The sequence below is a fragment of the Parabacteroides timonensis genome (genome assembly GCF_900128505.1).
GTDB classification, from domain to species: domain Bacteria; phylum Bacteroidota; class Bacteroidia; order Bacteroidales; family Tannerellaceae; genus Parabacteroides; species Parabacteroides timonensis.
Map to the genome: position 1 here is coordinate 2,690,812 of NZ_LT669941.1, position 57,671 is coordinate 2,748,482.

At 43.1% G+C, this 57,671-nt stretch carries 44 protein-coding genes and 5 tRNA genes (2 of these 49 only partly in view); 11 read left to right on the forward strand and 38 right to left on the reverse strand.

The genetic code is table 11. The annotated features are described in order from the left end of the window. From BQ7394_RS18350 to BQ7394_RS18390, 9 genes are all read right to left on the reverse strand, one after another. Positions 1-660, reverse strand: the 5' portion of a protein-coding gene (locus BQ7394_RS18350; protein WP_235848776.1) for a sulfatase. 768 nt of this gene lie to the left of the window's left edge; the window shows 660 of its 1,428 coding nt (coding positions 1-660); the start codon lies at positions 658-660; its stop codon lies off the left edge, out of view. Positions 661-673: 13 nt separating this feature from the next. After that, entirely contained in the window at positions 674-2,215 is a 1,542-nt protein-coding gene (locus BQ7394_RS18355; RefSeq protein WP_082212017.1) for an arylsulfatase, read from the reverse strand. Between the two features lie 83 nt (positions 2,216-2,298). Then, on the reverse strand, positions 2,299-3,867 hold the full coding sequence (locus tag BQ7394_RS18360) for a sulfatase family protein (RefSeq protein ID WP_087880612.1): 1,569 nt from the start codon (positions 3,865-3,867) through the stop codon (positions 2,299-2,301). Positions 3,868-3,978: 111 nt separating this feature from the next. Continuing rightward, positions 3,979-5,622 (reverse strand): RagB/SusD family nutrient uptake outer membrane protein, encoded by a 1,644-nt coding sequence (locus BQ7394_RS18365; RefSeq protein ID WP_235848777.1) that lies wholly within the window; start codon positions 5,620-5,622, stop codon positions 3,979-3,981. Between the two features lie 14 nt (positions 5,623-5,636). Further along, complete coding sequence (locus tag BQ7394_RS18370; RefSeq protein WP_075560119.1) at positions 5,637-9,011, reverse strand: SusC/RagA family TonB-linked outer membrane protein; 3,375 nt, start codon at positions 9,009-9,011, stop codon at positions 5,637-5,639. A gap of 205 nt (positions 9,012-9,216) precedes the next feature. Beyond that, positions 9,217-10,143, reverse strand: coding sequence for a FecR family protein (locus BQ7394_RS18375; RefSeq protein WP_075558743.1), 927 nt, complete (start codon positions 10,141-10,143; stop codon positions 9,217-9,219). A gap of 89 nt (positions 10,144-10,232) precedes the next feature. Then, complete coding sequence (locus BQ7394_RS18380) at positions 10,233-10,820, reverse strand: RNA polymerase sigma-70 factor (RefSeq protein ID WP_235848778.1); 588 nt, start codon at positions 10,818-10,820, stop codon at positions 10,233-10,235. A 71-nt stretch (positions 10,821-10,891) separates the two neighbouring features. Continuing rightward, a complete protein-coding gene (locus BQ7394_RS18385) occupies positions 10,892-12,412 on the reverse strand; it encodes a sulfatase (RefSeq protein WP_075558745.1) in 1,521 nt (506 codons plus the stop codon). Between the two features lie 18 nt (positions 12,413-12,430). After that, complete coding sequence (locus BQ7394_RS18390) at positions 12,431-13,651, reverse strand: alkaline phosphatase family protein (RefSeq protein WP_075558746.1); 1,221 nt, start codon at positions 13,649-13,651, stop codon at positions 12,431-12,433. A 379-nt stretch (positions 13,652-14,030) separates the two neighbouring features. Here BQ7394_RS18390 and BQ7394_RS18395 point away from each other — a divergent pair, with 379 nt between their 5' ends. Further along, on the forward strand, positions 14,031-15,032 hold the full coding sequence (locus tag BQ7394_RS18395) for an alpha/beta hydrolase (protein WP_075558747.1): 1,002 nt from the start codon (positions 14,031-14,033) through the stop codon (positions 15,030-15,032). 6 nt (positions 15,033-15,038) lie between these two features. Here the strand turns inward: BQ7394_RS18395 and BQ7394_RS18400 are convergent, their stop codons facing one another. Then, the gene (locus BQ7394_RS18400; protein WP_075558748.1) at positions 15,039-16,424 is read right to left on the reverse strand and encodes a protein kinase domain-containing protein; all 1,386 of its coding nucleotides are present in this window, start codon (positions 16,422-16,424) and stop codon (positions 15,039-15,041) included. Between the two features lie 140 nt (positions 16,425-16,564). Here BQ7394_RS18400 and BQ7394_RS18405 point away from each other — a divergent pair, with 140 nt between their 5' ends. After that, positions 16,565-18,049, forward strand: coding sequence for a capsule assembly Wzi family protein (locus tag BQ7394_RS18405; RefSeq protein ID WP_075558749.1), 1,485 nt, complete (start codon positions 16,565-16,567; stop codon positions 18,047-18,049). Positions 18,050-18,055: 6 nt separating this feature from the next. Here BQ7394_RS18405 and BQ7394_RS18410 read toward each other — a convergent pair whose 3' ends face one another. Continuing rightward, complete coding sequence (locus BQ7394_RS18410; protein WP_075560120.1) at positions 18,056-18,793, reverse strand: lysophospholipid acyltransferase family protein; 738 nt, start codon at positions 18,791-18,793, stop codon at positions 18,056-18,058. Between the two features lie 139 nt (positions 18,794-18,932). Between BQ7394_RS18410 and BQ7394_RS26015 the strand changes: the two genes are divergently transcribed. Next, positions 18,933-19,103, forward strand: a complete 171-nt coding sequence (locus tag BQ7394_RS26015) for a hypothetical protein (protein WP_167369477.1) — start codon at positions 18,933-18,935, stop codon at positions 19,101-19,103. Positions 19,104-19,189: 86 nt separating this feature from the next. Here the strand turns inward: BQ7394_RS26015 and BQ7394_RS18415 are convergent, their stop codons facing one another. The 20 genes from BQ7394_RS18415 to mtnA all read right to left on the reverse strand — a co-directional run bounded on the left by BQ7394_RS18415 (position 19,190) and on the right by mtnA (position 36,648). Then, complete coding sequence (locus BQ7394_RS18415) at positions 19,190-19,507, reverse strand: DUF3467 domain-containing protein (protein ID WP_075558750.1); 318 nt, start codon at positions 19,505-19,507, stop codon at positions 19,190-19,192. 386 nt (positions 19,508-19,893) lie between these two features. After that, complete coding sequence (locus BQ7394_RS18420) at positions 19,894-20,757, reverse strand: endonuclease/exonuclease/phosphatase family protein (RefSeq protein WP_075558751.1); 864 nt, start codon at positions 20,755-20,757, stop codon at positions 19,894-19,896. A gap of 131 nt (positions 20,758-20,888) precedes the next feature. Then, positions 20,889-25,181 (reverse strand): DNA-directed RNA polymerase subunit beta', encoded by a 4,293-nt coding sequence (gene rpoC / locus BQ7394_RS18425; protein WP_075558752.1) that lies wholly within the window; start codon positions 25,179-25,181, stop codon positions 20,889-20,891. A 74-nt stretch (positions 25,182-25,255) separates the two neighbouring features. Then, a complete protein-coding gene (rpoB, locus tag BQ7394_RS18430) occupies positions 25,256-29,068 on the reverse strand; it encodes a DNA-directed RNA polymerase subunit beta (RefSeq protein WP_075558753.1) in 3,813 nt (1,270 codons plus the stop codon). Positions 29,069-29,175: 107 nt separating this feature from the next. Further along, entirely contained in the window at positions 29,176-29,553 is a 378-nt protein-coding gene (gene rplL, locus BQ7394_RS18435; protein WP_075558754.1) for a 50S ribosomal protein L7/L12, read from the reverse strand. Positions 29,554-29,597: 44 nt separating this feature from the next. Further along, positions 29,598-30,128 carry a 50S ribosomal protein L10 gene (gene rplJ, locus BQ7394_RS18440; protein WP_075558755.1) on the reverse strand — a complete coding sequence of 177 codons (531 nt, stop codon included), beginning with the start codon at positions 30,126-30,128 and terminating at the stop codon, positions 29,598-29,600. A 17-nt stretch (positions 30,129-30,145) separates the two neighbouring features. Beyond that, the gene (gene rplA, locus BQ7394_RS18445) at positions 30,146-30,844 is read right to left on the reverse strand and encodes a 50S ribosomal protein L1 (RefSeq protein ID WP_028726929.1); all 699 of its coding nucleotides are present in this window, start codon (positions 30,842-30,844) and stop codon (positions 30,146-30,148) included. 15 nt (positions 30,845-30,859) lie between these two features. Then, positions 30,860-31,303: a 50S ribosomal protein L11 gene (gene rplK, locus BQ7394_RS18450; RefSeq protein WP_075558756.1), complete on the reverse strand. Its 444-nt coding sequence runs from the start codon at positions 31,301-31,303 to the stop codon at positions 30,860-30,862. 63 nt (positions 31,304-31,366) lie between these two features. Next, the gene (nusG, locus tag BQ7394_RS18455) at positions 31,367-31,909 is read right to left on the reverse strand and encodes a transcription termination/antitermination protein NusG (RefSeq protein WP_075558757.1); all 543 of its coding nucleotides are present in this window, start codon (positions 31,907-31,909) and stop codon (positions 31,367-31,369) included. A gap of 12 nt (positions 31,910-31,921) precedes the next feature. Continuing rightward, the gene (gene secE, locus BQ7394_RS18460; protein ID WP_007654183.1) at positions 31,922-32,116 is read right to left on the reverse strand and encodes a preprotein translocase subunit SecE; all 195 of its coding nucleotides are present in this window, start codon (positions 32,114-32,116) and stop codon (positions 31,922-31,924) included. Positions 32,117-32,135: 19 nt separating this feature from the next. Next, a tRNA-Trp gene (locus BQ7394_RS18465) sits at positions 32,136-32,208 on the reverse strand. A gap of 49 nt (positions 32,209-32,257) precedes the next feature. Then, the gene (gene tuf / locus BQ7394_RS18470; protein WP_075558758.1) at positions 32,258-33,445 is read right to left on the reverse strand and encodes an elongation factor Tu; all 1,188 of its coding nucleotides are present in this window, start codon (positions 33,443-33,445) and stop codon (positions 32,258-32,260) included. A gap of 53 nt (positions 33,446-33,498) precedes the next feature. Then, positions 33,499-33,570 (reverse strand) — tRNA-Thr (locus BQ7394_RS18475). A gap of 11 nt (positions 33,571-33,581) precedes the next feature. Continuing rightward, positions 33,582-33,654, reverse strand: a tRNA-Gly gene (locus BQ7394_RS18480). Positions 33,655-33,705: 51 nt separating this feature from the next. Beyond that, positions 33,706-33,788: transfer RNA gene (locus BQ7394_RS18485), tRNA-Tyr, on the reverse strand. Positions 33,789-33,812: 24 nt separating this feature from the next. Then, positions 33,813-33,886 (reverse strand) — tRNA-Thr (locus BQ7394_RS18490). Positions 33,887-33,984: 98 nt separating this feature from the next. Next, positions 33,985-34,284, reverse strand: coding sequence for a ribosome hibernation-promoting factor, HPF/YfiA family (gene hpf, locus BQ7394_RS18495; protein WP_075558759.1), 300 nt, complete (start codon positions 34,282-34,284; stop codon positions 33,985-33,987). Positions 34,285-34,286: 2 nt separating this feature from the next. Next, complete coding sequence (locus BQ7394_RS18500; protein WP_075558760.1) at positions 34,287-35,183, reverse strand: tyrosine-type recombinase/integrase; 897 nt, start codon at positions 35,181-35,183, stop codon at positions 34,287-34,289. A gap of 72 nt (positions 35,184-35,255) precedes the next feature. Next, the gene (gene rpsU, locus BQ7394_RS18505) at positions 35,256-35,447 is read right to left on the reverse strand and encodes a 30S ribosomal protein S21 (RefSeq protein ID WP_075558761.1); all 192 of its coding nucleotides are present in this window, start codon (positions 35,445-35,447) and stop codon (positions 35,256-35,258) included. Positions 35,448-35,592: 145 nt separating this feature from the next. Further along, the gene (gene mtnA, locus BQ7394_RS18510; protein ID WP_075558762.1) at positions 35,593-36,648 is read right to left on the reverse strand and encodes an S-methyl-5-thioribose-1-phosphate isomerase; all 1,056 of its coding nucleotides are present in this window, start codon (positions 36,646-36,648) and stop codon (positions 35,593-35,595) included. Between the two features lie 416 nt (positions 36,649-37,064). On the opposite strand from mtnA, the gene BQ7394_RS18515 reads away from it, so the two are divergent. The 5 genes from BQ7394_RS18515 to BQ7394_RS18535 all read left to right on the forward strand — a co-directional run bounded on the left by BQ7394_RS18515 (position 37,065) and on the right by BQ7394_RS18535 (position 42,717). Beyond that, a complete protein-coding gene (locus tag BQ7394_RS18515; protein WP_075558763.1) occupies positions 37,065-38,852 on the forward strand; it encodes an aminopeptidase P family protein in 1,788 nt (595 codons plus the stop codon). Positions 38,853-38,941: 89 nt separating this feature from the next. Beyond that, a complete protein-coding gene (locus BQ7394_RS18520) occupies positions 38,942-39,466 on the forward strand; it encodes a gamma carbonic anhydrase family protein (RefSeq protein WP_075558764.1) in 525 nt (174 codons plus the stop codon). Next, positions 39,467-40,645 (forward strand): serine hydrolase domain-containing protein, encoded by a 1,179-nt coding sequence (locus tag BQ7394_RS18525; protein ID WP_075558765.1) that lies wholly within the window; start codon positions 39,467-39,469, stop codon positions 40,643-40,645. Positions 40,646-40,667: 22 nt separating this feature from the next. Next, a complete protein-coding gene (locus tag BQ7394_RS18530; protein WP_075558766.1) occupies positions 40,668-41,783 on the forward strand; it encodes a carbohydrate-binding family 9-like protein in 1,116 nt (371 codons plus the stop codon). Positions 41,784-42,066: 283 nt separating this feature from the next. After that, a complete protein-coding gene (locus BQ7394_RS18535; RefSeq protein WP_075558767.1) occupies positions 42,067-42,717 on the forward strand; it encodes an HAD family hydrolase in 651 nt (216 codons plus the stop codon). A gap of 39 nt (positions 42,718-42,756) precedes the next feature. Here BQ7394_RS18535 and BQ7394_RS18540 read toward each other — a convergent pair whose 3' ends face one another. Further along, positions 42,757-43,344 (reverse strand): YIP1 family protein, encoded by a 588-nt coding sequence (locus tag BQ7394_RS18540; RefSeq protein ID WP_075558768.1) that lies wholly within the window; start codon positions 43,342-43,344, stop codon positions 42,757-42,759. Positions 43,345-43,346: 2 nt separating this feature from the next. Continuing rightward, positions 43,347-43,625 carry a DUF2089 family protein gene (locus tag BQ7394_RS18545; RefSeq protein WP_075558769.1) on the reverse strand — a complete coding sequence of 93 codons (279 nt, stop codon included), beginning with the start codon at positions 43,623-43,625 and terminating at the stop codon, positions 43,347-43,349. 260 nt (positions 43,626-43,885) lie between these two features. Here BQ7394_RS18545 and BQ7394_RS18550 point away from each other — a divergent pair, with 260 nt between their 5' ends. The 3 genes from BQ7394_RS18550 (at position 43,886) to BQ7394_RS18560 (ending at position 47,254) form a co-directional block, all read left to right on the forward strand. Beyond that, positions 43,886-44,449 (forward strand): Crp/Fnr family transcriptional regulator, encoded by a 564-nt coding sequence (locus BQ7394_RS18550; protein WP_075558770.1) that lies wholly within the window; start codon positions 43,886-43,888, stop codon positions 44,447-44,449. A 110-nt stretch (positions 44,450-44,559) separates the two neighbouring features. Beyond that, positions 44,560-45,711, forward strand: a complete 1,152-nt coding sequence (locus tag BQ7394_RS18555) for an acyltransferase family protein (RefSeq protein ID WP_075558771.1) — start codon at positions 44,560-44,562, stop codon at positions 45,709-45,711. 142 nt (positions 45,712-45,853) lie between these two features. Then, a complete protein-coding gene (locus BQ7394_RS18560; RefSeq protein WP_075558772.1) occupies positions 45,854-47,254 on the forward strand; it encodes a C1 family peptidase in 1,401 nt (466 codons plus the stop codon). Positions 47,255-47,328: 74 nt separating this feature from the next. Here the strand turns inward: BQ7394_RS18560 and BQ7394_RS18565 are convergent, their stop codons facing one another. The 5 genes from BQ7394_RS18565 to BQ7394_RS18585 form a co-directional block, all read right to left on the reverse strand. Continuing rightward, positions 47,329-48,525, reverse strand: coding sequence for a DUF418 domain-containing protein (locus tag BQ7394_RS18565; protein WP_075558773.1), 1,197 nt, complete (start codon positions 48,523-48,525; stop codon positions 47,329-47,331). Positions 48,526-48,572: 47 nt separating this feature from the next. Next, positions 48,573-50,897, reverse strand: coding sequence for a GH92 family glycosyl hydrolase (locus BQ7394_RS18570; protein WP_075558774.1), 2,325 nt, complete (start codon positions 50,895-50,897; stop codon positions 48,573-48,575). 655 nt (positions 50,898-51,552) lie between these two features. Continuing rightward, on the reverse strand, positions 51,553-53,469 hold the full coding sequence (locus tag BQ7394_RS18575; protein WP_075558775.1) for an MGH1-like glycoside hydrolase domain-containing protein: 1,917 nt from the start codon (positions 53,467-53,469) through the stop codon (positions 51,553-51,555). 17 nt (positions 53,470-53,486) lie between these two features. Continuing rightward, positions 53,487-56,618, reverse strand: coding sequence for a beta-galactosidase, LacZ type (locus BQ7394_RS18580; protein ID WP_075558776.1), 3,132 nt, complete (start codon positions 56,616-56,618; stop codon positions 53,487-53,489). Between the two features lie 99 nt (positions 56,619-56,717). Beyond that, positions 56,718-57,671: the 3' portion of a RagB/SusD family nutrient uptake outer membrane protein gene (locus tag BQ7394_RS18585; protein WP_075558777.1), read on the reverse strand. Its footprint extends 555 nt past the window's final position; the window shows 954 of its 1,509 coding nt (coding positions 556-1,509); its start codon lies beyond the right edge, outside the window; its stop codon occupies positions 56,718-56,720.

The window sequence follows — 57,671 nt, forward strand, 5'->3', positions numbered from 1 at the left end:
ATAATATAGAAAGAATGGTTTACTCTTATCTACTTTCCGAAGATAATCTACAGCTTCCGAACCTAACCGATCCATCAAATACTCCCCTTCCGGACCATCTGTCAAATCTTCATTATAATAAGGAGAAAAGTAGCTTTTAGGATGTCCGGCATGATTTCCTGCAATATTAATATCAACACCATTTAGTAACGGATTTTCAGTTACATGCCATTTCCCTATATGGCAAGTCTGGTAACCGGAATCTTTTAATACTTCCGGAAGAAGCCGGATACCCGGTTCCAATGATGTCCGGTTCGGAATTGCAACCAATTTACGTTTACTGGCATCACCACGGTTAGGTTCCCCGACCGTATAAATACCATGGCGAGGTGTATACATTCCGGTCAGTAAACAAGCACGACTGGGAGCACTGTTAGCTGCACCAGCATACGCTTCATTCATCCAGATACCTTTTTCACGAAGACGGTCGATATTTGGAGTTTCATAATATTGGCTTCCGTTATTACTCATATCTGTCCATCCCAAATCATCTATATTGATCAATATGATATTCGGGCGATCGGATGCTACTGCGAGACAAGGAACCACAGCTAAAGAACAGATCCAGAAGTACAAATAAGGGTGTAAAGTATTATTTATTCCCATAATTTTAATTTGCATAATAGTTGACTCTTTACCAAACTGGCATTCTAAATCCTTCAACAACCGGTTCGGTATGTTGTGAACGGAATATGTTTAACGCCTTTTCTACCAAATCAGGATGTTCGGAAGAAACATCCTGTTGTTCACGGGGATCTTTCGTCAAATTATATAATTCTATATTCCGATTTCCTTTCTTTATATCACCAACAAAAGCTTTCCATTCTCCCATACGAACAGCCCGTTGACCTCCGGACTCCGGAAATTCCCAGTAAAGAAACTCATGCTTTTTCTGTTGTTCAGTTTTTCCGGTCATTTCCGGTAACATGCTAATGCCGTCCGTCGGCGGACAGTCGACACCGGCTATTTCACACATTGTCGGCATCATATCCCAAAATGCAGACAACAGATCAGAAGTTACCCCCGATTCTATATGTCCGGGCCACACAGCTATCATCGGCACACGGATTCCACCTTCCCGCAAATTAGCCTTACCCCAACCTGCTTCACTTTTAAAAGGCTTGGCACTATCGAAATAAGGAGAGTCTGCTCCGCCATTAAAAGTCGGTCCATTATCACTGGTAAAGATAATTACTGTGTTTTCATATATATCCAACTCCTTCAACTGCCGGACCAGACCACCAATCTGTTCATCCCAATAGCTGATCATTGCTGCATACGTCGCATGTGGATAACGGCATGGATAATAACCCGCCTCTCCCAAATACGGTTTCTCATCTCCCCATTTGTCCACATAATACTTTATCCAACGTTCCGGAGCCTGCAAAGGGACATGCGGAACCGGCGTTGTCCAAAACAGTGCGAAAGGTTCACTTGCCGAATGTTCCACAAAGTCCAGCAACTCACGATACATCAGGTCCGGAGTATACTTCGACTGCGTAAACTTATGATAACTTTCTTCATTCAATACATCTGCTCCCTCATCCAGTTTAGTTCCAGGAACTACTAACTCGTTATCTATATATTCCCTGGATTCATTCCGATACAAGAACGGAGGATAATACGTATGTGCCATCCGCTGACAGTTATACCCATAAAAGAAATCGAATCCCATTTTATTGGGTGTACTTTCCGATCCGGGCCAGCCTAACCCCCATTTACCGATACAAGCAGTGGCATAACCAGCTTCCTTCAACTTGCGGGGAATCATGATTGTGTTTGCAGGAACAGGCCGTTGGCCTTCTAAAGTCGAATCTGCGACCATCGCTTTATAATTCCAGACATCTCCTCGTGAAGCGACCGGATCATTGCCGCGAATATAAGCATGACCGGAATGGAGTCCTGTAAACAAGGAACAACGCGATGGTCCTGATACAGCCTGTCCGCTATAATGATTCGTAAAACGCATGCCTTCAGCAGCCAACTGGTCGATATTCGGAGTTTCTATTTTTTCCTGTCCAAAACACCCCAACTCTGCATATCCCAGATCATCGGCAAGAATATAAATAATATTGGGTTTAGTTTGTTCACTTTCCTTTACGTCAAGAGTATTACATAACACACTGGAAGGAACTAAACCGGCAATAGCCGTATAGTATAATATGTTTTTTTTCATGGTAATAATTTTTACAGGCAGATATATACTAAATCATATCTGCCTGAATTTTATGGTGCATAACTAAAACCTCAGCTTATATCTTAATTTTTCCATGCTTCCTGAAATCCTTTTTGCTTTTCTTGCTCAAGTATCTTTTTGAAAGCCGAGACTTTTTCGGGATACTGAGACGAAAGGTTGTTCTTTTCACCAATATCCTCACGAAGATTATAAAGCTGATCTTCTTTTGAGTTGCCAAGTTCCGTATTTGTCAGCTTATTATATGCAGGCCCATTATTCGGGGTAATGTATTTCCATTCGCCGTCACTGATAGATAATGAACCGGAAGATTCGATTACATATTCACGTCCCTTCTGGCTTTTGCCGGTCAATACCGTCAGGTAGTCATGGCTATCCGATCCAGCTTCCGCGCTCATCTCCTGACCTGTCAGCTTTTCCATCGATGCGAACATATCGATATGGGAAAACAAGGCATCGGACACACCCGGTTTCACTTGTTCGGGCCAGCAAACGATAAATGGGACGCGCGTTCCTGCTTCAAAGTTACTATATTTACCACCGCGAAAATCTCCCCACGGGCGATGATCCCCCAATAGTTCCACTGCACGATCCGCATATCCGTCATCGACAACAGGACCATTATCGCTCGTTAGTACAATCATCGTGTTTTCATAAATACCGGCAGCTTCAAGTGCTTTTATAATTTCACCGACAGTCCAGTCGAATTGCAGGATTGCATCCCCCCGATACCCCATGCCGCTTTTATCACGAAAACGTTCATGCGGATAACGCGGAACATGGACATCATTCGTTCCGACATACAGGAAGAAAGGAGCATCCTTATGCAGGTCGATAAACCGGACAGCCTTAGTCGCAATCGAATCGGCTATATTTTCATCTTCCCAAAGAGCCGTACCGCCTCCCTTCATATAACCTATACGAGAGATACCGTTCACTATCGCCATGTCATGCCCATGGTTAAGAGAAGGTTTCAACTTGGTTAAAAGCTCCGGATGATCTTTACCTAAAGGTTCTCCGGGGAAAGGCTCTTTATAACTGACAGATATAGGAGCCGACGGATCATAATTGGCGACTTTCTGGTTTTCCATCCACACACAAGGAACACGGTCACCTGTAGCAGCCATCAAATAAGAATAGTCAAAGCCAAGATCACTCGGTCCGGGTGTCACCGTGCCGTTCCAGTCCTGCGTACCGGCTTCTGCTCCCATCCCTAAATGCCATTTACCGATCGCACCGGTAGTATAACCGGCAGACTTAAATATATCGGCAACTGTTGTTTGCTCCGGACGAATGACCATGCCCGCATCTCCTGTTGCAATCCCGGTATCGTTACGACGCCAGCTATAAAGCCCTGTAAACAAAGAATAACGGGAAGGAGTACTGGTCGATGCGACTGCATGTGCATCTGTAAAACGTAACCCATCAGAAGCCAGCCGGTCTACATTCGGTGTACTGATACGATGGGCACCATAGCAACTCATATCACCATATCCCAAATCGTCAGCCACAATAAAGATCACATTGGGTTGTGCTTTCACCTGCTTACTTTCACCGGATTTGGAAGCTGAACCACCACAGCCTGCAAGAGAGACCAAGCTTAATCCGTATATTAATTCCAATTTAATATTCATACTATCTCTATTTTTTATTCGTATTTCTTTTCTTTATAATCAAAAGGCCGTCCCACTCTCATGAGACAGCCTTTGATTCCTATCATCATCCAAAATCAGTCTTCAAAGGTGTCAACGTAAATTCGGATTAATATTCTTTTCAGCTAATGGGATCGGCCAGATATCCTGGCCCTTCTGGAAACTACGTGTGTTTACATACCAACGGTTATGCGGATCCGGTTGCCCGTCTTTCATCTTCATTAAACTCTGATCCGACACATAAAATGGTGAACCGTAAATATCGGCATTCAACTTTTCTTCTGCAATACCCCAGCGGAACAAATCCCACAATCTCCATCCTTCGAAAGCCAGCTCAACCATTCTTTCTTTCTGAATCAGTTTAAACAACTTATCCGGATTCGTTTCTGTCAATGCAGGCATGCCTACACTCTGACGTCCCCGAACTGCATTGATCGTCTGATCCAGCAACTGCTGCGTGATCGCTTCACCACCACGAACTTTCGCTTCAAGATACATTAACAAGACATCGGCATAACGCGCCAACGGAACATTTACACCATAAGAGTTGACATCTCCGCTCCAGGACTCATCCAGGAATTTACGCAAAAGATATCCCGTTTGCGTTGTCTGCCCCGGTCCGATTTTATCAGCAGTCGTACTCTCCGGATTACAACGATACACAGAACCTCTAAAAGTAGCACCTTCATAATAAAGCGTATAATCCAGACGAGGATCGCGGTTCGCTCCGAAATTAGTCTTATTGAAACGTGCATCTTCGTAACTGAAAGGCGTTCCATCCAGAAAATCGTATGCTTCAAACAAGAAGTTCGAGATGTTCACCAAACACCAGCCACCGTCTTTGATCGGATAAGCATGTTGCGGTAAACCTATGCCGGCTAGATCATCAACAAACTGAGTTGCGAAAATATGCTCACTGCTACCTTCTCCTGACTGATAGAACAAGGTCTGATAATTCGAGTCCAGCGCGTTATCCCCCCAGGAGATAATCTGTTCGCAAGCAGCCGCAGCATTCGTAAAATCTTCCATCACAAGATAGGTACGTGCTAGATAGACCAATGCAGCCTGAGCCGTAGCCCGTCCCTGTTCCGAAGAAGGCAAATCTTTATGACGGGGCAGTATTTCAGAAACAGCTTTCAGCTCATCTGCCGCATATTTCAGAACCTCAGCCCGTGCAGATTTTGTCACGCTATTTGCTTCCTCCAGGGTCATTGTTTTAGTTACAAGAGGTACATCATGATAAAAAGAAGCCAGATAAAAATACTGAACCGCACGGATGAAACGAGCTTCAGCTTTCATTCGTTCCATCTCTGCATTCTCATTGGTTAGTGCATCCAAACCATCAATAAAACGACAACAAGCGCTTATTCGCTTATAAGGTTTCTGATAAAGATTGGTAACCCATAGATTGGTTTCCGTAATTGTTCCGGCAGTCAACTGTCCTATCGCATTATTAAAACCGCGACGATCATAACCTATATCGGATATACCATCCAAAAGAATCGTTGCACTATATGCCCACCAGTCAGAGACATTGTAATCAACTCCCAAAGTAATACCTCCGCGATATAAACCATTCAAAGCTAATTTTACATTCGCCTCATCATGGTAAAAAGTCTCTTCACTAAAACTAGTCAACGGATAGCGATCCATGTCACAACCACCCAGCAATAACAGAGAAACTGCTGCCAGACCAATCGTTCTTATTATTTTATTTGATTTAATCATTGTATACATACTCATAACCTCCATTAAAATTTAAGATTCACGCCAAATGTAAAATTACGCAAGACAGGATAGAATTGTCCACCACTATAAGCATCGTCTTTAGCCGAGTTAATTTCAGGATCCCAGCCATCCGGATAACTATGGAAGGTAAATGGGTTTTCTGCAGCCGCATAAATGCGTAAACTTGAAATCACCGAATTTTGCAACAACTTCTTCGGGAGCGTATATCCAAGCTGTATATTTTTGATACGCAGATAAGATGCATTACGAACCCAATAGTCAGAAGTCTGTGTATTATGTCCGCCTGCAGTTCCGATATTTTCCAGACGCGGATACTTCGCATAACGATTCGGATTTTCCGGATCGAAAGCTTCTTCCATCTGCCATTTCTGTACATTACCTTCTGAGAAGAATGCCCAGGCAGAATAATTATTCAGCATACCTTTCACACCGGCAACACCCTGTAAGAAGATATTCAGGTCAAAACCTTTATAAGCTGCATTCAATGAAACACCAAATGTATATTTCGGGATTCTGGAACCCAGATAAACACGGTCATAGGTAGCATCCACTTTTCCATCAGGAACACCGTCCGGACCGGAAATATCTTTGTAACGGATATCACCCGGCTTCGTATTTGCCTGGTTTCTACCGAAAGCAGACTGGTCCGTATGAGCAAACCATGCATCGATATCAGCCTGGTCCGTGAATACGCCATCAGTCAGATAACCGTAATACATTTGCATCGGATACCCGATAAACAGATCAGAACCGTTACCAACCATGCCATTCGGTTGATCCACATTACCCACTCCCAGTGATTTCACTTCGTTATTGATAACACTAAAATTAGCATTTACGCCGTAGCTGAACTCACCGATCGTATTCCTGTGTCCTACTTCAAACTCCCAACCATGATTGAGCGCTTCACCTGTATTGACTTCGCTCATATTAAGTCCGAAAATGGAAGAAGCACTGGCATTCGGCTTAAACAAAATATCGTATGTATAACGATGGAAATAAGAGATATTGGCACTCAGCAAGCCATTCCACAAGATAGACTCAAAACCGGCATCGACCGTACGTGTTGTTTCCCACTTCAGTTTAGGATCCGTATAGTTGACCAACTGTGCCCCTTGCTGTATAACACCTCCAAGCGGATAGTTATATTCATTACCCAGCACATACACAGAATGGTAAGCATAATTACCTATATTATTATTACCCAGGATACCAACAGAAGCTTTCAACTTCAGGTTACTAATGAACGATAGTTTTTCATTCTCCTTCATGAAATTTTCTTCCGAAATACGCCAGCCAATAGCCCCCGAAGGGAAAAATGCATAACGGGAATCCGACGGGAAACGGGAAGAACCGTCATAACGCATGGTTACTTCTGCCAGATAGCGTTCCGCATAGTTATATTGAGCACGTCCGAAAACAGACTGGATCACCCAATCTTTACCACCGCCGGTATTCGTCTGTACATCCGGCGAACCAACCGTCAGATACGGATAGTTGTTGTTCGGGAAGTTCTGACGTCCTGCTTCCAGGTCGCGTTCTCTTTCGTCTTCCCAGGAATAACCGACCAATACATCCAGGTTATGCAATTCATTAAAAGTCTTCACATAATTGGCTGTCGCCTGGAATGACTTATATTCCGTATTTGTATTCTTCTCCTTCAATTTAGATGGGCCTAACGTATTGATCGTCCCGTCAATATTCACCGGAAGAGTTGCTTTATAATCTTTCTCCTGTGCATTCGTAAAATTATATGCACCGGTAGCAGTCAACTTCAAACCTTTTATCGGTTCATAATCCAGACTGACAGTAGCGTTAAAGCGTTTAACGGGTTTTTCCGAAAAAGATTCGGAAGCCAGCCAGGCTTTCGGAGTACCAAAGTTTTTAACACCCGGCCCCCAGGTCCCGTCGCTAAGCATGGAGGGACGATATCCAGGGAAACGTAATCCCTGCTGGATCAACAACAACATTCCGTCGCCATCGATAGCACCTGCCGTACCCGGCTCTTTGGTCGTTGCATGATCACCACGCATGCGGACCGTCATTTTCAAATTATCAGTCAAATTGGATGTCAGGTTTACACGAGCCGTATATCGGGAATAGTTATTCCCCGGAACAATACCATCCTGACTCAAATAGCCGAATGAGGTAAAATACTGGCTGCGATCGTTACCGCCCGTAACAGATATATCATGACCGGTTTGAATACCGTTTCCGGAGAAAATATCATCGACAAACTTCTCATTAGCCCAACGGTCCGGTTGGCTGCCGTCACGCATGGCCTGGATATCTGCATCGGTAAAGCGGGTAATACCTTCAGCCTGATTCAACAAGCGGGCATAATCCCATGAATCTACATATTGAGGCAGTTCCGTCGCCCGGTTAAAACCGACATAACCGTTATAGGAAATCGCTACTTTCTGTTCTTTACCCAGCTTAGTCGTCACCAACACAACTCCATTCGCCGCACGTGCTCCATAGATCGCAGCCGTAGAAGCATCTTTCAGGACAGAAACCGATTCAATATCATTCGGATTGATATCTGTCATGTTACCGGGAATACCATCGATCAGTACCAATGCATCCGGTGTCGCACCAAAAGAACCGACACCACGCACACGGATCGTACCTGTATTATCGCCCGGACGTCCTCCCGGCTGGGTAATCGTTACACCCGGCATCTGACCGGTCAATGCGGAAACGACAGAAGAAGTTGCACGATTCTCCAGTTTCTCAGCACCTACCATCGCAATAGAACCGATCACATTCACCTTTTTCTGTGTACCGTATCCTACAACTACGACTTCATCCAATGCCTGGGAATCTTCCTTCAGAACAACGGCCAATACAGACTCATTGCCTACTTTCATTTCCTGCTCTACGTAGCCTATATAAGTAATGGATAAAACAGCTCCGGCCGGAACTTCAAGGCTAAACTTCCCGTCCAGATCCGTTACCGTTCCGTTCGTTGTTCCCTTTACAACTACATTCGCCCCGATCACAGGATATCCGGTCTGGTCGACAACAGTTCCGGTGATCTTACGGTCCTGTTGGGCTGCCTGTGCGGAAGCATCCTCATCTCTTTTGGATAAAACGATATTCACGCCTTCCAACTTAAAGGTCAACCCTGTATTTTTCAAAATAGTTTCTAAGACTTCACGGACAGAAACATCCGACACATTCACTGATACATTCTGTTTCAAATCGATGTTTCGATTTGAAATAAACAGATAGTCTGTTTGACTTTCGATAGCTTCAAGAACTTCGCTCAAATGAGCCTGTTGCTTGTTCAAACTGACTTTTGCATTTTGGGAGTTTGCCGGATTAGCAAACGCAAAAGCTGAACATAATAACAAAAAACCTGTCGTTAACTTCATAACTCTACCCGTTTGTTTTCCTCCCGAATCTTTTTCTTCCAAAGACCCAGATAAAAAAAGTTTTTTCATACCTTTGTTTACGATTTTAAATTAGTAAGTATATTTATAAATGTACTGCTTGACCGGTGGTTGTTGGCGCAACTGCCGGTTCTCTTTTTCAGCGTGTTTTTTCATGTTCTTTTCCTCATAGGCAAATCCATTTTTATTAGTTAATATATATAATGTTAGTTTCTTCATCGCGCTTATAGGTGAATGGGAAATCGTTCTGCAACACACGCAAGGCATGGTCCACTCCATCTGAAATACGCAGCTTCCCATTATATCCGAGATCACCGACTTTTTGGTTATTAACCACAATCCTGACATCGTAAAATTTCTCAAACAATTCCATAACAGCATCAAACGATTTATTCTCAATATAAATCAGACCGTCTTTCCAACGGCAACTATTCCCGTCGGTTGTAGAAGAGACTTCCAAGCGGCCTCCCACCAACTGAGCCGTTTGTCCGGGCGAGAGAAAAACTGTTTCGGGATCTGTCGAATTATATAGTTTCACTTTTCCGTTGTAAAGCATTGTCCTAAATGCCGGCTTATCGGCATAGGCTTCTACATTGAAAGTCGTACCCAACACCTCTACATTATATTTATCTGTTTTTACAATGAAAGGTTTCTTGTCTTTTACCACCTCAAAATAAGCTTCCCCATCCAATATGATTTCTCTGTTTTTAGAAGAGAATGCGATGGGATAGCGCAAAGTCGTATTGGCATTCAACCAAACACTCGTACCATCCGGCAATATTATGTTTGTCCGGTTACCGACAGGAACATGCACTGTCTGGACTGCATGCAGCAGTTGTTCGTTCCGATAAGTGTCATAAGCATAGAAACCTCCCAGCAAAAACAACACCGATGCAACAATTCCCACATAACGGATGACCCGCGGAGAAAGATGAAAATACTTTTTACGGGCCAATGCCTGTTCGTCTACCAGCAAAGAAGCATCGAACCGAATCCTTTCGCTGATAAAAACCTGACGATTGGCTTCATCGCTTTCCAGCCATTGTCGTATCTCTTCTTTTTCAGCCTCCGGGCTTTGTCCTAAAAAGTAACGTGTCAATATATGTCGATCCATTTGCATCTATATTCTTTTGTGTGTACAATAATAGAGCAACTGACCGAGCAAAAATCCCAAACGACTATGGAACTTTTTTCAAAAAAAATTCAATTAAAGAATAAAAGGAGAAAGGGGACGTAGTCTTTCAGGCGATGTTTAAGATGGTCATTCGCCTTATTTATATGGTAATCGATCTTCTGCTGGGAGACACCCAACAGTTGAGCAATTTCTTTCCTGGGTTTATTTTTCAGTCTGTTTAACAAGAAGATCTCCCTGGTTTGTTCGGGTAACTCAGCCAGGGAATCTTCTACTATTTTGAGAATATCTTTTGTGAAAATAGTTGCATAGCTTTCACTCTCCAACGTCTGGATACGCATATCGATCTCCCAGTCGTACAGATTAGCATAATTTTTACTATACTCCCATTCTACCTGCACATGCTTCAGATAATTAAGGCATTTATTCTTTACCGACTGAAGTATATAACCTAACACATCCATGTCTGCCGCCAGCTTATGCCGATTTTCCCAATAATAAAGCAATGCATCATGGGTCATGTCTTCAGCTGTCGGTTCATCATTCACATAATAATAGGCATACCGTACAAAACGCTGATGATACGTATTGTAAAACGTTGCAAAGTTCATTTCAGAATTGACTTCCAAAGGATTTATTATGTCTCTATAGGTACTCAAAGATGTATTAGTTTTCTCACTATGCAAAAATAACAATTTTCAGATAACTTCCACTAAACCAACCGTAGTTGTTAGATGGAGTTTGAGAAGAAGGGCTTCAACGGATTACCTTTCGCATCCTCCGGATAAAGCGCCCCTTCAGCTTCAAGCTGGGCACTCATGGCCTGTACCATCTTCCGCACACGGCCTTTGTCACGCATGGACAGATCGAGTGTTTCGTTCGGGTCTTTCTTCAGGTTATATAAACGATAACCGGGTTCGGAAGGTCTTTCCGGATTATAGTAATAAATCAGTTTCCAATCACCATCTATATAAGAGGTGAAATAACTTCCGCGATGCTCATGAGGGAAATGCATCAGGAACTTTCCCGAACGGTTACGGTTCTTCTTTCCCTGAAACTGGGTACTGAGATCGACACCATCCACGATATGTCCCTGCGGATTCTGTGCACCGACCAAGGATAATACAGTCGGATAAATATCCATTACCGTTCCCATCTGGCATTGAATACCGCCTACTTCGATCGGCAACTTCTTTTGAACCGGGTTATTTTCGTCTGGCTTTCCCCAACAAGCGATAAACGGAACACGCATGCCGCCTTCAAACTCCGTTCCTTTCTTTCCTCGCAAAGGGGCGGATGAGGTATAGCCTTTATCGTCGCCCAACGGAGCATCCGAACCGTTATCACCCAGGAACAAGATCAATGTATTTTCGGCGATGCCCAGGTCTTCCAGGTGATCCATGATATCACCCAACGACTTATCCATTCCTTCTATTAAGGTTGCAAAATCAGCAGCAACTTTTGGTTTTCCCGTATAATTGTAATGTTCGGTAAAACGTTTATCGGCTTCAAACGGCGAATGTACTGCATAATGAGACATATACAGGAAGAAAGGCTTCTTCTCTTCCACGGCCTGTGTGATCTGTTCATTTGCTTCCAGGGTCAGGGCTTCGCTCAGAAAGACGTCTGTACCATGATATTTTTGCAGTCCCGGTACGGCACGACTCTTTTGTCCTTTAATATTCCCATAGCCGTTCTCACCGTAGTAACTGCCGGGATGCCCAATGGAAGAACCGGCGATATTCACATCGAAACCTATATTCTGAGGATTTTCGCCTTCACTGTGCTGGCAACCGAAATGGGCTTTGCCTACATGGATTGTTTTGTATCCGGCATCATGCAGGACACGGGGTAATGTCACATCATTTTTCGATATACCTTTCCAATTCCAGCCTCTTGGACCGAAAGGGGTTTTGTTATTACTTTCTGCGTTTATCCAGTTGGTAGTGCCATGTCTTGTGGCATTCTGTCCCGTCATGATGGATGCACGGGAAGGAGAACTAACACTCTGGGCATAGAAGGTGGAGAAACGGACTCCTTGGCGAGCCATACGCTCCATATTGGGAGTCCGATACCAATCATTCAGCGGATAACGGACAGGATTACCCGCCTTATCCGTCAGAAACGGCAGGGAGGTGTCCATCAGTCCCATATCATCAACCAGGAAAACAACAACATTCGGACGTTCCTGCGCCAGTAAAGGTTGCCCGGCCAGGCATAATAACGTCGATACACATAGAGTTTTTTTCATACTACTTTCTTTATATTCTTATTTCTGTAACCAGCGGTTCAAGTGATTTCCGGGTGCCACGACTACGAACTTATAGAACTTTGAAGCTGGCAAAGCCTGAAGATCTACCGTATAATTCTTTGTTCCGGCAGGAAGGGTTGCCAACTTGACCCATTCGTCTTTGCCTCCTTCCTTGAATTTATTATCCGCAGCAGCATAAACAGTGACCGGCGCATCGTTCGAATAAGATTTCCAGGACAACTCGACTGTATTATCGTAAGGCATCGTCTGTAAATCGTAGATATCGGTCTTTCCGATGAATGGCATTCCATCCTGTTCCCAGAGGACAGCCTGCGGAACTTCAAACCCCATATAGCGACAAATGGAAGGGGCAATGTCCGTGATAGCCAATCCGCCTGCCGTGAAATGGCTGTTTACCGGAACATTCGTCGAAATCCAGGTAGTGCGTTCGCGCCAGGACTGCCCACCATGTCCGTGACCGTTCTCGCCACGGCCGTGATCGGTCGTTACGACGATCATCCATTCTTCGTCGAAATTGGCTTCGCGATACTTGACCGCTTCCCAGATACGGGCAACCTGGTCGTCCGCCTTCCGCACATATTCATCGAAAAAAGCGCCGTTGCCAGCAATATGTCCCGCATCGTCGGTGTACCACAGATACACCCAGCTCAGATCGGGTGCATCCTTACGGATTCCTTCCGCGGCATCTTTCGAGATTTGCTCGTCGATATCGAAGATATGCAAGTCCTTCTCTTTCTTCGGAAAACGGATCGTGTCCAGGTCGTAGCCGTCTTTCACATAATCTATTTTCAGATGGTTTGTTTCCTTCTTTCCCTCTCCGATCAGGACTGTACGGTTATCCGTCCAACTGGAATAGATAGCCGTTTTGTAGTTTTTCGGCTGTTCTTTGGCAATCCGGAAGATAGTCCAGTAGTTATAATTGGGCTGCAGGTCGGAGTTACCGCCTACATTATGTTTGTTAAACCAGGTAGCTGTCAGCAAATTGGTATAGCCGATAGCAGAAATCGTTGCCGTTTGAGAATATTGTCCTATCTCACCGCCCGTATAAGCCCTCGCATACGCTCCCCTGGAAGCAATATCGAATATGGCGGGCGTGTGAAGCCGCTCGATCTGGTCGGCAGGAACCCCGTCAATGATTATATACACGGCTTTCTTGGTTTTTGCAAACAAACTGGTGCAACACAGGCATACCAGCAACAAATAATAAATACGTCTCATAACTATCTCCCCTTAATGTTTACTAATGAAGTCCTAAAAGTACACATTTCTTTTGTTTAATGAAATAAAGAGCAGGACTTATCAAACTAACCGGCAGGATACGACTATTTAATTCGCTTATCGTATACTTTTACAATTTTCCTCCTCTATTTTTTTGCTTTTGGGCTAGCTCAAAATTAATTTCGGGCTAGCATAAATTTAATTTCGAGCATGCTAAAAATTAAATTTAAGCATGCCCAAACGAATAAAAATACGGGAGGAAAGAACTACTTAGTCGTATCTAAAAGATTAAAATATCAGCATCTACGTTCTAATTGTTTGCCTACCTTTGTGTCCGGAACAATGACATACCGATCACGGTTATAAAAGGAAAACGATTATGAGACGCAAACTGTTTTTTACAACCTTACTTATTTCGTTGGCTATCAGCATTTATGCACAATACGTCCCCGATGTGCTGGGAGACGGATACCTGCGGCGTACGTTTCAAATGCCCGACGATTATGAAGGGAAAGTGGTCTGCACATTGGTAAAAAAGCCCCAGCTGACGGATGTGAAACAGGCGGTATTATATATCCACGGTTATAACGACTATTTCTTCCAAAAGCAGCTGGGAGACAGCGTGAATGCGCATGGTTACAACTTTTACGCGATGGATCTGAGGAAATACGGGCGCTCGATCCTGCCGAACCAAAATCCTTTTTTCTGCAAAAGTCTTACGGAATATTTCGCCGATATCGATACGGCGCTGGCAACCATACGGTCGGAAGGAAACGATAAAATCCTGCTGATGGCACACTCCACGGGAGGATTGATCACCCCGCTCTATCTGGATAGTAAAAAAGGAAACCTCCCGGTAGACGGACTGATACTGAACAGTCCTTTCCTGGACTGGAACTTCGGTTGGTTTATGGAGAAGGTGGCTATTCCGGCCGTCGCATTTATCGGGCGGTTCTTCCCTAACCTGACCGTACAAGGTGAAGGCGACGCATCGTACGCGCATAGTCTCCTGAAACAATTCAAAGGGGAATGGGAATATGATACAAACTGGAAAATGATCAACGGACACCCGAAAAAAGCCGGTTGGATTAAGGCGATTCAGGAGGGACAAAAGAAGATCAGAAAAGGATTGCAACTGGATTGTCCGGTACTGGTTATGTCGTCCGACAAATCGTTTCCGGAGACGAAAGAATGGCATAACGAATATCTGTCATCCGATATTGTACTCAATGTGCACGACATCCAGAAGTATGCTCCCAAACTAGGTGATTATGTGACCCGCGACACGATACCGAACGGTATGCACGATTTGATCCTCTCCGAAAAACCATCGCGTGATTATACCTACCTGATGGTTTTCGACTGGATGGAAAAGAAGTAAGTTCGTTTACTTTCTGCTAGGAGCCATCACATGCTGCTTCGTCAGATTATTCATATCTTCAAGAATATATCTATTGACATAGCTAAAACTGAATCGGAAAAAGTAATCCCGCAATGTACCGATATTAGCTGGATTAATCAGGCTATGCAGGTGGTTCAATGCAATGAAAAAGTAACCTTCGCGGGGCAACCGGTTATAAAACTCGATCTTTGTACGGTCGAGGGCTATTATATCGCCATCGCTCTCGGCAAATCCGTTCATTGCCTCTTCCCAGGTTATCAGTGTGCGATCCTCGTAGACAGCCCAACGATAGACATCTTTGCCGTTAACCTTTTCAGGGGATGTATTAGAATGATGCACAAGAATATAGTCATTACGCATATCGGTATCGCTATGTATCCAGATATCGAGGATACGAAGTTGGGCCGAATTGTCAAACTTGATATAACCGTTCTTGCATAGCTGTGGAGAAAATATATTCCGCTCGACATCTGTAAAATAGACAAGGTTACTTCCAAAGAATTCCTTTCTTTCGACGAATTCGGAAAACAGTTTGTTTATCTTCTTCTGGTCCGAGCAGTGTACAAACTCGGGCAGTTCTTTCGGAAAGTTCTTACGACAGATCAGACTGAACTCTTTCAACAAATCGTTCGGATCGCGTTCCTTCTGAATCTCGACGAATGCCAGCATCTCGTCCACCGTATGGAAACGCAGACGAGAGTCTTGTGTCAAACAACGTTCTACAATACGATCATAGAATTTCAAAGCTGGAAAAACCTTACTGATAGTTACATCGCTATTCGTATTACCAAAAGCATACCATCGCAGGATTTCTCCTATGGCGGCTATATCTGAATAGTCCGGATCCGTATTCTCTGCCATCGCAATATCTGTCAACACAAAATCATTATGATCATCAACTAGTATATTACGCGGGGTGATAGCGCCATGTATAATCCCCATACTATGCAGGAACTGAACGGTATTAGTAAGGAAATGGAATAACTTAAGAAAAGAATCCACAGAAAGGATGCTCCTGTATTCTTCCAGTGAACATCTATACAGTTTCATTATCAACACGGGGATTTCCTGTCCCTGCACGGTTATCATATCAAAGTCTGCATATTGAACAATATTATTCCTCGTTTCAAGCAAGGATATTACCAGGTATTTAGCTTTAAGTTTACTTAACCATTTTTCTTTTCCTACATCGTCCCCATTATATAGAAAAAACTTCAGGGCAACATCGTTCCCATTCATTCGGCCCTTGAAGACTATGCCAGCTTCGCTTCTGCCCAAAGGCTTGGAGTCAAGCTGACACTCCCCCAAAGATAATGAAATTCTATGCTTTTCGCTTTCTAGAAATTCCAAAAATAACTGTTTTTCATTCATACTAAACGTTGTAAATCAAGGAACGGAAGCAAAGATACAATTATATTTGTATTTTTATAATGCTTAAGCTTCTTTTTTAAATCTCCCGGCAGAGAGATTATTTTAATCATTACCTTTGTTGCAGACAAAAAGTATATTGAATGAAAGCCTTACATATTATAATAGCAGGAACTATTTTACTCGGTATATCCAATTATAGTTATTCCCAGACAACTGATATCCCAGAAGCGACAATCTACAAAACAGAATTGTTCGGTTCGGCGGCAACTGGCTCCAACACACCATTCTGGATGGTAAGCAACCGTTATGGGATCGTTCCCCTGGATGCAGGTAACGGTTTATTGAATGCGGGAGTATTCCACAACCAACATTTCGGCAAAGGCTTTCGCTGGGGAGCCGGACTCGAGATTGTTGCTGCCGTACCCCGCCATCATAATGTATTCATTCAGCAGGCTTATGCGGAGATAGGATACAAAAGTCTATTACTTAGCTTTGGCAGTAAAGAAAGATATAACTCCCTGTGGGACCGAAATCTGAGTTCCGGTGATATGGTCCATTCGGCAAATGCACGACCTATCCCGGAAGTTAATTTAAGTATGCCGGAATTTACATTAGTGCCTTTAACTAAAGGTTGGTTACAGGTAAAAGGAGATTTTGCGGTTGGCAGATCATTCGATACCGATTACCTGGAAGATTTCGTTAACACTAAACAAGTCTATATAAAGAATGTCTTGTGGCATCATAAATCGTTATTCCTCCGTATCAAGGATACAGAAAATGATTTTCCCTTATCACTAACTCTCGGTGCCCAGCATTTTGCCCAATGGGGAGGGACTTCCACTAATCCGAAGATCGGCAAACAGCCTCAATCCTTCAAAGACCTGATCCGGGTAATCTGCGGACAAAAAGGAGGTAGCGATGCTACGGAATCCGACCAGATCAATGTATTAGGTAGTCATTACGGTTCTTACGATTTCAAATTAAGTTATACAGAAAAAGACTGGGCGGCTCACGTCTACTATCAACATTATTTTAATGATAAGTCCGGCATGGAGTTTGCCAATAAAACAGACGGTTTGTGGGGAGTACAATTTGATTTGCCATTCCTTCCCTGGCTGAACAAAGTAGTTGCCGAATATCTCGTAACAATGAACCAAAGCGGTCCCATACACTTTATCATATTCGACCGGGACAAATGGCAAGGCGGACGTGGGGGAGGAAACGACGATTATTACAACAACGGGGAATATACAACCGGATTCTCTTACTTCAACCGAGGAATAGGTTCTCCGCTAATTCCGGCTCCCGAATATAATTCAGACGGTTCCCTGGGTTTCAAAAACAACCGTGTTAAAAGCTGGCATTTTGCTGCGGAAGGGGATATTAATACACAACTCTCTTACCGTATCCTGTTCACGGCGATGAATGGCTGGGGAACTTCATATTTCCCGTTCCTGAATAAAAAGTTCGGAACATCCAGCCTTGTCGATATCAATTATACTCACCCTAAACTGCAAGGATGGAAGTTTTCCGGATCAGTAGCAGCAGACACGGGAACCATGTTAGGAAAAAGTGTAGGCTTTAGCTTAGGCGTAACAAAAACTGGAATCCTAAAAACCTGGTAATAAACACTATTTATATTTATCCCATAAAGCAGAAGCTATTATATCTTGTGTATGATCGGCAAATTGTTGCATTCCTTTATGGGATGTATCCATATCACTCGTCGATATAGCGGGATGAATGATCATTTCCATCTTATGCCTGTGCACATTCAATGATCCGATGGGCAATACATCAAAAGGTCCATTCAACGTAATTGGAATAACCGACAAATGCTGGTCGAGAGCCATTTGGTAAGCTCCCTTTTTGAAACGGATCATCCTTCCGGTATATGTACGAGAACCTTCAGGGAAGACAACCACAGAAGCACCGTTCCTGAGACAATGTTCAGCTTCCTTCACACTACGGGCCGCAGCTTTGGAAGTCGAATTATCAACAAAGATAAAACCGGCAGCCCGACAGGCAGCTCCAACAAAAGGTATCTTTCCTATCCCCGCCTTCATAACCCACTTAATAGGGACACCGAGAAAACCATATATCAAAAAGATATCGAACGCACCCTGATGATTTGAAACAAATACATAAGATTGGTTACGGTCAATATTCTCCCGTCCTTTTACTTTTACCGGACAAAGGGCCAGGTAACAGGTTAGTCTCGACCAAATCATACCCGGATAATAGGCAAATATCTTCTCACCTCCCAAAAGGCAACCTATAATAACAGTCAAGGCCGTAAGTATGGTCAGCACCACAAATACAGGTACAAAAAACAGCCATAAATAAACCAAGTAAAGTATTCGTATCATATATAACTGTGTTGATCCTACAAATATAGAAGCTAAATTTGTAGGATTCATTATTTTTATTCTAAAATATTTTTGCAATCGGGTTATTATTACTTTATTTGCGGTAGAAAAGAAAATAATTATAAAAACATCTATAACCATGAACGAATTAGTCAAATATCTTGGGGTAATCGTACTCCTGATCGGTGTAATTATTCTTGCAGTACCGGCTATTAACGGAGGTATAACAAATACTATCCTTATGGCAGGTTTAGGAGTTATTATTTTAGGTTACATCAGTCATATTGTTATCAACAAGAAGATGGAGTAAGACGACGCAAGTTTAAAAAATTAAAAAAGGATTGTTCCCTGATTGGAAACAATCCTTTTTTGTTATCGGTAAAAGGTAGAAATATCTTATGCTTCTCCCTGAACTCCCCCCATCGGAGGAATAAAATCTTCAAAATTAGCAGTCTTGTTTCCACCCTTCAACTGTTCTTCATATTTTGCCAGATTATCCTGCAAAGCAAAAAGTAAACGTTTTGCATTATCCGGTGTCAGGATCACGCGGCTCTTCACCTGTGCCTTAGATACACCGGGAACAACACGGATAAAGTCTAGTATAAACTCGGATGTTGAATGTGAAATAATAGCTAGATTAGCATAAGTACCTTGTGCCATTTCTTCAGACAGCTCTACCTGTATCTCATTAGATTGCTTGTTATCGTTTTCCATTTCTTTTATGTTTTATGTTTAACAAATCGGACACAAATATACAGATATAAGAGGGTTTCATGAAATATATTGCAAATAAAAAGGGCCACCTTCACAGGCGGCCCTTTTCCAGTTGTGTTTTTAATTCTCAATTCTTTAGACCAATGTAAAAAAAATACCTTATTGTGTTTAATATTTATTATCCTGACTTTTAGGCTAAGGTTTTCTGTCCAGATGCATATTAATACATTTTGAACAATGCAAAGATACAAACTGTACAAAAAAACTCCAAACACAAAGAACTCATTAACTAATATTACTTCAATAATTAACAAAATAAAACATATATAAAAACTGTTGTAAATGTGATTATTATAAAGGCATGTATTTACAACAGTTCATCTTTTCTATTGAATGATTAAAGTAGCCATAACCGGACAGTGATCCGAAGGATAAAGATTATTTAATGTATCGGTAAGAACACCGTTACGCAATACCTTAATGTCTCCTTTTACAAAAATGTAATCGATCCATTCTCTTCTTTCGTTCGGTATACGTCCATAATCATGGAATGTCCATTCCGGACCATACTTTAAAGAAGCGATTTCACGTGAATGTGTGATATGACGAGGATCATTTTTATCTGTCAACACCTTGATCGGATCATCGTCCGGTGTTGCATTAAAATCGCCTGTAACGATTACCGGAAGTCCTTTAGCCAATTTATGGGCTTCATCTAAAACTAAGGAAGCTCCCTCATGACGTGCCACTTTCCCCATATGATCCAAATGAGTATTAAGAAAAAAGAATTTCTTTCCGGATTCCTTATCCTTAAAAATTCCCCAGGTAGCAACACGCTCACAGGCTGCATCCCAGCCTTTCTTACCCACAGCATTAATATCTTCCGCCAACCAGAAATTGCCACTGTCTTCCAGAACAAAACGATCCTTTTTGTAAAATATCGCAGCATATTCTCCTTTAGTCTTACCGTCTTCACGGCCAACACCAATATTAGCATATTCCGGCAAACGCGTCAAAAGCTCATTCAACTGATGATTCAATACCTCCTGGGCACCAAAAATATCAACATTATGAAATTTAACCAGATCGGCAGCCAGATCTTTACGATTACTCCATTGGTTAGCCCCATCTTCTTTTGTATCCATACGTATATTAAAAGTCATAACATTTAAAGGGGCACCCGGTTGTTTGGCGGATAAAAAACTCACCGATAATAAAAGAGACAAAAAGCTTAACAAAATCTTTTTCATGATACTTGGTATATTTAATTATAAAGTCTATCTACAAAAGTAAAGGTTATGCCTTGATTAACCAAATTAGTAAAAACAAAAAGGCTCCCGAAAATCAATTCGGAAGCCTTTTTTATTGTGCAATAAGTATATTACTCGTCGTCTTTATCCATAGTGTTAAAATCGACTACGTTCTTACGATTTGCAAAAATACGTTCGAATTCATCTTTAGCACCGACAACCAGTTTGTCGAAGTCTCTCTGGCCTGTACCAGCCGGGATCAAGTGACCGCAGATAACGTTTTCTTTCAAACCTTCCAAACGGTCTACCTTTCCATTGATAGCAGCTTCGTTCAACACTTTCGTTGTTTCCTGGAACGATGCAGCCGACATGAAGCTAGTTGTTTGCAGTGCAGCACGTGTAATACCCTGAAGGATCTGATTGGCAGTAGCAGGAACGGCATCACGAACTTCTACAAGTTTCATGTCACGACGTTTCAGCATACTGTTTTCATCTCTCAACTTACGGGCTGTTACAATCTGACCAGCCTGTAATGTCTGAGAGTCTCCCGGATCCAAAACAACTTTCTTGCCCCAGATACGATCGTTTTCATCCATTACTTCCAACTTATCAACAATCTGCTGTTCCAGGAAGCGAGTATCTCCCGGATCAACCACTTCTACCTTACGCATCATCTGACGAACGATAACCTCGAAGTGTTTATCGTTGATCTTCACACCCTGCAGACGGTAAACGTCCTGTACTTCGTTCACGATATATTCCTGAACGGCAGTCGGGCCCTTGATAGCAAGGATATCCGAAGGAGTAGTAGCACCGTCAGACAACGGCATACCTGCACGGATATAGTCGTTTTCCTGAACCAAAAGCTGTTTTGACAGAGGCACCATGTACTTCTTCACTTCACCCAGCTTAGAGGTTACAGTGATCTCGCGGTTACCACGTTTGATCTTACCGAAGCCAACTTCACCGTCGATTTCAGAAACGACAGCTGGGTTAGACGGGTTACGAGCTTCAAACAACTCGGTAACACGGGGAAGACCACCGGTGATATCACCTGCCTTACCAACTGCACGCGGTATCTTAACAAGAACTTCACCGGCTTTCACCGAATCACCGTTCTCTTTAACTACGTGAGCGCCCAGAGGCAATGAATAGTTCTTCAGATAATTTCCGTTTTCATCTACGATATGAGCAGCCGGAGCTTTTGTCTTATCTTTAGATTCAATGATGATCTTTTCTTTCAAACCTGTAGTTTCATCACTTTCCACTTTGTAAGTAACACCTTCCACTACACTTTCAAATTCGATCTTACCGGAAACTTCCGATACGATAACCGCATTGAACGGGTCCCATTCGATGATTACGTCACCCTTACTGATCTTGTCTCCGCTGTTAAAGAACAACTTAGAACCGTAAGGGATATTATGAGTCAGCAATACGATCTTTGTATTCGGATCGACGATACGCATTTCAGCCAAACGGCTTACTACTACCTGATATTTCTTTCCGGCAGTTGCATCGTCAGCCTCTACTGCACGAAGTTCGTCAATTTCCAGAATACCATCATATTTAGATGTAATACTGTTTTCTGTTGCGATGTTAGAAGCGATACCACCAACGTGGAATGTACGCAGTGTCAACTGTGTACCCGGCTCACCGATAGACTGGGCAGCGATAACTCCGACAACTTCACCTTTCTGAACCATGCGACCTGTTGCCAGGTTACGACCGTAACACTTAGCACAAACACCTTTCTTCGATTCACAGGTAAGTACTGAACGGATTTCCACACTTTCAATCGGAGAATCCTGAATCATCTTAGCGGCATCTTCGCGAATTTCTTCACCGGCAGCTACGATCAATTCACCAGTCAACGGATGCTGAATATCATGTACTGATACACGGCCAAGGATACGTTCGTACAGAGAAGCAATCACTTCTTCGTTATTCTTCAATTCTGTACAAATCAGACCACGCAATGTACCACAGTCTTCTTCATTAATAATCACATCATGCGATACGTCTACCAGACGACGAGTCAGGTAACCAGCATCGGCAGTCTTCAAAGCGGTATCGGCCAAACCTTTACGAGCACCGTGGGTAGAGATAAAGTACTCCAACACAGACAAACCTTCTTTAAAGTTTGAAAGGATCGGGTTTTCAATAATCTGACCACCTTCAGCACCACTCTTCTGCGGTTTTGCCATCAAACCACGCATACCAGACAGCTGACGGATCTGTTCCTTAGAACCACGGGCTCCGGAATCCATCATCATGTACACAGAGTTGAATCCATCGTTATCAGCAGTCAACTGCTTCATCAGGATATTAGACAACTTACTGTTGACATGTGTCCAGGTATCGATAATCTGGTTGTAACGTTCGTTGAAGGTAATGAAACCCATACTATAGTTAGCCAGGATCTGTTCCACTTCATCGTAACCTTCTTTAACCAGTTCGTCTTTTTCAGGCGGGATAAGTACGTCGGCTAGATTAAACGACAGACCTCCCTTAAATGCCATATAGTATCCTAAGTTCTTAATATCATCCAGGAACTGAGCAGTACGAGCAACACCGCAAGTCTTGATTACCTTACCAATGATATCACGAAGTGCCTTCTTTCCCAGTACTTCATTGATGTAACCGACCTCGAAAGGAACAAATTCGTTCACCATCAAACGACCGACAGAAGTTTCGATCATTTTCTTTACAAGTTTTCCGTCTTCTTCTACGTTATCGACGTAAACCTTGATGGGCGCGTGTATATCTACTTTCTTTTCATTGTATGCGATAGTCGCTTCTTCCGGACCGTAGAATACGAGACCTTCTCCCAGCGTTCCCTTACGCATTTTAGTGATATAGTACAAACCAAGCACCATATCCTGTGAAGGAACGGTAATAGGCGCACCGTTAGCCGGGTTCAAAATATTGTGAGAAGCAAGCATCAACATCTGTGCTTCCAATACAGCCTCATTTCCTAAAGGTAAGTGAACAGCCATCTGGTCACCGTCGAAGTCGGCGTTGAATGCCGTACAAGCCAACGGGTGCAACTGAATAGCCTTACCTTCGATCAGTTTCGGCTGGAATGCCTGGATACCCAAACGGTGCAGTGTCGGTGCACGGTTCAGCAACACAGGGTGACCTTTCATTACATATTCCAGGATATCCCAAACAACCGGTTCTTTACGGTCAACGATCTTCTTAGCAGACTTAACCGTTTTAACGATACCGCGTTCGATCAATTTACGGATAACGAAAGGTTTATAAAGTTCGGCAGCCATATTCTTCGGCAGACCGCACTCGTGCATCTTTAATTCCGGACCTACAACGATAACCGAACGAGCTGAGTAGTCAACACGTTTACCCAACAAATTCTGACGGAAACGACCTTGTTTACCTTTCAAACTGTCAGACAGTGACTTCAGCGGACGGTTAGCGTCTGTCTTAACTGCACTCGATTTACGAGAGTTGTCGAACAGAGAGTCCACAGCTTCCTGAAGCATACGTTTTTCATTACGTAAGATCACTTCCGGAGCCTTAATATCAATTAATCGTTTTAGACGGTTATTACGGATAATAACACGACGATACAAATCATTCAAGTCGGAGGTTGCAAAACGTCCACCATCCAGCGGAACCAACGGACGCAGTTCGGGAGGAATAACAGGAACAACCTTCACGATCATCCATTCCGGTTTGTTACGACCTCTGGATGCACGGAAAGATTCAACCACCTGCAAACGCTTCAAAGCTTCGTTCTTACGTTGCTGTGAACCGTCTGTACTTGCACGGTGACGCAGTTCGTAAGACAGAGAATCCAGGTCCAGACGAGCCAACAAATCATAAACGGCTTCAGCACCGATCTTTGCGATGAACTTGTTAGGATCTGTATCTTCCAGCATCTGGTTTTCCTTTGGCAGGTTATCCAGGATCTGCAGGTATTCTTCTTCCGAAAGCAGGTCTAATTCAGCAACAGTGTCTACACAACCCGGCTGAATAACCACATAACGTTCATAATAAATGATAGAATCCAGTTTCTTGGTAGGCAAGCCTAACAGATACCCGATTTTGTTGGGTAGAGAACGGAAATACCAGATATGAGCGACAGGAACAACCAAATGGATATGTCCCATACGTTCGCGACGCACTTTCTTCTCTGTAACTTCTACCCCGCAACGATCGCAGACAATACCTTTATAACGGATACGTTTGTATTTTCCGCAATGGCACTCATAGTCCTTGATCGGACCGAAGATACGTTCGCAGAAAAGACCGTCACGTTCAGGTTTGTACGTACGATAGTTAATCGTTTCCGGTTTCAACACTTCGCCGCTAGAGTTTTCAAGAATCTCTTCAGGAGAAGCCAGACCGATGGTTATTTTTGAAAAGTTACTCTTTATCTTGTTTTCTTTTCTAAAAGCCATATTGTTTATTTATAAAGAGTTATCAATAGATAAAGTAGATGAGCCGAAACTCACCTACTTATATTGTTGTTGAATTAATCCAGAGTAAAGCTTAAACCTAAACCTCGCAGCTCGTGAAGCAATACATTCAGAGATTCCGGAATACCCGGTTGTGGCATCGGATCACCTTTTACAATAGCCTCGTAAGCTTTAGAACGTCCTACAACGTCATCAGACTTAATAGTAAGGATTTCCTGAAGAACATGTGCGGCACCGAAGGCTTCCAGTGCCCAAACTTCCATCTCTCCGAAACGCTGACCACCAAACTGAGCTTTACCACCCAGAGGCTGCTGAGTAATCAGAGAGTACGGACCGATTGAACGAGCGTGCATCTTATCGTCAACCATGTGACCCAGCTTCAGGAAGTAAGTAACACCTACTGTTGCCGGCTGGTCGAAACGTTCACCGGTTCCACCATCATACAGGTAAGACTTACCATACCGGGGAATACCGGCTTTGTCAGTCATTTCATTCAGGTCATCCAAAGAAGCACCGTCGAAAATCGGAGTCGCAAACTTAACATCCATTGTTCTACCTGCCCAACCTAATACAGCTTCAAAGATCTGTCCCAGGTTCATACGAGAAGGCACACCCAGCGGGTTCAAACAGATATCAACCGGAGTTCCGTCTTCCAGGAACGGCATATCTTCCTGACGAACGATCTTGGAAACAATACCCTTGTTACCGTGACGACCGGCCATCTTATCACCTACCTGAATCTTACGCTTCTTAGCAATATAAACTTTAGCCATCTGAACAATACCAGTAGGCAGTTCATCACCGATAGTAAGGTCGAATTTCTTACGTCTCAGTTCAGCATCCAGTTCTTTATATTTCTTCAGATAGTTCAGGATAACCTGCTTGATAAGTTCGTTCTTATCTGCATCGGCAGTCCATTTACTTACTTGAACAGCATTATAATCCAGATCTTCCAGTGCTTTACGAGAGAACTTGGCTCCCTTCGCAATCACTTCTGTATTCATATAGTCTTTGACACCCTGAGAAACTTTACCGTTAGTTAGAGTTAATAATTTCTCTACCAATAGATTTTTCAGGTCGGCCATCTTCATTTCGTATTCTTCATCCAACTTCGGAAGAATAGCCTTATCTGTCAATCTTGACTTACGTTTCTTAACAGCTTTAGAGAATAAAGCAGTATCGATAACAACACCACGAAGAGACGGAGTAGCTTTCAGTGAAGCATCCTTTACATCACCAGCCTTATCACCGAAGATTGCACGCAGCAATTTTTCTTCAGGAGAAGGATCTGATTCACCTTTCGGAGTAATCTTACCGATCAGAATATCACCCGGTTCGATGCGAGCACCTACACGAACGATACCTCTTTCATCCAAATCCTTAGTAGCTTCTTCACTTACGTTAGGAATATCAGATGTCAGCTCTTCCATACCACGTTTTGTTTCACGCACTTCAAGGATATATTCATCCACGTGAACAGAAGTAAAGAAGTCTTCACGAACCATACGTTCGTTCAGTACGATAGCATCCTCATAGTTGTAACCCTTCCAAGGCATATAAGCCACTTTCACGTTACGTCCCAAAGCAAGTTCACCCTTCTGGGTAGAATAACCTTCAGTCAGGATGTCTCCAGCTTTTACACGTTGACCCCGATGGCAGATCGGACGAAGGTCGACGGTCGTACTCTGGTTAGTCTTACGCCACTTCGGAATAACATATGTCTTAACCGCATCTTCGAAGCTTACGAAATCTTCATCTTCAGTACGGTCATATTTGATCTTGATACAAGTTGCATCAACAAAAACAATTTCACCGTCACGCTCTGCCATGATCTGAGTACGTGAGTCGCGGGCAACCTGTGCCTCGATACCCGTACCGACAATCGGAGCATCCGTACGCAACAAAGGAACTGCCTGGCGCATCATGTTAGATCCCATCAATGCACGGTTAGCATCGTCATGTTCCAGGAACGGAATCAAAGATGCGGCAATTGAAGCAATCTGCTGCGGAGCCACGTCCATCAAGTCGATTTCAGAAGGCGGAACAACAGGAAAGTCTGCTTCAAAACGAGCTTTAACCCTGTCAAGAATAAATTTACCTTCATCGTCCAATGGAGCATTACCCTGTGCGATTGTCATCTCCTCTTCTTCCTCTGCTGTATAATATTGCAGACTCTCTTCTGAAAAGTCTACTTTACCATCCACAACATTACGATACGGAGTAGAAATAAATCCCAGGTCATTGATCTTTGCATATACACACAGAGAAGAAATCAAACCGATATTCGGTCCTTCAGGTGTTTCAATCGGACAAAGACGACCATAGTGAGTATAATGAACGTCACGAACCTCGAATCCGGCACGTTCTCTTGACAAACCACCCGGTCCAAGGGCAGACAGACGACGTTTGTGAGTAATCTCAGCCAACGGGTTTGTCTGGTCCATAAACTGTGACAAAGCATTTGTTCCAAAGAATGAATTAACCACAGAAGAGATAGTCTTCGCGTTAATCAAGTCAATCGGAGTAAACACTTCGTTGTCGCGAACGTTCATACGCTCACGAACGGTACGTGACATACGGGCCAGACCGATACCGAACTGGTTGTATAACTGCTCACCTACTGTACGTACACGACGGTTACTTAAGTGGTCGATATCATCCACAATCGCTTTCGAGTTGATCAACTCGATCAGATACTTGATGATCTCGATTATATCTTCTTTCGTTAAAACCTTTACATCATCGCTGGTAGTAAGGTTCAACTTTTTATTAATTCTGTAACGGCCTACTTCACCTAAATCATAACGTTTTTCAGAGAAGAAAAGGTTCTGTATAACTTCACGGGCACTTGCTTCGTCTGCAGGTTCTGCGTTACGCAACTGACGGTAAATATACAAAACAGCCTCTTTTTCAGAGTTACTGGGGTCTTTCTGAAGCGTATTATAGATGATTGCATAATCTGATAGATTCTGGTCTTCACGATGTAATAATACATTCTGCGTTCCAGATTCCAGAATAGCTTCAATATTATCGCTATCCAAAACCGATTCACGATCGATGATAACGTCATTACGTTCAATAGAAACAACTTCGCCGGTATCTTCATCCACGAAATCTTCCACCCATGTTTTCAACACGCGGGCAGCCAGCTTACGACCGATCAGTTTCTTCAGGTTAGCCTTCGAAACTTTAACTTCTTCTGCCAGATTAAAAATTTCAAGAATATCTCTATCGCCTTCAAAACCAATAGCTCTTAAAAGGGTGGTTACAGGTAATTTCTTTTTACGGTCGATATAAGCATACATCACATTATTGATGTCTGTTGCAAATTCGATCCATGAGCCTTTAAACGGAATGATACGTGCTGAATACAATTTCGTTCCATTGGCATGTGTACTCTGACCGAAGAACACACCCGGAGAACGGTGTAACTGTGAAACAACAACACGCTCAGCACCATTGATAACAAAAGTACCCCGTTCCGTCATATAAGGGATCGGGCCCAAATATACGTCCTGGATAACAGTATCGAAATCTTCGTGATCCGGATCCGTACAATATAGTTTTAACTTTGCTTTTAAAGGCACACTATAGGTTAATCCACGGGCAATACATTCGTCGATCGTATAGCGGGGCGGATCTATATAGTAATCTAAGAACTCCAACACAAAATTGTTTCTGGTATCTGCAATCGGAAAATTCTCTGCAAACACCTTGTACAATCCCTCCTTCTTTCTCTTTTCAGGAGGTGTGTCAAGTTGAAGAAAGTCTTGGAATGACTTCAATTGAACTTCGAGAAAGTCCGGATACGGAAACTGATTCTTAATCGAAGCAAAATTAACTCTTTGGTTTTCAGCTGTTGAAGACATCTAGTAAGGAATTTATTGAACTTATTGAAATTATAGACACAAAAAGGTTAAGAATCTCCTTTAAGGGAGACTCTTAACCAAATCACCTGGAAACCAGGTTATAAATACTATTTAAGCTCAACTTCAGCTCCAGCTTCTTCCAAGCTCTTCTTTAATCCTTCAGCATCAGCTTTAGCGATTCCTTCTTTGATTGCGCTAGGTGCACCGTCAACTAAATCTTTAGCTTCTTTCAAGCCAAGACCTGTTAATTCTTTTACTGCCTTAACAACAGCCAATTTATTAGCACCAGCTGCTTTCAAGATAACATCAAAAGAAGTCTTTTCTTCTTCTGCAGCAGCAGCGCCACCAGCAGCAGGACCAGCAACAGCAACAGCTGCAGCTGCAGGTTCGATACCATATTCTTCTTTAAGGATTGTAGCCAGTTCGCTAACTTCTTTTACGGTCAGGTTTACTAATTGTTCTGCAAAAGCTTTCAAATCTGCCATTTTTGTATGATTTAAATGATTGTTTACTGTAAAAAATTAAATTATTATCTTTCTTCCAAAGTCTTCAATAGACCATGGATAGTTTGTCCTGATGACTGAAGAGCAGAGATAACGTTCTTCGCCGGAGATTGCAGCAAGGCAATAACATCGCCGATAAGTTCGTTTTTGCTCTTGATATTTACAAGGGCTTCCAGGTTTTCTGCACCGATGTAGAAACTTTCCTGTACATAGGCAGCCTTCAACAAAGGTTTTGCAACCTCATCCTTTTTTGCACCCTTTGTAAATTCTTTGATCAGACGAGCAGGAGCATTAGCTGTTTGTGAAAACATAACAGCTGTATTGCCCTTTAAAGCAACTTCTAACTGAGAGAAATCCCCCTCAACGTTTTCCAGTGCTTTTTTAAGCAAGTTGTTCTTAACAACAACCAACTTTACTTCCTGCTTGAAACATTCTCTTCTCAATTTGCTTGTTTTCTCAGCATTCAATGCTTCGATATCAGTCAAATAGAAATTAGGATATTCTTTTACAGTTTCTGTAAGCTGGCTTATTACTATGCCTTTATCTTCCTTTTTCATTGTGCAATAAATTTAAATTAGTTTTCTTCAACTGATTTCGGGTCAATTTTAATACCCGCGCTCATTGTACTAGAAAGATAAATGCTCTTTATATATGTACCTTTAGCTGCAGACGGTTTCAACTTTAAAAGAGTTGAAATAAATTCCTTGGCGTTATCACGAATCTGATCGGCATTGAAAGATACCTTTCCGATTGATGTATGAACGATACCGGTTTTGTCCACCTTAAAGTCGATCTTACCTTGCTTAACTTCTTTCACTGCGTTGCCGATTTCATTGGTAACCGTACCGCTTTTAGGGTTAGGCATCAAACCACGAGGGCCTAATACTCTACCCAGAGCACCGATTTTACCCATGATAGAAGGCATAGTGATGATCACGTCAATATCAGTCCAACCACCTTTAATTTTGTCAATATACTCATCCAAGCCAACATAGTCAGCTCCAGCAGCAGTTGCTTCAGCTTCCTTGTCTGGTGTACATAATGCGAGAACCCTAACTTGTTTACCTGTTCCGTGAGGTAATGAAACAACACCTCTAACCATTTGATTGGCTTTACGGGGGTCAACACCTAAACGAACATCCACATCTACAGATGCATCAAACTTAGAAGTAGTAATTTCTTTTACTAATGCTGATGCTTCCTTTAACGTATATGCTTTCCCAGCTTCAATCTTGCCTAAAGCCAACTTTTGATTTTTTGTCAGTTTACTCATTTCAATTGAAGTTTATTAATTATTACCCGGGAATGTCCCTTTAACAGTGATACCCATACTTCTGGCTGTTCCGGCAACCATTCTCATGGCAGCTTCAACAGTAAAGCAGTTTAAGTCGACAATTTTGTCTTCTGCGATAGTTTTTACCTGATCCCAAGAGATTTCAGCAATCTTCTTACGATTCGGCTCTGCAGAACCACTCTTCTGTTTGGATGCTTCCAATAACTGGATAGCAACAGGAGGGGTTTTAACGACAAAGTCGAAAGACTTATCAGCATAGTAAGTAATTACCACAGGTAATACTTTACCAGCCTTGTCTTGGGTTCTGGCATTAAATTGCTTGCAAAACTCCATAATATTAATACCCTTAGAACCTAAGGCAGGTCCTACTGGGGGAGAAGGGTTTGCTGCTCCTCCTTTAATCTGCAATTTGATTTGTCCAGCAACTTCTTTAGCCATTTTTCTAAAATTTAGATATATAACATCAATAACAGAAAGAAAACACTTCTCGTAACAAAAGCGTTACTCCTTCTCAACTTGCATATAGCCTAACTCAAGCGGTGTTTTACGTCCGAAGACTTTTACCATCACTTTGAGTTTCTTTTTCTCGGCGTTGACTTCTTCGATCACACCTGTAAAACCGCTGAACGGTCCAAAGGTGATTTTCACACTCTCACCAACGTAGAATTGGATATCCAGTTCTTCCTGTTGATCCTGCAATTCATCAACCGTACCTAAAATACGGCTAACTTCAGAAGGACGCAACGGAACCGGGTTATCAGACCCGCCCAAAAATCCGATTACATTGGGAATGTTTCTTAATCGATGAGCAACTTCTCCAACCAATGCGGCTTCTACCAATACATAACCCGGCAAGTAAGCTCTTTCTTTCATCACCTTCTTACCATTACGCACCGTAAAAGTTTTCTCCGTAGGAATCAGCACCTGGTTGACATACTCACCCAAGTCTGTATTCTTCAATTCAGCTTCTAGATATTCTCTTACCTTATTCTCCTTACCACTAATGGCGCGCAGAACATAAAATTTTTTCTGGATATCAGACATATCAAAAACTGATTAAAAGATTTTCTCGTAGAAGAAACGCATTACGCTCTCAAAGCCTAAGTCAACAACAAAGATTACTGCTGCGATTATAAGGGAAGCAAACATAACAACCACAGCACTATTGGAAAGCTCTGTTCTAGTAGGCCAAGAAACTTTATAAACAAGTTCGTTATAAGATTCCTTAATATAAGTAATTATCTTTTTCATCGAATCTATAGATTTTTTGCACGGAAGGAGAGGCTCGAACTCCCGACACCTGGTTTTGGAGACCAGTGCTCTACCAACTGAGCTACTTCCGTAAAATAGCCAGTCTCTTTATAAGACTGGCTATAAGTATTGTCTTAATTATTAGTCGATCAATTCTGTAATCTGACCAGCACCTACTGTACGTCCACCTTCGCGGATAGCGAAACGAAGACCTACGTTACAAGCTACCGGGTAGATCAGTTCAACGTCGATTGTAACGTTATCACCAGGCATTACCATTTCAGTTCCTTCCGGAAGTGTAATTTCACCTGTTACGTCCAATGTACGAATATAGAACTGAGGACGGTATTTGTTATGGAACGGAGTGTGACGGCCACCTTCTTCTTTCTTCAAGATATAAACCTCAGCTTTGAAGTGAGAGTGTTCTTTAACCTGTCCCGGATGGCAAATAACCATACCACGTTTGATTTCGTTTTTGTCGATACCACGCAGCAACAGACCTACGTTGTCACCAGCTTCACCCTGATCCAACAGCTTGCGGAACATTTCCACACCTGTTACAACAGATTTCTTACCGTCAGCACCCAGACCGATGATCTGAACTTCTTCACCAACTTTTACGATACCTGTTTCAATACGACCAGTAGCAACAGTACCACGACCAGTAATAGAGAACACGTCTTCAACCGGCATCAAGAAAGGTTTGTCAACTTCACGCGGAGGCAGCGGAATCCAAGTATCGCAAGCTTCCATCAGTTCCATTACTTTATCTTCCCATTTTGCATCACCGTTCAATGCACCCAGAGCAGAACCACGGATTACAGGAGTGTTGTCACCATCGAACTGATAGAAAGAAAGAAGTTCTCTCATTTCCATTTCAACCAATTCCAACATTTCTTCGTCGTCAACCATGTCGCATTTGTTCATAAATACAACCAGTCTCGGTACGTTTACCTGACGAGCCAACAGGATGTGTTCGCGAGTCTGAGGCATAGGACCATCAGTTGCAGCAACTACGATGATAGCACCGTCCATCTGAGCAGCACCAGTTACCATGTTCTTTACGTAGTCGGCGTGACCCGGACAGTCTACGTGAGCATAGTGACGATTTGCAGTCTGATACTCTACGTGAGAAGTGTTAATAGTAATACCTCTTTCTTTTTCTTCAGGAGCGTTGTCGATAGAATCGAATGAACGCAGTTCTGAAAGACCTTTCTTTGCCAATACTGTTGTGATAGCAGCTGTCAAAGTTGTTTTACCGTGGTCAACGTGACCAATCGTACCAATGTTCACATGTGGTTTCGATCTGTCAAATTTCTCTTTTGCCATAACTTAATTGTTCTTTATTTGATTAATGATCATGTTCTAAAATTCATCTTATGAGCCGGTGCCGAGACTTGAACTCGGGACCTCTTCCTTACCAAGGAAGTGCTCTACCGCTGAGCTACACAGGCGAAATAAAAAGAGCGGAAGACGGGGCTCAAACCCGCGACCCTCAGCTTGGAAGGCTAATGCTCTATCAACTGAGCTACTTCCGCAATTTTAATTCTTTCACGAACCAATTCTCGTTTCGAATTGTTCTTTAGTAGTGGGCAGTGATGGATTCGAACCACCGAAGTCGAAAGACAGCTGAGTTACAGTCAGCCCCATTTGGCCACTCTGGTAACTGCCCAATATGTCAAAAACTTTTCTTTTGAGCCTCTTGTCGGATTCGAACCAACGACCCCGAGATTACAAATCACGTGCTCTGGCCAACTGAGCTAAAGAGGCAAGCCTTCTTTTCTAAAAGAAGCCGTTTCGTCGAGTGGGCGAAACGGCTGCAAATTTAGATATTATTTCTTACATACCAAATTTATCTACCGTTTTTTTTATTTGGCTCTGATTTTTTCCTTGAATTTAACTAATTGTTTTTCCAGTGCTTCGACACATTCGTCGATAGACGCTTCAAAAGAATCGTTTATTTTCTCTGCAAAACAATCTCCATTCTTTATTATTAGACGCACAGCCGCTTCTTTATTCTTTGCTGATTCAGGTTTTACAACCTTCAATGTCACTTCTGCTAATATTATGCCGTCGAAGTATTGCTCCAACTTACCAACTTTCTTCTGAATAAACGCTTCTAACTGATCTGTTGCGTCAAAATGGATTGCTTGAATTCTAATGTCCATAATTAACCTCCTTCTTTTTTCGCTCTTGGATGAGCATGATACACTTTTTTTAATTCCTCAAAGGTTGTATGTGTATAAACGCTGGTCGAAGCCAAGCTACTGTGTCCAAGTATCTCTTTCACAGCATTCAACTCTGCACCATTGTTCAACATACTTGTTGCAAACGAATGTCTCAATACATGAGGGCTACGTTTCGCCAATGTTGGGATTTCCGACAACTTATCCTTTACTATAGTATAAACAATAGATACTGATAACTGTTCCCCGTTTTTTCTTACGAAAAACCATCCGCTCTCCGAACCAACTTCACGATTTCGAACTTCAGTGTATGCTTGTATTAAGTTTTTTAACCCTTCTGCAAATGGAATCAACCGTTGCTTGTTACGCTTTCCCGTTACCCGGATCTGCATCGTCTCGGAGTCGACATCGGAATCTCTCATTCCTATCAACTCCGAACGGCGTATACCTGTATCGTAAAGCATTTCCAATACCAGACGATTCCTCACACCTTCAAAATCCTCACCGAATCCATCACCATCCAACAAAAGTTCCATTTCCTTGTCTTTAATAAAATAAGGTAACGGCTTCTTCGTTTTCGGCCCGGTTATTAACCGCAATGGATTAACAGAGATGCTTCCCTGCTTCATAAGGAATTTAAAAAAAGACTTCAAAGAACTTAATTTCCGGTTGACCGACACTGGTGAAAGCTTTTCGTCCATTAAAGCAACGACCCATCCTCTCACTAAATCCGCATCGACATCCACCGGATCAAATATGCCTTCCTTATATCTTTTTACATAATCTTCGAACTGGCGCAAATCTTTTGAATAAGCTCCTATCGTATAATTGGAGTAATTCCTTTCATACCGAAGATAATCTAAAAACGAATCTATCAACATATCTGCGTTGCATCAACTTTTATGCAACGAAAATAGGAATAAGAATTCAATAAAACAAGTTTGGTAAGATATTTATTCTTCTACCTGCTGCAATTGCTGAACGTAAACTGCACGCATGTTCTGTTTTCTCTTTGCAACAGAAGGCTTAATGAATGCCTGACGGCTTCTCAATTCCTTTACTACTCCTGTTTTTTCGAACTTTCTTTTAAACTTCTTCAGCGCTTTTTCAATGTTTTCGCCTTCTTTCAATGGAACTACGATCATAATTTAATTTATTATATTGTTTTTAATTACATCCTCAAAATGGGCAGCAAAATTACTGATTCTTTCGTTATTAGCAAAACTTTCCGACAATAATTCGTATTTTTTCTTTTTCCACCAATGCTTTAACACTCAGAACCTCTGCTTGCTAGTAGTTAAGACTATCCGTAAACGGAGGGTAAGCAATCCCTTTTTCAGTAATGATCGCAGAAATCAGATCATGGGGAGTAACATCAAATGCCGGATTGAATATCCTAACGTCGCGCGGCGCCATTCTATGGGAATACCACATCTCCGACACCTCTTCTGGAGCTCGCTCTTCTATCACAATCGATTGCCCGTCAGGACATTGCTTATCAATAGTAGAAATAGGTCCCAACACGTAGAAAGGGATGCCGTAATGACGAGCCAGAATAGCGACCCCGGAGGTCCCGATCTTGTTCGCCACATCTCCATTCATCGCAATACGGTCGCAGCCTACCACCACTGCCTGCACCCACCCTTTCTGCATAACGGCAGAAGCCATATTATCGCAGATCAGCGTCACATGCACCCCCGACCGCTGCAATTCGTAAGCCGTCAGACGGGCTCCCTGCAGCAAAGGACGTGTTTCATCGGCAAAGACCTTAAAGTCATATCCCCGCTCCTGCCCCAGATAGATCGGTGCCAGTGCGGTGCCATACTCGGAAACAGCCAGATGACCGGCATTACAATGCGTCAGTAGTCCCATGCCCGGCTTTAATAGCGACAGGCAGTTCTCTCCTATCCTGCGACAGGCAGCAGCATCTTCCTCACGAATAGCCTGCGATTCTTTATGCAATAACCGGACAAGCGCCTGGACATCCTCCCGACAGTTATCCAGCACGACCTTTTCCATCCGGTTTAAAGCTGCCACCAGATTAACAGCTGTCGGACGGGAAGAGGCCAAATAATCTTTCACCCGTTTAAATTCTTTGTAAAAATCATCAAAACCAGCCGCTTTAATCTGTTTACTACAAACATAAATACCATAAGCGGCCGCCACTCCGATAGCAGGAGCCCCACGAACTTTTAGTTTATAAATAGCCTCCCAAAGATCTTCCGCACTGGAAAGAGACAAATACACCTCTTTCCCCGGCAATCGGGTCTGATCCAGAATAACAACGGAATTAGTATCCTCGCTGAGACGGATTGTTTTCAAATCAGTAATATTCTTTTCACTCATTTTCTTTCAAATTCATTTTCTTCGATAAAGCCTGCCGCCTCAGTAGTCCTGGGCCGCCGGTACTACTATGCCAGAATCACAGCTCTACTGTCCCGGCACCCCGACACTACTATGCCGGAGCAGGTGTATTTCTGTCTCTGCTTTCCTGAAAAATTTAAACCCTCTTGCCTTTATAATATATATAATATATAATAAAGAAAGCGTCTGTACCAGCGTCCGAGTAGCGTCTGGGATTTCCAACACCAGTTCCAGGTATGATTTAAGATACAAAGATACAACAAATTAGGCAGAATTACCTTCCCGAATAGCAAAATAAAAAAACATCACATTTCCGGATAAAAGCAACTCCTATACACCTTCCTTTCCCAATAATTTATTAACTTTGCGAATAGTAACGTTGACTAAATAGTAATGCGATGAAAACAAATATCCCAGAACGTATTGCCGCCCTGAGGGAGGTAATGAAAGAAAAGAAAATCGATGCTTATATCATCCCCAGTTCCGATCCACACCTGAGCGAATATCCGGCCGATCGCTGGAAATCACGCGGATGGATATCCGGTTTCGACGGATCCGCCGGTACAGTGGTAATCACGACAGACAAAGCCGGCTTATGGACAGACTCGCGCTATTTTCTGCAGGCCAGTATACAGCTGGAAGGATCAGGCATAGAATTATATAAAATGGCTTTGCCGGAAACTCCGACTATCCCGGAATTTCTGCTTCATGAATTACAAAGCGGACAGACAGTCGGCACAGATGGCCAGACTTACAGTGTAGCCGATGCCGATAAACTGGAAAAAGTACTGAAACGGAAAGACATCAAGCTGGAAACATCATACGACCTGATCGACCTGATCTGGAAAGACAGGCCATCCGTCCCGGGTAACCCGTTGTTTGAAATGCCGGTCGAACTGAGTGGTAAGGCTGTCCATGAAAAGCTGGATGAAATAAATAACCAGCTACGCAAGGAAGGAGCCGATTGCGGTATCCTTGCTGCGCTCGACGAAGTAGCCTGGACATTCAATATCCGGGGTACGGACGTGGCTTACAACCCGGTCGTTATCAGCTATGCCTTTATCTCCGAAGACGAAAGCGTACTTTTCATCGATCCGAAAAAGATCACCGCCGAAGCTGCCGAAAACCTGAAAAAAGAGGGTGTCGTATTGGCCGACTATACGATGATACAGAAATATCTATCTCGTCTACCGGAAGATAGCCGGGTATTCATCGATCCGGCAAAAACAAACATTTCCCTCTACAACGCGTTGCCGAAAGGATGCACCATCATTGAAGGTATCACCCCGGCAAACCATCTGAAAAGTATTAAGAACGAAACCGAAATAAAAGGATTCCGCAATGCGACCGTAAAAGACGGTATCGCATTAACCCGTTTCTACATTTGGCTGGAAAAGAAATTAGCCGCCGGCGAAAAAATGACAGAGCTTGATGCTTCTGCCCGCCTGACCGCCCTGCGCGCAGAGCAACCACAGTACATTATGGATAGCTTTGAATCGATCACCGGATATGCCGGACATGGTGCGATCGTTCATTACGCCCCGACTCCCGAAACCGACGTTGAACTGAAACCGGAAAGTCTGCTTCTGATGGACTCGGGCGCACAATACCTGGACGGCACGACCGACATTACCCGCACGGTAGCCCTGGGCGAACCGACCGAACAGATGAAAAAAGACTTCACGCGTACGCTGAAAGGCATGATCGGAATTGCCAAGTGCAAATTCCCGGCCGGTATCCGCGGCTGCTTGCTCGATGTGCTTGCACGCAAAGCGTTGTGGGATGCCGGCATCAATTATCTTCACGGAACCTGCCACGGTATCGGACATTGCCTGAATGTGCACGAAGGCCCGCAGAGTATCCGTATGGAAGAGAACCCCGTTCCGCTGAAGCCGGGTATGGTGATGAGCGACGAACCGGCCATGTACCGCACCGGCGAATATGGTATCCGCACCGAGAACATGATCCTGATCCGAGAAGACAGCGAAACGGAATATGGCAAGTTCTATGGTTTCGATACTTTGACTTTATGTTATATCGATACCAAATTAATTATGGTTCCGATGCTGTCTGTCAGGGAACGTGCCTGGATAAACAAATATCACCAGATGGTATACGATTTGTTAAGCCCGCATCTGAACGAAGAGGAAAAAGCCTGGTTAAAAGAAAAAACAACAGAAATTTAAAAGAGCCGACAGTCGACAAATAGCAGTTGACAGTTGGAAAACTGTTTTTAACTGTCATCTGTCAACTGTCACTTGTCAACTATAAAATTATGGCAATAATAAAATCAGTCAGAGGCTTTACCCCGAAGATCGGTAAAGACACATTTTTAGCGGATAATGCCGCTATTATCGGTGATGTTGAAATCGGAGAAGGTTGCAGCATCTGGTTCAGTACGGTCCTTCGCGGCGACGTAAACTCGATCCGTATCGGCAATGGTGTAAACATTCAGGACGGCTCCGTATTGCATACATTATACGAAAAATCGACCATAGAGATTGGCGACGATGTATCAGTAGGACATAACGTTACCATCCACGGTGCCAAGATTTGTAATGGCGCTCTGATCGGGATGGGATCGGTTGTACTCGACCATGCCGTGATCGGCGAGGGAGCCATCGTGGCCGCTGGTTCAGTTGTTTTGAGTAAAACGATTGTCGAACCGGGCAGTATTTATGCCGGCGTACCGGCTAAGTTCGTCAAGAAAGTCGATCCGGAACAGGCCAAAGAGATCAACCAGAAGATTGCTAAAAACTACCACATGTATTCAAGTTGGTATAAAGAAGAAACAGAATAAATGAAGAAAGCAGGATGGGCAATACTTTTGATCGTATGTTGTATCGGCGGCTATCTGGTATTGCCCTCCAACTATTACCTGCGCCGTGCCCTTACGCATTTGTTACCAAAGATCGACCAGTATCCGATTTTTGAGAACCGCACGGTAAAGGCCGGTGATCCGCAACCTTGGAAACAGTCGGAGGCATATAATACGCTTTCCATTCCGGAAAAGTATTTGCCGGTATTCGATGAACTGGGAACGGTGGCTTATGTTATTATCAAGGACAGCACATTGCTTTTCGAACAATATTGGGAAGACTACTCTCCGAAGTCGCACAGCAACTCCTTCTCGATGGCCAAAAGTATCGTTTCACTGGCTATTGGAGGAGCAATCGACGATGGATTTATAAAAAGCGTCGACCAGCCGGTCAGTGATTTTTATCCGGAATTTCAAGGTTACAATAGAAAGCCTTTAACACTCCGCCACCTGTTGACGATGAGCGCGGGAGTTGACTTCAACGAAGCATATTCTTCTCCCTTTTCTCCCACCACCAAACTATACTACGGCAACGATTTGCAGAAGATCGCATTTGACATGAAAGAAATAGAGGAGCCGGGCGTCAACTTTATCTATCAAAGTGGTGTAACCCAGCTACTGGCTTTTATCGTAGAGAAAGCAACCGGAGAAAATATCAGTACTTATGTTTCCCGCAAATTCTGGACACCAATGAACGCGGAAGAAGATGCACTCTGGAGTCTGGATAAAAAAGACGGTATCGAGAAGGCGTATTGCTGTTTCAACAGTAATGCTCGCGATTTCGCCCGCTTCGGACAACTGATACTGAATAACGGTAACTGGAACGGTCAACAGCTTATCTCCGACTCTTACCTGAAGGAGGCTACGACACCCGACACCCATTTATTATTCAAAGAATATAATGAGACAAACAATTGTTACGGGTTCCAGTTCTGGCACCTTACCTACAACGGTATGGAGATACCTTACATGCGTGGTATCCTCGGACAATACGTCTTCATCATCCCTGAACTGAATGCCGTAGTCGTACGCCTCGGCCACAAACGCAGCGAAGCACGTTCCGAACAACATTATCCGGATGACATAGATACCTGGCTCGGAGCTGCTGTGGAAATGATGCAAGCCATTCAAAACAATAAAGATAATAACGAATCAAAATAAACACTCTAAATTAAATCGACAAATGAAGAAGACAGTATTTACTGCGCCTGTCGCAGCATTATTACTCCTTTCTTGTGCACAAGCACCGCAAGACAAAGGTAAAGAGATTACTTACACACCACAGGCGCCCTACAACCCGCCGACGTATGTGTGTTACAAGGCTCCGGCTCCTATCAAAATCGATGGTAAACTGTCGGCTGAAGAATGGGACGCTATCCCCTGGACAACCGACTTTGTAGATATTGAAGGCGACAAACGCCCCCAACCTCTCCTACAGACACGGGCTAAAATGACTTACGACGACAATGGTATGTACTTCGCCGTCCTGATGGAAGAGCCTCATGTGTGGGCTACTATCACAGAACATGACGCCGTAATCTATCAGGATAACGACTTCGAAATATTCCTCAACCCGACAAACGATACACACAATTACCTAGAGTATGAAGTGAATGCTTTGGGTACGGAATGGGATCTGTTCCTGAGCAAACCTTACCGTGACGATCCTCAAGTCCTTAATAACTGGGAGTTTGCCGGTATGAAATCTGCCGTATATGTGGATGGTACGTTGAATAACCCGAAGGATACCGATAAGTCATGGAGCGTAGAGGTATTCATCCCCTGGTCTTCAGTCTATCAGGTTGCAAGAGGTAAAAAGGCTCCTGTTGCCGGCGAACATATCCGCACCAACTTTTCACGTGTGGAATGGACAACCGAAGTACAGGATGGCAAATACGTAAAAGTCCCCATCAAAGGTGAAAACAAAATACGTGAATACAACTGGGTATGGGCTCCGACAGGGGTAATCAATATCCACATGCCGGAATACTGGGGATTTGTACAGATCTCAGACAAAGTGGCAGGAACGGGAGAAACTCCGTTTGTGAAAGACCCGAATGATGAAGTTAAGTGGCTTCTGCGTAACCTGTATTACCGTCAGAACGAGTATGCAGCGACATTCGGCGAATATGCTCCATCTGTAGCAGCTCTCAAACCGGAAGAATTATGTCCGGCAGAACAAGCAAAGCAGATCAGTCTGTTCAACACTCCTTCCATGTATGAAATCACATTACCCGGCACAGACGGTAATGTTTGGCATATCAGACAGGATGGATTGGTTTGGGCTTCTAAGAAATAAAGAAGTAATGATTTAGAAAAAACTGAGCCTCATGCCGTAGGCTCTCTTTTGCCGTTTGCTTTAGCAAACGGATATCTAAATGCTACGGCTTTGCCGGATCCTCTGTGGGTTTTAACCCCGTTAATATAGGAAAGAAGCCCCGTTAATAAAGGGGCTTAAGCCCACAAAGGAAGAGGCTTTGCCTACTGTCTTTTATATCCGTCGGTTAAAAACCGACGGCAAAATAGAGCCTGCGGCACAAGGCATTGCCTTGTAAAGAGAGAGGACTCAAATTTGACAATAAATGAAACAATACAAATATCTCCTTTTCGACCTCGACGGTACTATCACCGACTCAGAAACCGGAATCACGCGTTGTGTTGAATACGCACTAAACCATTTCGGCATTCAGGTAAATGACTTACGGGAATTAACCCCTTTCATCGGCCCTCCCCTCCTTGACTCGTTCAAGGATTTTTACAACTTCACCGATGAACAAGCAATCATTGCCACCGACAAATACAGGGAAAGATATGCCGACAAAGGCATTCTGGAAAACGAATTATATCCGGGAATCAAAGAATTACTGGCTGATGCTCAAAAAAACGGCAGAACAGTGATACTGGCCACTTCCAAACCGGAAATATTTGCCAAACGCATCCTCAATCATTTCGGGTTGAGCAACTATTTCTCCTTTGTCGCCGGTAGCGGCCTGGACGGTTCTCTTCATACTAAAACAGATGTTATCAATTACATCTTACAATCGAACAATATAACCGATCTGAGCTCTGTTGTAATGATAGGCGATCGGAAACACGATATCATCGGAGCAAAAAACGTAGGAATTGACTCTATCGGCGTCTTATACGGTTTCGGAGATTATAAAGAACTATCAGAAGCCGGAGCAGACCATATCGTAGAAGATATCCCGGCACTCCGTAAATTACTCTTATAGCAGTAATTTACGGAATATATCATATTTCTCCCATCTATATCAATAACACAAACCAATCAGATACCGGCAAAGAATATCCCCACCAAACACAGCCACACAATAGAGAATACCCAACGAATACCCTTTCAGATTACAGGAAACCTTCAACGCTTTGAACATCCAGACTAATACCCAGACCAGAAATATCACACCGATCAATGAAAGCCATATTCCTACCAGAAAACCTGGTTGTGCCAACAATTCTGTCGGCGGCACATTCATATCTACTTTTGCCAGATTTTGCATCGGTGGCAACATATTGAACAAATTCATAAAAATGAAAGGAATCTGGGCAAAAGCGACTGTCCCTAACACATCGATCACCCTGATCCGGGAACGCGACAAAATCAATCCCCCCAGATAAAACAAAACAGCCGGTACAATCCAAACCACCAGATGTTCGACAGCATAACACCACCAGGCCGGATTCGGAGCCGGCCCAAAATGCAGTAAACCATGATAATGCCATCCGGAAAGATAACTGATAATAGTGGAGATAACCATTCCCAAAAGTCCCCACCCTAACGCTTGAAAACCGGCAATCCATTCAAACGGATTAATAAGAAAATTCAACCATTGTTTTTTCATAACTATTCAATCTTATTTAATTTATCAATCAGATCATCCAAGATATTCCTGACAGTCGGATAACTCACCCCCATATTCTTCGCCATATCTTTCAAACTGCCGCTCGACTTGATAAAATCAACGATAAACAGTTGCTCCTTCTCGGTCAACCTTGCCAAAGGAGGCAGCTCAAAGTTTCCACAGACCTCTGTATCACATTGTTCGCAAAACAACCGTCCCACTCTCAGGGGAGAATCACAGGCCGGACATTGCAAGGGTAATCGTTTCTTTTTCTCATCCATTTTATTCAATCTTTACGCAACAAAGATAATAACATATTCAATATTATTAATTATAATATAAATATTATTCATACATGAACAAATATTATTACACAATACTATTCTATTACATGCAATATCCGATTCGAATAAAAGCGTCTCTTATTTAGATTGATTAATCTACTTTATCACCTTTTCTATGAAAATATCTTCCCGATAGGGGAAATGTTACGTTATTCCTCTTATTTTTGCAAAGGATGGAAAATAATCAAGAATCTCTTATGGTAAATATTATAGACAAGATAAACTCTTCATACCCAATTTCCGATACAACGATACAAACATTGAAAGAACATGTCACTTTATGCCATTTCCCTAAAAAGTATCAGTTGATAAAGGCAAATATGTTTTGCAAATCGGCCTACTTCATCGAGAAAGGCATGACTCGTTCCTTTTGGCTGGTGAATGGAGAGGAAATAACCACTTCTTTTGCCTATGAAGGAAGTATTGTCTTTAGTATGGACGAGTTATATTATAATAAGGTAAGTGAAGAGTTCGTAGAAACACTTGAAGATGTAGTCGCCTATCAAATATCATTGACCGATTTACTTCAGCTTTTTCAAACCAATATCGAACTGTCCAATTGGGGTAGGGTCATTCATCAAAATGAATACAGACGTTTACATCGTTCACATAAAGAACGTCTTACGTTGTCCGCAAAGGAAAGATTTGAAGAGTTCAAACAACAATTTCCTGAAGTATATCAGCGCGTACAATTAGGGTATATTGCTTCCTATCTGGGGATAACACCATCGACACTCAGCCGCCTCAGAGCACAGAAATAATCATTATCCGGTAAAATTTGACATAGGACAAATTTTAGGACACATAAGTTTTATAATTTTGGAGCTTCGTAAGTTACACGTAATAATAATCTAAATAATAAACTCTTATCATGCAAAACATTTCTTCCGCTGCGTTTACAGACAGTAAACCTCATTACGATCTTCTCGACGGATTAAGAGGAGTAGCAGCACTTTTAGTCGTATGGTACCACGTCTTCGAAGGCTACGCTTTCGCCGGAGGCACTACCATCGACAGTATCAATCATGGTTATCTGGCAGTGGATTTCTTCTTTATCCTGTCCGGTTTCGTTATCGGCTATGCTTATGACGACCGCTGGTCGAAGACACTGACTATGAAAGATTTCTTTAAACGCCGTTTGATCCGTCTTCACCCGATGGTTATCATGGGAGCGGTTCTGGGAGTTATCTCTTTCCTGATTCAAGGCAGTGTAAAATGGGACGGGACACACGTCTCTATCTCCCTGGTCATGTTATCCCTACTTTGTTCATTGTTCTTCATTCCCGCCATACCGGGAGCCAATTATGAGGTCAGAGGAAATGGTGAAATGTTCCCACTGAACGGTCCCAGCTGGTCGTTGTTCTTCGAGTATATCGGCAATATTCTTTACGCCCTGTTCATTCGCCGTTTGTCAACCAAAGCATTGACTGTTGTCGTCTTTTTGATGGGCGCGGCACTGGCAGCATTCGCCACCCTCGACGTATCCGGTTACGGTAATATCGGAGTCGGCTGGACATTGGACGGCGTAAATTTTGTAGGCGGATTATTACGCATGCTCTTCCCCTTTTCTATGGGTATGCTTTTATCCCGTAACTTCAAACCTATCAAGGTGAGAGGTGCATTCTGGATATGTTCGATCATATTACTGGGATTGTTCTCTGTACCATTCGTGGAAGGGACAGACCCGATTTCCATGAACGGACTTTATGAATCATTTTGTATCATCCTGATTTTCCCTATTCTTATCTGGGTGGGAGCATCGGGAACCACTACCGATACGAAGTCGACAAAGATATGTAAATTCCTGGGAGACATCTCTTTCCCACTCTATATCATACATTATCCTGTAATGTACCTGTTCTATGCCTGGTTGATCGACAAAGAACTTTACACACTCGCAGAGACCTGGCAGGTTGTCTTGTGTGTTTGTGCTTTAAATATAGTTTTAGCTTATTTATGCCTGAAACTATATGACGAACCGGTTAGAAAATGGTTAAGTAAGAAGTTCCTAGCCAGAAAATAAGAAATACTTCATCCGAAAGGGATTTTAGTTTCATCCGAAAGAAATATCATATTCATTCGGGAGAAACTGAAATTCCTTTCGTTTTTTCCGGCTATTTATCGTAAGTTTGTGAACCAATATAAACTTACAAACTAAATATATCATGAAACAAAACAACCTATGGATAACTGCCCTCGCATTGGGTATTACGTTATCCGCCTTCGGACAGCAGACCGACAAAGGAATCTCTCCGAAAATGCTGCAACAGATCAAACAATCGTACAAAGGAACTCCTACCGACAAGGCTATCCATAACGCCATCAGTAACAACGACATCAATAAGCTGGCAGTAAATGCCGACAGCAAAAACAATTTCGATACTTACTTCTCTAATAAAGTAAACAGTAAAGGTATTACCAATCAAAAGTCTTCCGGCCGTTGCTGGTTGTTTACCGGTTTGAACGTATTCCGGGCACAGGCGATCGCGAAATATAATATGGGAGATTTCCAATTCTCACAGAATTATTCCTTCTTCTGGGACCAGTTGGAAAAAGCCAATCTGTTCCTGCAAGGGATCATCGACACACGCGAGAAACCGATGGATGACAAAATGGTGGAATGGTTATTCAAAAATCCGCTTAGTGACGGAGGACAATTCACCGGCATATCCGATATCCTGGGTAAATATGGCGTAGTTCCCGCTGACGTAATGGTGGAAACCCATAGTAGCGAAAGTACGGGAAGAATGGCCAACCTGATCGGTCTTAAGTTAAAAGAGTTCGGCCTGCAACTGCGCGACCAGTCTGCCAAAGGAGCCAAAGTGGCTGCATTGGAAAAAGACAAAACAGAAATGTTGGGAACCATTTACCGGATGCTGGTCCTCAACCTGGGTGAACCGCCTACGAAATTTACCTGGACTCGCAAAGATGCACAAGGCAACCCGGTTGAAACAAAAGAATATACTCCTCAATCATTCTTCGATGAATATATCGGCAAAGACCTGACAAACAATTATGTCATGCTGATGAACGATCCGAGCCGTGAATACTATAAGTTATATGAGATCGATTTCGACCGTCACCGTTATGACGGAAAGAACTGGACTTACGTGAACCTGCCGATCGAAGAGATCAAAGAGATGGCTATCGCCTCTATCAAAGACAGTACAATGATGTATTTCTCTTGCGACGTAGGTAAATTCTTCGATCGTGAACGGGGTCTGTTGGATGTGAACTATTACGACTACGGTTCACTGATGGGAACTACTTTCGGTATGGATAAGAAACAGCGTATCCAAACATTCGCCAGCGGATCGTCACATGCTATGACCTTGATGGCTGTCGATCTCGACGCAAACGGTACACCTAAAAAATGGATGGTAGAAAACAGCTGGGGACCGGGTGCCAACAGCGGCCACCTGATTATGACCGACGAATGGTTCAACGAATATATGTTCCGCCTGGTAGTCGAAAAGAAATATATCACCGACAAAGTGAAAGACGTTCTCAAACAAACACCGACCCGCCTTCCGGCCTGGGATCCGATGTTTACAGACGAAAATTAAGAATTGAATTGAAGAACGAAGAAAAACAACCCCGGCAGATTATTGGTCTGTCGGGGTTGTTTTATCAATGTTTCCTAATTACTTCTTTTATTGTTTTTACTTCCTATCCAAGTTCCTTGTTTCCACAAATACTCCAAAGGTCCTTGTTTATGGCGTGACAACCAATAACGGCTGAATAGCCATTGAGCGGAGAAAATAAACAATCCGATAAGCAAAGTCGCTGTAGCCCCGGTAACACGATACAATCCCAAGCCAAATCCATAATAAATACATACTCCTATAATAGACTGCGAAATATAGTTTGTCAGGCTCATACGCCCATAAGGTATAATAAACTTTTGCCAGTTACACCCATTCTCCTTTTTAAACCAAATCAGCACAAAGATCGAAACCAAAATTAGCATAAAAGCAAAATTGCTAAGAGATTGTGTTATTATCTTATATGGAAGCAATACGGATGGATTGCCTATATGTTCGGGGACAAAAACCCGAAGCAGATAAAGTGGTATGAATGCCAATACACCTATACCCAAGATACGTTTCCAGAAACCAATTGTACGATCACTCCTTATGAAAGATCCATTACGTCCTAATAACATTCCAAACATAAACAAGGCCGATGTCTGAAACAACCGTCCATTTTCTACTTGCCAGAAATTACTATATAATTGTCCATCCCATATATTACTGCGCAAGACCTCCCCAAAAGAACCATTCATAGTTACCCCTCCTACCCGTTCTGAATAGATCATGAATCTATTTCCGACAGCGACATAATCCGGGTCAAATAACGCATACAACATTCTGCCCCATTCAAAAGGCTGAAGCAACAAACAGACAGCGATCCAAAAAACAATTTTATCTTTCAGTTTACATACCGGAATAAGTACAAAACCAGCAACGGCATAGAGTACCAGGATATCACCATTATAAAATAAAGCATGAAGCTGGGCAAACAAGAACAACAGAACCAACCGCCAGGCAAAACGTCCCCGAAAATCGATCCCTTTTTGTTCCGCATGATGAAACTGAATATAGAAGCTGAAACCAAAAAGCAAGGAGAAAGTAGCATAAGCCTTTCCACTGAACAGAAAGAAAAAGCTATCCCACATCCATTTGTCCAGAACCTGCAACCAAGCCGGCTGAAACTCCGGAATGAAATAAATATTATAATGTTCAAGATTATGCAACAACACAATCGCCAACAAAGCAAAACCACGAAGCGCATCTACTACATTCAAGCGTTCGGATTTTTGAATAGTATGCATCATTTCTTATTTATGTATCAGATATTCAATCTATATAAAAGTCTTTTATCTCATTTTCCCCAATCCGAAGGCTCGGCTCCCATCTGTAGTACCAACGTTCCGCCCTTCATCAGGTCGGCATGCGTCAGATAACATTTATTGTAAGGAATTCCATTTAAAGTAGCCTGCTGGACATATATATTTTCAGGGCTATTATTGTGAGCTTCAATCACAAATGTTTTTCCCTCAGCATAGTCCGGATCCAAATTGAAAACGATCTTCTCAAATACCGGGCTAGTTATTTCATACCGTTGGTCACCGGGACATACCGGATGTAATCCACTAGCCGCCAATACATACCAGGCCGACATCTGTCCTACATCCTCATTACCGACTAAACCTAAGACAGTGTTTTTATAAGCATTCCGACAGATATCCCGCGTCCATTTCTGAGTAAGTTCGGGAGCACCCAAACGGTTGAATAGGAATGGTACATGGTGAACCGGTTCATTGGCATGGTTATAATATTGATTCCATAGATAACCTTCGGGAGTCTGTTCAAACATATCCGTCAGATCGGCCAGCACTTTTTCACGGCCCCCCATCATTTGGACCATGCCTTCCACATCGTGTGGAATGAACCAACCCTGCTGGTATGCATTACTCTCCGTACAGCCATATCCTTCCGCCAGTCTTCCTTCTTCGGGTAAAGGTTGAAATTCACCTTTTTCATTACGTGGCCTGAACCAACCATAATCGGTATCATAAATTGTAGAATAGGTCATAGCCCGGCGGTCAAAATATTCCTTATCGGTATCCTTGCCCAACCATTCAGCCAGACGGGCCATACACCAATCATTGTATGCATATTCCAATGTATGAGAGATAGAACCCGGCGTATATCCTTCTTTATTATTACCAAACAACCGGGAAGTATTTAAAGCATAACGGTATGCCTTATCTATATCATAAGAACGGATTCCTTTTGAATAAGCGTCACACAAAACAGAAATAGCCGGATTACCCAACATACAACCGGAATAGGCATTCAACAATTCCCATCGCTCCAGATATTCGTTTCCACTCTGATCGGCAATCTCCACCAACGAGTTGACCAGGTCATTGATCAGGGTTGGATTAATAATAGTCTGCAAAGGCATCTGGCTACGGAAAACATCCCATCCGCTAAAAATAGTTCGTTTAGTGAACTGATCCGTCATATGCGCCTGCTTGTCCGCTCCCATATATTCCCCGTTCACATCACTGCAAATCCTCGGGTCGATCATAGTATGGTAAAGAGCAGTATAAAAGATATGTTTTTCATCCTCCGTACCTCCGGTCACAGTTATTTTGGACAGAGCATCGTCCCATAACCGGCGACAGTCAGCCAGTGTTGCGTCAAACTCCCAGGCATTCATTTCCGAATGCAGATTCTCTTCCGCATTCTTCATACTGGTAAAAGAGATCCCGCTTTTCATGAGGATCTGTTCTCCTGCATCGGTATCGAATTCGGCATAAAAACCCAAATGCTTTCCGGTCAACGACTTCACATCAGGAATAATGCGGGCATTTCGAACAACTTCATGATAACGTTCGCTCTCGATATCTTCCCGTTTTCGTGTCCACCCGTCCGGTATATCGGCCGACCATACGCCATGCGACCGGAAAGGACGGGAAAATTCAGCATAGAAATAGACTGTGTAATCAGATTTTCCTGCACCATTTCCCCAGCCGCCACCTTCGGGAGGACATTTCATTTCACCCCTGATTGTGTGGTCATTGATCACTTCGATCGCCTGCCAGGTAGAAGTTCCTCCTACCCTGCGTGCCAGGTCTATTTGTATACGAGCCTCTTTACTCTCAGGGAATGTAAAACGCAACATACCGCTATGAGGAAGGGCCGTCGCTTCCGCTTTTATCTGATAATCGGTAAGCATCACGGAATAATAACCGGCAGAAGCCTTCTCCGATGCTTTATCATACCGGGAACGATAACCATTATCAGGATCTTCCAACGTTCCCGAAAAAGTATGCAACTTACCGACTGTCGGCATTACCAACAAATTCCCCAGATCGCCATACCAGCCGATCCCACTCATTTGTGTAAAAGCAAAACCTTCAATAGAAGTATGTTCATCACTATAACCCGACCCGTTATCGCCTCCGGTAATCGTATTAGGACTGAGCTGGACCATACCGAATGGAGAGGTTGCTCCCGGAAAAGTCTTACCCAAACCATGATATGAACCTCCCGCCTCCATACTGGTCGAGGCTCCGACAAAAGGATTTACATAAGAAGAAAGGGCCTGTTGCGCATCCGAACCATCTTTCACGGAGCTACAGGAAAAAGAAACAACACAGAGAATCAATGAACACAAACTAATCTTTTTTTTCATAATGCTACCGATTGATAAGAATGAGGCAAAGATAATATTTTATATCTAACACTCCATTCTTGTTTTCTATATTCAAAGACAAGATATATGAGAAGTGTTTTCAAAATCAACTATCACACTATCACAATCCCAATACATTCTTTGAATATCAACAAATACGCCAATGATAGTTACGCATTTTAACTATCATTCAACTATCACAAACCATCATAAAACGACCTGTTTGAGGTAAAGCATCGTAAAAAGAGGATTAAAAACAATCAGATGCCTACTGTTTTCCGATAGTACCCTACATCTTTTGCTCAAATATGGCTGTTATTTTCACGGAAGCAACTTATCCTTCTTCTTGAGATCCCCTTTTTAGGCCCTTTTACACCCGGATTTGAACGATGCTAAGACCCGGGTCTCAGTACCATTTACACCCGGGTCTCGGAAAAGAAAAGTCCCTACTTTACTGAAAATAAGTCATATACCCAGCAGGTTTTATCAGGCTGTTTTATGATAGTATGATGGTTGAAAATGAAACTATCACGCGAACTATCACAGCCCACAACCGTTGGATTTCAATGTACAAAAAGTCATAAATGATAGTATGATAGTTATATTGAACAATATCAGTTTATTAGTAAATTCAATTCTTTCTAAATTTTTATTTTTATTTGCCGTACTCCTCATACAACATAAGCAAATGCGCCGAACTCCAACTGAAATGAGGAGCTTTCAGGCGTGCTCCGTTATGAGTATCATAATTCTCATGAATAGGGGCATCTTCCTTCAATCCCTGCAAGCGGGTAAAGACCTGATCGGTGAAAGCGTCTGCTTCTCTTTTATATCCATATTTACGGATGCCGGATATTCCGAAGTAAACCTGATCCAGCCAGATAGGGCCCCGCCAATAACCTGCCGGCATAAACTTCGGATTGTCAGCAGCAATTGTAGGGAAAGGGATATAAGTAGCAAACTTCGTGGTATCGCTGAATATTTTTATGGCAGCAGCAGCCTGCTCCCGGGATGCGATCTCCGCCCACAATGGTATGCATGCTTCCGTCCCTTCTTCCATAACAGATGTACCATCCAACCGTTTATCAAAGAAGAAGCCGGGATCGGAAACAAAAAAGTAATCCCGTATTTCTGCCGATCTGTCAGGATCTTCAAAAACTTCTCCGGCGATGGGGGCCAATTCGCCTAATAAGCGGTGCTCGAGTGCCAGAAAAGCATTCAGATCGACTGACTCCTGATTCATACTCCATGCACCATCGCTGTTCTTTACCATAACAGCGTCGTCGAAACGGATCGCATTGTCCATACCGCTTTCCCAGGCAGCAGCTTCAAGAGTTCCGTCACAGGCTCCAAACTCACATATCCCGTTATTGTTGTGGTCGCGATGGGTAAACCACCATTTATAATAATGAAGTAATTTTGGATACATCTCTTTTACAAAAGCAGTATCACCCGTTGCTTTATAAATCTCATCTACAGCCCATACTGCTAAAGGAGGCTTACTGTCTCGCGCATTATTCTCGGAGGCATCACTATAAATACAATCGATAATCATACCTTCCGGTGTCTGATAATCAAACATAGTACGTACCTGATCCTTTGCCAGTTCCGGAGCGAAACGAGCCAAGGCAACTGCATGTTTCCATGAGTCCCATCCCCAAAATCCGACAAAGTAGCCGACAGCATGACTGGGTACTACTCCATCATGGAATAAATCGCCACGTGCACTCCGCCAGTTGGCAATCAAAGTGACTACAGCCTTAACCGCTATCCTGTTATAAGCTTCCGGCATGTCGGGACGAAGAACTTTCTGCAGATAGCCTTCCCAGCGTGAAGCTGTTTCCTCCCTATATTCTACCGGAGAAGCCTGAACAACGGCAGCTCTATGCAATACAGCCTGCCTGGATGCTTCATTTTCAAAAAAAGAAATGACAACATTCGATTTACCCGGAGTAAGCGTTAAGGTTTCATATCCTTTCTCAGACGATAGGATACCCATTTCCGGACTGAATGTCAAAGCAACTCCCTCACCCGAAGGCCAGATCAGCAATACCCGGTTCTTATCCGTCGTACAAGCAACATCATCAGGAAGAACCTCTCCGGCAAAGCGAAGCAAAGTATTCTGATCGGAAGAACAGGTCAACAGGGCTGTCGATTTATCAACAAAGACCAAACGTTGTTCTATCCGTCCGGTTTCAGAGGAAGAGGACATATATAATTCACCCGGAAAATAAGAGACAGAGTCCGGGGTATACACGACATCCGGATCTTCACCGTCGAAACGGACTTTTACCAGAGCATCCGAAAGCCACTGACGTTTATTCATATCCAGGTGAAAAGGGCCACAGAAGCCGTTCACCCATTGTTCCTGCCGCGGTAAAGTAAATCCATACCATGCACCGGCATCCGTAAACCAACCCCGGCAACGCGAAGCCGAGTCCGGCGTATAACGAATGTCTAAAATGTTACTGTAATTGTAAGCTGTACCGGATGGTACCGGCTGCTGCACAGAGCAACCTGCCCATCCGATGACGGCTATCAATAAAGCACTTATCAACAGTTTGTGTTTCATATCAGCCTCCTTGTAATTTATCTATTCAGTTTAGAAACTTTAATCAGGTCTGTTTGCTTATTAACAGGAATAATAAAGAAACTATACTCTTGTCTGACAGGTGTAATTGTGTATTCCGGATGTGTCTGGGCTCCCCAGGTATTATCTCCGCCGACACCCATTTGCTTACTGTCGATATTAAGCCAAACCATATCTTTCTTTTCAATGCTACCCCCATGAATATGTTGGATGCTGGAAGGTATATATTCTATATCCTTCATAGGGAAATTCCAGGCACTGACGTTCAACGGTTCACAACCAGACTTAACCAGGATACCGTTGCCTGCCTGATCCTGAAGGGCTACCCAACGGACATCCGACTTGTTCGCTGTTTCCTGCGCACGTACATAAGGATGATACTGTTCCCAAACGGAGGCTTTATACAAATCTATATCGGCTCCCGATTTACGATCCCAGTAGTTTTCCTGCGGGCCACGGCCCAACCAGGTCATTTGATCATAATCGCCTTTCAGTATCATACGCATACCCACCCGGGGTATTTCCGGTAATTGTTTCTCGCCGGGGACAAAAGAGTAAGCAGTCTTTATAATGCCATCTGCATAAACCGTATAGACCACGGAGCAGGTAGACTCCTGAAGAGGCATATCATAGGTAACTTTCACGACAACAGACTTTTTATCGGTAGCAATATCGGCAGAGAATGCTTTTAATGACAATTCATTTCCGGCATTTTTCCACGTTTCACTACGATCCCCCAGTTTATTCGCCACATCGTTATCTGTAAGCGGTCGCCAGAAATTCGGGCGAAGTCCCTCTTTCAGGTAGTTGTTTCCATCTATCATATATATAGTGATCTCACCGTTCTTCTTTGAAAAAGTAACCGACATGGAGGCTCCATCGATCGTTATATTCTCTGCCTCATCGACAGTAGAAAGAGTCCCGGACAAAACCGGTGCGGATACCGGCAAAGAGGTCACTGGTAATTTCCACTGCTCCGACGCGGCCAGATGTCCTTTTGGAACCAAAGGCGTTTCCTCTCTGGTCAAAGCCGATATATGAAGAAAATATTCAGTACCGGGTTCACCCTGTATAATAGGTATCCGGACAGGAACTTCTGCCGATTGATGCGGCGCAATAACAGGAACATCCAGTTTGCCCTGATAAAGAGTTTTCCCGTCCGCTTTTACAGTCCATACATAATCATAAACATCTGAAGAGACAAAGTCATGACGGTTGGTTACTTTAACCAGACCGGATGAAAACGGTACTCCCTCAAAATGCATATACTGATAAATTTTCTTTACCTCCCAAATATGAGGATGCAAACTGCGATCGGCAGCCACCAGTCCATTGGCACAAAAGTTCGAGTCGTTCACAATACCTACAAATCCCATATCACCTCCATAGGCTTGGATATCGTGTCCTTTTTTATCTTTGATGGCAAAAGTCTGGTCTACCCAGTCCCAGATAAAACCTCCCTGCAGATTATCGTATTTATAAATCAAATCCCAATAGTCATTCAGGTTTCCAACACTATTACCCATCGCATGCGCATATTCGCAAAGGATAAGCGGACGAGGCTGGCGTTGATTTACCCATTGGCGCAACAACCAGACACGGCCATACATCGGACAATAAATATCGGACAGCCCTTTTACGCCTCCGCCTTCATACTGAACCGGACGGCTGGCATCACGTTTTTTCGTCCAATGATACAAGGTTTCAAAATGCTTTCCATATCCGGACTCGTTACCCAAGCTCCAGGTAATGATGGCTGTGATATTTTTATCGCGTTCCACCATACGTTCCATACGTTCCATAAAAGGAATATCCCAACCTTCCATATTGGCAAGCGTACCGTCGGGATGAGCTTCCATTCCATGTGATTCGATATTCGCCTCATCCACCAGATAAATACCGTATTCATTACATAGATCATACCATTCTTCATGGTTGGGGTAATGACAGGTACGTACGGCATTAATGTTAAACTGTTTCATTAGGCGGATATCTTCTATCATACTTTCCACCGAAATGGAACGTCCTTTATGCATATCGTGCTCATGACGGTTCACACCTTTTATCAGTATCGGAGTTCCGTTTACCTGCAACATGCCGTTCTTCATCTCCACTTTTCGGAAACCAAACCGCTGAACAAAAGATTCTGTCACCCTACCCTGCTTGTCAAGTGTATTTACTACCAGCGAATAAAGATTGGGAGTTTCTGCCGTCCAATGTTTTACACTGGGGAAACGTTCGGTAAAGATGAAGAGACTGTCTGTTTTTACTTTAGCGGTAAACTGCCGGGAAGCAATTTCATTTGTTCCATCCAACACTTTGAGTTGAACGCCCATTCCTTTCCCGATCTTCCGGTTGTCCAGCGTCACTTTCACATCCAGAAGACCATCCTGGTAATTATTCGTCAGGTCTGCAGATATTTCAAAGTCTTTCACACGTTCCTGAGGGCGTGCTATCAGTTTCACATCGCGCTCGATACCACTATATTTCCAATAATCCTGCCCTTCCAGATAAGAACCGTCGCTATATCGGTAGACTTCTACAGCCAGTTTGTTTTCTCCGGATTTAAGATATTTATTAATCAGGAATTCCGAAGGCAGGCGGCTGTCCTCAGCATACCCTACAAAATGACCGTTTAGCCAACAATAATAGGCAGACTCCACGCCTCCAAAGTTCAATAGGATATCTTTTCCTTTAAAATCAGCTGGAACCGTAAAAGTCGTTACATACGAACCCACCGGATTATAGTCTGTCGGCACATGAGGGGGATCGGCTGGAAACGGATAACGTGTATCCGTATAAATCGGGGCATCAAATCCCTGAAGTTCCCAACTACCGGGTACCTCTATATCCTTCCAGTCGGATACATTGTAACCTTCTTCGTAAAAAGTGACCGGACGACTGGCCGGATTTTTAGCATAATGAAATTTCCAGGTTCCATTCAGTGAATATCGCTGTTCTTTCGATGCATCCTTCTGTAAAGCCCCTCTCTCAGAAGAATAGGGAACAAAATGAGCATGTATAGGTTCACGATTGATCTGATTAACCCGCTGGTCTTCCCATTCTTTCGGTTGGGCATGCAAAGCGAGACTCACCAAAAGAGCATTGGCCGTATAAAAAAGATGTTTCATACAAAATTGTTTTTATAAAAAAGGGTGCCTCTCGCATGAGGCGAAGAGACACCCGGTTATAGTAATAGTTGTGTCTATGATCCTTTTGTTAAGCTTTCATCAATGAAGCGCATTATTTGTGTTTATTTCCTGGATAGGAATCGGATAGAAGCTATTCTTTTCCGGATTAAAATCACGACCTACGGCCTTCAAGGCTTCCTGTGTCTTTCCCCAACGACGAAGGTCATAGAAACGGAAGTTTTCCAGAGGGAATTCCAGTATGCGTTCGTGTTCAATCTGTTCACGAACCTGTGCTTGCGATGTGCCTTTCATATTCGGCATATCTGCTCGTTCACGAACCTGATTGATCAGGGAAATGGCTTCAGCTGTTTGTCCCAGTTCATTCAATGCTTCGGCTTTCATCAATAACACGTTTGAATAGCGCATCAACGGAATGTTCGGAGCAAAGTAATTGTTTTCCATACCTTCGTAATCGACCGGCATAAACTTCCGGAATGCAGGTTTGTTCTTTCCTTCAAACCAATCATCGTAAGTATATCCGTATACACGACCGGCTTCCGGATCATTAAAATAATCGCACTGGAAGAAGATGGTTTCATACAAACGGCTGTCGTAACGGCCTGTCGTTGCAATCTGACCTTCTTTCATATATTCATTCATCAACATCGTGTTCGGAAGAATTTCATCCCAGCCCCAGAGTTCGGAGCATCCGATCCAACGGTGAAGCTGCGTCTTATACCACGCACCGTTTGCATCAGACATCGACATCTGCAATTCGAAAATACCTTCTTTGGAGTTTTTATTGCTTCCATTGAACATCGACTTGAAGTCTTTCACCAGGTCATAACCTTTCACATTATTAAAGGCGTCTACGGCAGCTTTCAATTCTGTATCTTTATTACCCGATTCTTCATAAGCTCTTGTCAGATGTGCCCAACCGATATAAGCATAAGCAGCTCCTTTGGTTGCACGTCCTAACTGATCGGAAGTACGACTTTCCGGTAGTGCGGTTGCCTTGGTTAATTCGCCGATAATGAAATCCCAGGCCTCTTC

What these genes read in the sequence shown, in the direction of transcription:
- BQ7394_RS18355 (WP_082212017.1), bottom strand. Translation starts at nt 2,215, where the DNA reads ATGAAAAAAAACATATTATACTATACGGCTATTGCCGGTTTAGTTCCT.
- BQ7394_RS18395 (WP_075558747.1), top strand. Translation starts at nt 14,031, where the DNA reads ATGAGACGCAAACTGTTTTTTACAACCTTACTTATTTCGTTGGCTATC.
- BQ7394_RS18420 (WP_075558751.1), bottom strand. Translation starts at nt 20,757, where the DNA reads ATGAAAAAGATTTTGTTAAGCTTTTTGTCTCTTTTATTATCGGTGAGT.
- rpoC (WP_075558752.1), bottom strand. Translation starts at nt 25,181, where the DNA reads ATGGCTTTTAGAAAAGAAAACAAGATAAAGAGTAACTTTTCAAAAATA.
- rplK (WP_075558756.1), bottom strand. Translation starts at nt 31,303, where the DNA reads ATGGCTAAAGAAGTTGCTGGACAAATCAAATTGCAGATTAAAGGAGGA.
- BQ7394_RS18565 (WP_075558773.1), bottom strand. Translation starts at nt 48,525, where the DNA reads ATGATGCATACTATTCAAAAATCCGAACGCTTGAATGTAGTAGATGCG.
- BQ7394_RS18580 (WP_075558776.1), bottom strand. Translation starts at nt 56,618, where the DNA reads ATGAAACATCTTTTTTATACGGCCAATGCTCTTTTGGTGAGTCTCGCT.
- BQ7394_RS18370 (WP_075560119.1), bottom strand. Translation starts at nt 9,011, where the DNA reads ATGAAGTTAACGACAGGTTTTTTGTTATTATGTTCAGCTTTTGCGTTT.
- BQ7394_RS18410 (WP_075560120.1), bottom strand. Translation starts at nt 18,793, where the DNA reads ATGATACGAATACTTTACTTGGTTTATTTATGGCTGTTTTTTGTACCT.
- BQ7394_RS18385 (WP_075558745.1), bottom strand. Translation starts at nt 12,412, where the DNA reads ATGAAAAAAACTCTATGTGTATCGACGTTATTATGCCTGGCCGGGCAA.
- BQ7394_RS18555 (WP_075558771.1), top strand. Translation starts at nt 44,560, where the DNA reads ATGCAAAACATTTCTTCCGCTGCGTTTACAGACAGTAAACCTCATTAC.
- rpsU (WP_075558761.1), bottom strand. Translation starts at nt 35,447, where the DNA reads ATGATCGTAGTTCCATTGAAAGAAGGCGAAAACATTGAAAAAGCGCTG.
- rplL (WP_075558754.1), bottom strand. Translation starts at nt 29,553, where the DNA reads ATGGCAGATTTGAAAGCTTTTGCAGAACAATTAGTAAACCTGACCGTA.
- BQ7394_RS18525 (WP_075558765.1), top strand. Translation starts at nt 39,467, where the DNA reads ATGAAGAAAGCAGGATGGGCAATACTTTTGATCGTATGTTGTATCGGC.
- BQ7394_RS18500 (WP_075558760.1), bottom strand. Translation starts at nt 35,183, where the DNA reads ATGTTGATAGATTCGTTTTTAGATTATCTTCGGTATGAAAGGAATTAC.
- rplA (WP_028726929.1), bottom strand. Translation starts at nt 30,844, where the DNA reads ATGAGTAAACTGACAAAAAATCAAAAGTTGGCTTTAGGCAAGATTGAA.
- BQ7394_RS18575 (WP_075558775.1), bottom strand. Translation starts at nt 53,469, where the DNA reads ATGAAACACAAACTGTTGATAAGTGCTTTATTGATAGCCGTCATCGGA.
- BQ7394_RS18545 (WP_075558769.1), bottom strand. Translation starts at nt 43,625, where the DNA reads ATGGATGAGAAAAAGAAACGATTACCCTTGCAATGTCCGGCCTGTGAT.
- BQ7394_RS18570 (WP_075558774.1), bottom strand. Translation starts at nt 50,897, where the DNA reads ATGAAAAAAAAGATTAGTTTGTGTTCATTGATTCTCTGTGTTGTTTCT.
- BQ7394_RS18365 (WP_235848777.1), bottom strand. Translation starts at nt 5,622, where the DNA reads ATGTATACAATGATTAAATCAAATAAAATAATAAGAACGATTGGTCTG.
- BQ7394_RS18360 (WP_087880612.1), bottom strand. Translation starts at nt 3,867, where the DNA reads ATGAATATTAAATTGGAATTAATATACGGATTAAGCTTGGTCTCTCTT.
- BQ7394_RS18520 (WP_075558764.1), top strand. Translation starts at nt 38,942, where the DNA reads ATGGCAATAATAAAATCAGTCAGAGGCTTTACCCCGAAGATCGGTAAA.
- BQ7394_RS18540 (WP_075558768.1), bottom strand. Translation starts at nt 43,344, where the DNA reads ATGAAAAAACAATGGTTGAATTTTCTTATTAATCCGTTTGAATGGATT.
- BQ7394_RS18535 (WP_075558767.1), top strand. Translation starts at nt 42,067, where the DNA reads ATGAAACAATACAAATATCTCCTTTTCGACCTCGACGGTACTATCACC.
- BQ7394_RS26015 (WP_167369477.1), top strand. Translation starts at nt 18,933, where the DNA reads ATGAACGAATTAGTCAAATATCTTGGGGTAATCGTACTCCTGATCGGT.
- nusG (WP_075558757.1), bottom strand. Translation starts at nt 31,909, where the DNA reads ATGTCTGATATCCAGAAAAAATTTTATGTTCTGCGCGCCATTAGTGGT.
- BQ7394_RS18415 (WP_075558750.1), bottom strand. Translation starts at nt 19,507, where the DNA reads ATGGAAAACGATAACAAGCAATCTAATGAGATACAGGTAGAGCTGTCT.
- secE (WP_007654183.1), bottom strand. Translation starts at nt 32,116, where the DNA reads ATGAAAAAGATAATTACTTATATTAAGGAATCTTATAACGAACTTGTT.
- rpoB (WP_075558753.1), bottom strand. Translation starts at nt 29,068, where the DNA reads ATGTCTTCAACAGCTGAAAACCAAAGAGTTAATTTTGCTTCGATTAAG.
- BQ7394_RS18390 (WP_075558746.1), bottom strand. Translation starts at nt 13,651, where the DNA reads ATGAGACGTATTTATTATTTGTTGCTGGTATGCCTGTGTTGCACCAGT.
- BQ7394_RS18375 (WP_075558743.1), bottom strand. Translation starts at nt 10,143, where the DNA reads ATGGATCGACATATATTGACACGTTACTTTTTAGGACAAAGCCCGGAG.
- BQ7394_RS18560 (WP_075558772.1), top strand. Translation starts at nt 45,854, where the DNA reads ATGAAACAAAACAACCTATGGATAACTGCCCTCGCATTGGGTATTACG.
- BQ7394_RS18550 (WP_075558770.1), top strand. Translation starts at nt 43,886, where the DNA reads ATGGTAAATATTATAGACAAGATAAACTCTTCATACCCAATTTCCGAT.
- hpf (WP_075558759.1), bottom strand. Translation starts at nt 34,284, where the DNA reads ATGGACATTAGAATTCAAGCAATCCATTTTGACGCAACAGATCAGTTA.
- tuf (WP_075558758.1), bottom strand. Translation starts at nt 33,445, where the DNA reads ATGGCAAAAGAGAAATTTGACAGATCGAAACCACATGTGAACATTGGT.
- BQ7394_RS18400 (WP_075558748.1), bottom strand. Translation starts at nt 16,424, where the DNA reads ATGAATGAAAAACAGTTATTTTTGGAATTTCTAGAAAGCGAAAAGCAT.
- BQ7394_RS18515 (WP_075558763.1), top strand. Translation starts at nt 37,065, where the DNA reads ATGAAAACAAATATCCCAGAACGTATTGCCGCCCTGAGGGAGGTAATG.
- mtnA (WP_075558762.1), bottom strand. Translation starts at nt 36,648, where the DNA reads ATGAGTGAAAAGAATATTACTGATTTGAAAACAATCCGTCTCAGCGAG.
- rplJ (WP_075558755.1), bottom strand. Translation starts at nt 30,128, where the DNA reads ATGAAAAAGGAAGATAAAGGCATAGTAATAAGCCAGCTTACAGAAACT.
- BQ7394_RS18530 (WP_075558766.1), top strand. Translation starts at nt 40,668, where the DNA reads ATGAAGAAGACAGTATTTACTGCGCCTGTCGCAGCATTATTACTCCTT.
- BQ7394_RS18405 (WP_075558749.1), top strand. Translation starts at nt 16,565, where the DNA reads ATGAAAGCCTTACATATTATAATAGCAGGAACTATTTTACTCGGTATA.